Origin of the sequence: Streptomyces sp. NPDC059649 (genome assembly GCF_042734445.1) — a bacterium.
GTDB lineage: Bacteria > Actinomycetota > Actinomycetes > Streptomycetales > Streptomycetaceae > Streptomyces.
On the sequence record NZ_JBHWDV010000011.1, the window covers coordinates 69,610 to 125,498 of the forward strand.

Consider the following 55,889-nt stretch of genomic DNA (forward strand, 5'->3'; position numbering starts at 1 on the left):
AAAAACCCCCACACCAGCGTGGCCTGGTTCTTTTTTTAAAACCACCCATAACCCACGCGGGCCCAACCCCCCGGGGGCCCCCTCCCCCCCCCACCCCCCCCCCCACGGTCCGAAGGACTAGTCAATGCACTATGCATCGATCAGCTGGAGGGCCCGGCCGTCACGATGCGGCCGGCGCCGCGGTCAGCGCGGCCAGTAACTCGTCCGCCAGGCGCGCGGCCCCGGGTGCGGCAGCCGTGACCGCGCCGGGACCGTGGCCGCCGGATCGGCCCATTCGGTCCTGCCGTTCTCCCCGCCGTCGGGCCCGGCGGCAGCCGCCGCCGCGGCCCGGACCTGTACCACCGCCAGTGCGGCGGCCAGCTCCTCGGGTGTCGGATTGCCCCGTACGACCTTGATCATCGAGACGGCTCCCTTCGCCGGTCCTCGCCGGTCCTCGCCGTGTACTGCCGGTCCTCGCCGTGTACCGGCCGGTCAGAGCGGGATGTTGCCGTGCTTCTTCGGCGGCAGCGACTCGCGCTTGTTGCGCAGCGTGCGCAGCCCCCGGACGATGTGCCGGCGGGTCTCGGACGGCATGATCACCGCGTCGATGTAGCCGCGCTCGGCCGCCACGTACGGGTTGAGCAGGGCCTCCTCGTACTCCTGGATCAGCTCCTGGCGCCGCTGGTCCTGCGCCGCGGGGTCCTCGATCGCGGCGAGCGTACGGCGGTGCAGGATGTTGACCGCGCCCTGCGCGCCCATGACCGCGATCTGCGCGGTCGGCCAGGCCAGGTTCAGGTCGGCGCCCAGGTGCTTGGAGCCCATGACGTCGTACGCGCCGCCGAACGCCTTGCGGGTGATGACGGTGATCAGCGGGACCGTCGCCTCGGCGTACGCGTAGATCAGCTTGGCGCCGCGCCGGATGATCCCGTCGTACTCCTGGTCCGTGCCGGGCAGGAAGCCCGGCACGTCGACGAAGGTCAGCACCGGGATGTTGTACGCGTCGCAGGTCCGCACGAACCGCGCGGCCTTCTCGCTGGCCTTGATGTCCAGGGTGCCCGCGTACTGCATCGGCTGGTTGGCGACCACGCCGACCGAGTGGCCCTCGACCCGCCCGAAGCCGGTGACGATGTTCGGCGCGAAGAGCGACTGGGTCTCCAGGAACTCACCGTCGTCCAGGACGTGCTCGATGGCCGTGAGCATGTCGTACGGCTGGTTGGCCGAGTCCGGGATCAGCGTGTCCAGCTCGCGGTCGGCGTCCGAGGTCTCCAGGTCCGCCTCTTCCGGGTAGACCGGCGGGTCGGAGAGGTTGTTGGACGGCAGGTACGACAGCAGGCCCTTGACGTACTCGATGGCGTCCTTCTCGTCGCCCGCCATGTGGTGCGCGACGCCGGAGGTGGTGTTGTGCGTCCGGGCCCCGCCGAGCTCCTCGAAGCCCACGTCCTCGCCGGTGACCGTCTTGATGACGTCCGGTCCGGTGATGAACATGTGCGAGGTCTGGTCGACCATGACGGTGAAGTCGGTGATCGCGGGGGAGTAGACCGCACCGCCCGCACACGGGCCGACGACCAGGCTGATCTGCGGAATCACGCCCGAGGCATGGGTGTTGCGGCGGAAGATCTCGCCGTACATGCCGAGCGAGACCACGCCCTCCTGGATGCGCGCGCCGCCGGAGTCGTTGATGCCGATGACCGGGCAGCCGGTCTTCAGGGCGAAGTCCATCACCTTGACGATCTTCTCGCCGAACACCCCGCCGAGCGCCCCGCCGAAGACCGTGAAGTCCTGCGAGAAGACGGCCACCGGGCGGCCGTCGACGGTGCCGTAGCCGGTCACCACGCCGTCGCCGTACGGGCGGCTCTGCTCCATCCCGAAACTGGTCGAACGGTGCCGCGCGAACTCGTCCAGCTCGACGAACGAGCCCTCGTCCAGCAGCAGATCGATGCGCTCACGCGCCGTCAACTTGCCCTTGGCGTGCTGCTTTTCCACCGCACGGGCGGAACCGGCATGGGTGGCCTCTTCGATCCGCCGCTGCAGATCCGCCAATTTGCCCGCGGTGGTGTGGGTGTTTGCTTCCGGCTCGGACATCGGGATGCGGCTCCTGCTCGTCCTGGACTGGTGCTCGTACTGAGGGTGGTACGGGTGTGGCTACCAATCCGTAGCGTATCGGCGGGACTGCTCAGCGGCACTGCGTCGTTGACCACACCTAGGCTGGTGCCATGACGCCTCAACCACCGGGAAACCGGGACAAAGACGCCGGCCGCTGGAGCGATCTGGGCCGGCCCCCGCTGAATGCCGCCGCGCTGCGCCGGGCCCTGATCCGGCCCGACGGCCTGTGGACCGGTCTGGACGTCGTGCCCGCCACCGGCTCCACCAACACCGACCTGGCCACCCGCGCCGCCAAGGGCGAGGCCGAGGGCGCCATTCTGGTGGCCGAGGAGCAGTCCGCCGGCCGCGGCCGGCTCGACCGCGCCTGGTCGGCGCCGCCGCGCTCCGGCCTGTTCTTCTCCGTCTTCCTCGTCCCCCGCGCCCCCCTGGAGCGCTGGAGCTGGCTGCCGCTGCTCGCCGGGGTCGCCACCGCAACGGCCCTGTCCCACACGGCCGGCGTCGACACCGCACTCAAGTGGCCCAACGACCTGCTCGTCACCGTCGACGACCAGGAACGCAAGACCGGCGGCATCCTCGCCGAACGGGCCGGCCCCGGCGTCGTCCTCGGCATCGGCCTCAACGTGTCGCTGACCGCCGAGGAACTCCCGGTGCCGACCGCGGGCTCGCTGGCCCTGGCCGGCGCCCGCAACACCGACCGCGATCCGCTGCTGCGGGCCGTGCTGCGCTCCCTGGAGCAGTGGTACGGCCGGTGGCAGGACGCCGACGGCGACCCGGTCAGCAGCCGTCTGCAGGAGACCTACGCGGCCGGTTGCGCCACGCTGGGCCGTTCGGTGCGCGCGGAACTGCCGGGCGATCAGGAGATCACCGGAGAGGCGGTCGCGATCGACGGTGACGGGCGGCTGGTACTGGCCACCGCGGACGGGGTCCAGCAGCCCGTGGGAGCGGGTGACATCATCCATCTCCGCCCGGCGGACGGCTCCTGATGAGCCCCCGGACGGACCCCGACGTGCGCCCCCCGGTGAGCCCCCGCGCCGGGTACGGCGACCGGCCCCATCGGGCGGCGTGTCCACACCTCTTCCATGGTCAGGGCCGACATGTGAGAGTGAGCCAGAGCACACCTGCCGTATCGTTGAGGCGGTCCGCCGGGGAGCGGGCCACCGGCGAGCAGTGATCGGAAGGGCAGTGCGCAGGGATCGGACAGGGAGCGGCCGGTGAGTGCCGACGACTCGGGCGCCACCCCGCGCGATATGGCCACCGAGGGCGATGCCGTACGCGACGTCCCGGCCGGCGACCCCCCGGGGGCCGGCGGCGACGGCGACGAGAACAACGACGAGAACAACATCGCCATCCGCCTCGAACAGCTCATCCTCGGCGCCGACCGCCGGTACACGCCCTTCCAGGCGGCCCGCAGCGCCGGGGTCTCGATGGACCTCGCGTCCCGCTTCTGGCGGGCCATGGGCTTCGCCGACATCGGCCAGGTCAAGGCGCTCACCGAGGCCGACGTGCTGGCGCTGCGGCGGCTCGCGGGTCTGGTCGAGGCCGGTCTGCTGAGCGAGGCGATGGCCATCCAGGTCGCGCGTTCCACGGGCCAGACCACCGCCCGGCTGGCCGACTGGCAGATCGACTCCTTCCTGGAGGGCCTCACCGAGCCCCAGGACTCCGGTCTGACCCGCACCGAGATCACCTACCCGCTGGTCGAGCTGCTCCTGCCCGAGCTGGAGGAGTTCCTGGTCTACGTCTGGCGGCGGCAGCTCGCCGCCGCGACCGGCCGGGTCGTACGGGCCCAGGACGACGCCGAGATGGTCGACCGGCGGCTGGCCGTGGGCTTCGCCGACCTGGTGGGCTTCACCCGGCTGACCCGGCGCCTGGAGGAGGAGGAACTCGGCGAGCTGGTCGAGGCGTTCGAGACGACCTGCTCCGACCTGGTGGCGGCGCACGGCGGCCGGCTGATCAAGACCCTCGGCGACGAGGTGCTGTTCTCCGCCGACGACGCCGGGGTCGCCGCCGAGATCGGGCTGCGGCTGATCGAGACCATGACCCATGACGAGACCATGCCGGAGCTGCGGGTCGGCATCGCCTTCGGCACGGTCACGACCCGGATGGGCGACGTCTTCGGTACGACCGTCAATCTGGCCAGCCGGCTCACCTCGATAGCGCCGAAGGACACCGTGCTGGTGGACGAGGCGTTCGCCGAGGAGCTGGGCCGGATCGGTGACGCCCCGATCTCCGAGGCGGACGCCGCGGCCGCGGAGAAGGCCGCCGAGGAGGGCACCGGCGAACCGCCGCCGTCGTACCGCTTCGCGCTCCAGCCGATGTGGCAGCGCCCGGTGCGTGGACTGGGCGTCGTCGAGCCCTGGCTGCTGACCCGCCGCGGCTGAGTCTGCCGGTTTTCCGCCGGGTGCGGTCCGCCGTGCCCGGTCCGGGTGCGGTCGGCCCTGTTCCGCGGAGCGCCCACCTGGCATGATCCCAGCAGTCCGTCAGGTCAACGCTCGTTAACAGGGAGGGCCGGATGCAGGGGCAGGAACAGGAGCGGCGGTTCGGCGCGGACGGCTGGGTCGCCGTCCGGCGCCACGATTTCGTGGCCGAACTGGTCATGGACCGCCCCAAGGCGATGAACGCGGTGTCCACGGCCATGGCCGACGCACTCTCCGCGGCCTGCGCCGAACTGGCCGCGGACCGTTCCGTACGGGCCGTGGTGCTCAGCTCCACCCATGAGCGGGCGTTCTGCGTGGGCGCCGACCTCAAGGAGCGCAATTCCTTCACGGACGCGGACCTGATGCGCCAGCGCCCGCACACCCGCGCCGCCTACACCGGCGTACTGGAACTGCCGGTGCCCACCATCGCCGCGGTGCACGGCTTCGCGCTCGGCGGCGGCTTCGAGCTGGCGCTGGCCTGCGATCTGATCGTCGCGGACGGTACCGCGGTGGTCGGCCTGCCGGAGGTCTCGGTGGGCGTCATCCCGGGCGGCGGCGGGACGCAGCTGCTGCCGCGCCGGGTGGGTGCCGCGCGCGCCGCCGAGCTGGTGTTCACCGCCCGGCGGGTGCCGGCGCCGGAGGCCGCGGAGCTGGGGCTGGTCGACCGGTTGGTCACGGACGGGCAGGACCGGGCCGAGGCGCTGGAACTGGCGGCCCGGATCGCCCGGAACTCCCCGGTCGGGCTGCGCGCCGCCAAGCGCGCCCTGCGCCTGGGGCACGGCCTGGACCTGCGGGCCGGACTGGAGGTGGAGGACGGCGCCTGGCGCAGTGTGGCCTTTTCCGGGGACCGTGCGGAGGGCGTCGCGGCCTTCAACGAGAAGCGGGACCCGGACTGGCCCGGCGAGTAGCCTCGCCGTAACGCTCCGTAATTGCGGGGCTCTCGATCCCACGCCCGGCCGCCACCGGCCAGGAAGCGGATAACGCCCAGGTGTTGCTTGCACACTTAAAGGGGGCGAAACGGGTTAAACATTCCTACGCTGGAGTACAGAGCGGTGCGCACGGTGACGGAATGTGAGGGTCCGGTGGCGGCTGACGGCGAGGGCGATGCGAGGCTGCGGGCCGTGGTGGAGCTGGCGCAGGCGATGGCGGCCGCGCACACGCCGCGCGAATCGGCACACGCCGCGGCACAGGGCGTGCGCCAGGCCCTGGGCGGGTCGTTCGCCGCGATCTCGAAGTGGGAGCGCGAGCTGGGGCAGCTGCGGGTGCTCGTCAACGTCGGTGAACTCGACGACGACGAGGAGGAGTTCCCGGAGGGCGAGGGCTACCCGGTCCACGAGTTCCCGGAGATCGTCGGCTTCCTGCACGAACAGTGGGCCGGCGGCGGTGAGCCCAGCGCCTGGGTGGAGACCGCCGACCCGCCGCCCGGCACCCCGGAGGACTGCGGGGGCGGCGCCGCCAACCGGCAGCGGGTGGCCGCGCTGCGCCGCCGGGGCCGCGGCTGCTGTGTGGTGGCCCCGATCGTCCTGCACGGCCGGGCGTGGGGGGAGTTGTACGTCGCCCGGCCCGCCGGCGCACCCGTCTTCGACCGGGCGGACGCCGACTTCGCGAGCGTGCTGGCCGCCGTCACGGCCGCCGGGATCGCCCAGACCGAGCGGCTGGCCGAGGCCCGCCGGCTGGCCTTCACCGACGCCCTGACCGGCCTCGCCAACCGTCGCGCCGTCGACATGCGGCTGGACGAGGGGCTGGAGCTGCACCGCACCGAGCGGACGGTGGTGAGCCTGGTGGTCTGCGACCTCAACGGGCTCAAGCGGGTCAACGACTCCCGCGGGCACGCGGTCGGGGACCGGCTGCTGGAACGGTTCGGCTCGGTGCTGTCGTTGTGCGGGGCGATGCTGCCCGGGACCCTCGCGGCCCGGCTCGGCGGCGACGAGTTCTGTCTGCTCGCGGTGGGGCCGCCGGCCGACGAGGTGGTCAAGGTGGCCGGTGAACTCTGCGAGCGCGCCGGGGAGTTGGAGCTCGGTGAGGGGGTCGCGGTGGGGGTCGCCTCGACCGGCGACCCGATCGGCCCGGTACGCAGCGCCCGCCGGCTCTTCCGGCTCGCCGACGCCGCGCAGTACAAGGCCAAGGCGGCGCTGTCGAACGAGCCGGTGGTCGCCGGGCGGCACGGAGGCAAGGACGACCCGGTGATCCGGCTCGCGGACACCCCGGACCGGCGGCCGGGCCCGGAGCGCCGCCGCTTCCGGAGGTGATCGGTCAGGAACCGGCGGGCGGCTGCGCGGTCGGCACACGGAGATCCGTAAGGGGTGATCGCAAAACTCGGTGGTGACATTCGACGATTCAGTCTCTAGGGTGCCTGAATATGGATATGCACACTGTGGTGCTGGGGACGTCCGGCACGACCGCACAGGACGTCATCGCGGTGGCCCGCGGCGCGGCCCGGATCGAGCTGTCCGAGGAGGCCCTCGCCGCCGTCACCGCCTCCCGCGCCTTCATCGACGAACTCGCCGCCAAGCCCGACCCGGTCTACGGCGTCTCCACCGGCTTCGGCGCCCTCGCCGTCCGTCACATCAGCCCCGAGCTGCGCGTCCAGCTCCAGCGCAACATCGTCCGGTCGCACGCGGCCGGCATGGGCCCGCGGGTCGAGCGCGAGGTCGTCCGGGCGCTGATGTTCCTCCGCCTGAAGACCCTGGCCAGCGGCCACACCGGCGTCCGCCCCGTGGTCGTCGAGACCATGGCCGCGATACTCAACGCCGGCATCACCCCGGTCGTGCACGAATACGGCTCGCTCGGCTGCTCCGGCGACCTTGCCCCGCTCTCGCACTGCGCGCTGACGCTGATGGGCGAGGGCGACGCCGAGGGCCCGGACGGCGTGGTCCGGCCGGCCGGCGAACTGCTCGCCGCGCACGGCATCGAGCCCGTCGAACTCCGCGAGAAGGAGGGCCTGGCGCTGCTCAACGGCACCGACGGCATGCTCGGCATGCTCGTCATGGCCTGCGCTGACCTCGCCCGGCTGTTCACCTCAGCGGACATCACCGCCGCCCTCTCCATGGAGGCACTGCTCGGCACGGACAAGGTCCTCGCCCCCGAGCTGCACGCCATCCGCCCGCACCCCGGCCAGGCCGCCTCGGCCGCCAACATGCACAAGGTGCTGGCCGGTTCGGGCCTCACCGGCCACCACCAGGACGACGCCCCGCGGGTCCAGGACGCGTACTCCATCCGCTGCGCCCCGCAGGTCGCCGGCGCCGGCCGGGACACCCTCGCGCACGCCCGGCTGGTCGCCGACCGCGAGCTGGCCGCCGCGGTCGACAACCCCGTCGTGCTGCCCGACGGCCGGGTCGAGTCCAACGGCAACTTCCACGGCGCCCCGGTCGCCTATGTCCTGGACTTCCTCGCCATCGCCGCGGCCGACCTCGGCTCGATCGCCGAGCGCCGCACCGACCGCCTGCTCGACAAGAACCGCTCGCACGGTCTGCCCGCCTTCCTGGCCGGCGACCCGGGCGTCGACTCGGGCCTGATGATCGCCCAGTACACCCAGGCCGCGCTGGTCAGCGAGCTGAAGCGGCTGGCCGCCCCCGCCTCGGTGGATTCCATCCCGTCCTCCGCCATGCAGGAGGACCACGTCTCGATGGGCTGGTCGGCGGCGCGCAAGCTGCGCACCGCGATCGACAACCTGACCCGGGTCGTCGCCGTGGAGCTGTTCGCCGCGACCCGCGCCGTCGAACTGCGCGAGGGTCTGACCCCGGCGCCCGCCACCCGCGCGGTGCTGGACGCGGTGCGTGCCGCGGGCATCCAGGGCCCCGGCGAGGACCGCTTCCTGGCGCCGGACCTGGAGGCCGCGTACGCGTTCGTCCGGGACGGGAAGCTGGTGGCGGCCGCGCAGACGGTCACCGGAGAGCTGGCCTGATACGGCACGGGGCGCCCGGCGCGGGAACGACCCCGCACCGGGCGCCCCGTGCCGTTCCGGGGCCGCCGCTCAGGCGGCTCCGCCGTGGCTGCGGCGCACGGAGTAGCTGACCAGGCCCGCCCCGAGGGCGAGACAGGCGGCGCCGCCGATCACATACGGCGTGGTGTCCGGGCTTCCGGTGTCGGCGAGGTAGTGGGGCGGGATCGCGGCGGACCCGGGCCCGTGGTCCGGCTGCGCACCGCCGGCCGCTCCCGGCTCCGCCGGTACGGACTGCGTCCGGACCTGCCGGTCCCCCGCGGAATTCGTCGAATTCGTCGTTCCGTCCGGCCCCGGGGCGCCGACGATCGCATGCGCCGAAGGGACGAACCACAGGGCGAACAGCACCGATCCCGCGGCTGCGGCGGTCAGCAGTGGTCGTCGTGCGGTCACGGCGAAGGATCCCCCTTGTGGGTTCGGCAAATTGGCCGTTGACCTCAGATGTTAATGACCGCCGCGGGTCGCGGGGAAGTCCAGAGCCAGTCATGCCTAACCTCCGTGCTATGAGCAATGGTGAGACATCACGTTTTGTGCGCCTTCATGTCGAATTGATCATGGAGGTGACGGACCCCGACCTGCTGACCGGTGCCGCCCTCTCGCGCATCGACGGCGACCCCTCGCTGCCCGAGGAGGAGCGCCGGCAGTCCCAGGAGACCGTCCGGGAGGAGCCGGCCGAGGCGCTGGCGCAGCTGGTCGATCCGTTCGACCTGGTCGCCGCCGTACCGGGCGCCGAACTCGCCCAGGCGTCCTGGAGCAGCGAGGAGCTGACCGACTACGACCCGGACGCCGAGTGGGAGGCCGCGGAGTGGGACCTGGCGGACGACTCGGAGGGAGCCGGCTGACATCCCGCACCACCCGCCGCATCCCCGTCCCCACTCCACCCCGCCACTTCCCCACGGCCCCCGTACGAGACGTTTCGTACGGGGGTCGCCCTTCTGCCCTGACTGCGCTGCTTCTATGCCGATTCCGGGTCTTGTGCCGCTTCCAGGACGAAAGAGCCCGAAAGTGTCCTAGGTCACACTTCGCGGAGGAATGGAACGGGCGAAACCGAAAAGGCGTTTCCATGGCGTCGGCCGGAATGCCTGCGTCCAGATATGCCTGCGTTCAGTTGGCGCCTCGCTCGGGGAAAACGTGCGAAACCGGTAGCAATGGAGAAGCGTGTGATGACGGACAGCAAGCGCCGCAAGGGCCTCATAGCCAGCGCCGCGCTGCTCGGGGGCGTACTCACGGTGACAGCGTGTGGCGGCAGCAATGCGGCTGAGGGAGGCAGTGGCGGTGCGGGCGGCACCCGTCACGAGAACACCCAGCAGGTCGACGAGGCGGCCGCCAAGGACGCCTCCGACGCCAGGATCACCGTCACGCCCAAGGACGGGGCCACCGACGCGGGCATCAACAGCGACGACGCCAAGGTCACCGTCAGTGGCGGCGAACTCACCGACGTCACCATGACCGCGGCCGACTCCGGGACCACCGTGCAGGGCACGCTCTCCGCCGACGGCACCTCCTGGCAGCCGGACCAGCCGCTGCAGCGCTCCACCACGTACCGGGTCACCGCCCACGCGGTGGACTCCCAGGGCCGCAAGGCGGTGGAGAACACCCGCTTCACCACGGTCGCCCCGGCGCACAGCTTCATCGGGAACTTCACGCCGGAGGACGGCTCGACCGTCGGCGTCGGCATGCCGGTGTCGCTCAACTTCGACAAGCCGGTCAGGAACAAGGCCGCCGTGCAGTCCGCGATCAAGGTCTCGTCGAGCAGCAACCAGCAGGTCGTCGGCCACTGGTTCAGCGACACCCGGCTGGACTTCCGCCCCCAGGAGTACTGGAAGGCGCACTCCAAGGTCACCATGACCCTGGGCCTGGACGGCGTCCAGGCGTCCCCCGGCGTCACCGGCATCCAGCACAAGACCGTCAGCTTCACCGTCGGCCACTCGCAGATCAGCACCGTCGACACCAAGAGCCACCAGATGACCGTGGTGCGCGACGGCCGGCCGATCAAGACCATCCCGATCTCGGCCGGCAGCGACGAGCACCCGACCTACAACGGGAAGATGGTCATCTCCGAGCGGTTCAAGCAGACCCGGATGGACGGCTCGACCGTCGGCTTCAAGAAGAAGGACGGCAAGGGCGAGTACGACATCCACGACGTCCCGCACGCCCAGCGCCTGTCGTCCTCCGGCACCTTCATCCACGGCAACTACTGGGGCAAGGGCATCTTCGGCACCGCCAACACCAGCCACGGCTGCATCGGCCTGCAGGACGTCAAGGGCGCCAAGGACCCGAAGACGGCCGGTGCGTGGTTCTTCGCCCACTCCCGGACCGGCGACGTCGTCCAGGTGATCAACTCCCCGGACCACACCATCAAGCCGGACAACGGCCTGAACGGCTGGAACATGGACTGGTCGCAGTGGGTGGCGGGCAGCGCCCTGCGGTGACCCCGCACCCCTGCACGGCGGTCCGACGCTGACTAGGCCGGGCTGCCGCCCAAGTGGCTGCCGCTCAAGGGGCTGCCGCCGAAGGGGCTGTCGATGAGATAGCGCCAGTGGCCGTCCGGCCCCCTCCGGGCCACGTCCGTGGCCGTCCCGCGCACCGGGCCGGCCACGGCGCCGTGCGACCCGCTGCTGTCCACGGCGCCGTACGACCCACCGCTGTCCACGGCGCCGTACGACCCGCCGCGGTCGCCCATACCTCCGTCTCCGGCCAACCCCTCCCCGGTCAACTCCTCTCCGGTCAACTCCTCCCCGGCCAACCCCGCCCCTGTCAGCTCCTCCCCGGTGGCGATCTCCCAGTCGACGACGAGGAGCGCGGTATCGCCGGCGACCCGCACCTGGCGCGGCCGCACGGTGATCGGCAGGCCGAGCGCGAGGAAGGCGGCGTTGGCGCGGCGGATCTCCTCCGGCGTGGTGGCCGGCGCGCCGTCCGGCGGCACGAAGACCGCGTCCGGCGCGTACATCTCGTGCACCGCGTCCGCATCCCCCGCGTTGAACCGCGCCGCGAAGACGTACGGCACGTCCTGGGCCGTACGCGGCAGCCCCGGCAGCGCGCCCGACGTGGGCGCGCCCGGTGTGGGCGTGCCCGTCGTGGGTGTGTCCGTCGTGGGCGTGCCCGGTGCGCTCGGGGACGCGGCGGCCGGGGACTTGGCGGGTGGTACCGCGGCGGTCGGGGGCATGGCGGGCTGAGCAGAATGGTGGGGCACGGTCGTCGCCTCCTCGGTGGTGGTCCGTGCGATCGCGGCCGTAACCCTAGGAGGCCCCCTCGTGACTCACCGAACGGTTCGGCACGTACCCGGCCTGCCCGACGACGCCCGGGCAGCGGTGCGTGCGCCGTCGCCCGACTGCCCCGTGGAGATCGCGCTCGGCGCGCTCCGCGGACGCTGGACCACGCTCGTCCTCCGCGAACTGCTGCGCGGCCCGCACACCTACAGCGAGCTCGCAGCCGCCCTCCCCGCGCTCTCCGACAAGGTGCTCACCGACCGCCTCGGCCAGCTCGTCGCCGACGGCGTGGCACACCGCGCCCGCACCCCCGGCTGGCCGTCCACCGTCCGCTACGAACTCACCGAGCGGGGCCGCGCGTTGGGCCCCGTCCTGCAGGCCCTCTGGGACTGGGGGGCGGCCACCGCCGGCCACCGGGGCACGGCCCCGCCCGGCCCCTCCGTAGAGTGAACGGGTGAGCGAGCGCGGAAACAGAGGGCGCGGCGGGCCGCGGCGCCCGACGGCCGAAGAGCTGGTCGCCGAGGTGCTCGGCCGGGTCCGTTACGCGCCCGACGGCACGGCGGCCGAGGACGCCATCGAGGCGGGCGCCTCGCTCCTGGCCGCCGCCGAGACCGAACCGGATGCGGGACCGGGCTCCGGACCGGATGCGGGGCCGGGCTCCGGATCGGGTTCGGGATCGGCGTCCCGACCGGCTTCCGGCTCGGGTTCGGGATCGGCTTCTCGACCGGCTTCCGGCTCGACCTCCCGACCGGCCTCCGGATCGGCTTCCGGGCCGGAGGCGGTGAGCGCGGCGCTGGTCGCGGCCGCCGTCGACGGCGTACGGCAGTGCTGGACGGGCGGCTGGCACCCCGCCGACCTGGAGCGCATCGTCCGCCGGGAGGCCGACGGCCCCGCACCCGTCGCGATCCTCGTGGACGCCATGGCCGCCGAGGCCGCCCGGCCGGGCCGTGGTCGCGGCGGGAAGACGTCCGGGACCGGCCCCGCGCGCGATCCCCGCCGGCAGGAGCAGTTGCACCGGCTCGGCGCCGACGTCTGGTGGGACGGCGACCGCGGCTATCTGGACGCCCTCGCCCGGCGCGCCCGCACCTCCCGCTTCGAGGCCACCTACGCCGTCCTGGCGGCGCTGCGCCTGCTCGCCCGGCTGCCCCGCATCACCCCGCTGCCGCCGCCCCCGCCCCCGTCCGGGCCCCAATCCGGGTCGCGTTCCGGGGCGCAGTCCGGCTCCGCGTCGGGCACCGCGCGCACCGCCGCCTCCCGGGCGCTCGGCCGGATCCGCGCCCTGCTCGCCAAGGCCGAGGCGACGACCTACGCCGAGGAGGCCGAGGCGCTCTCCGCCAAGGCACAGGAGCTGATGGCCCGGCACAGCATCGACGAGGCACTGCTGGACGGCGGAACGGGCACCGCGGGCGGCCCGGCCGGCGGCCCGTCGGCGGTCCGCATCGGCATCGAGGGCCCGTACGAACAGGCCAAGGCACTGCTCCTGGACGCGGTCGCGGCCGCCAACCGCTGCCAGGCCGTCTGGGCCGCCGAGGCCGGTTTCTCCACGGTCGTCGGCTTCCCGCCCGACCTGGAGGCGGCCGAACTGCTCTACACCTCGCTGCTGTTCCAGGCCACCACGGCCATGAACCGCGCGGGCGACGACCACCACGCCCGCGGCCGCGCCCGCCGCACCCGGGACTTCCGCCAGACCTTCCTCGTCGCGTACGCGGACCGCATCCGCGACCGGCTCACGGCGGCCACCGCGGCCGCTACGGCAGCCGCCACCGCCGAGTCCGCCCCCACCGCCCCGGACCTCCTCCCCGTCCTCGCCGCCCGCGAACTCGCCGTCGAGGAAACCACCGGCGCCCTCTTCCCGGACACCGCCCCGGTCCGCCTCCGCGGCATCCACGACGCGGCCGGCTGGCACCAGGGCCGAGCGGCAGCGGACCGGGCGCGGCTGAAGGGCGACTGAACGAGGGGAGGACGGGGGCGAGGGGAAGTCACACTCCCCTCACCCACACTCCCCTCACACACACTCCGGGACGCGCGGCCGACCACGAAACACCTGGTCCGTATGCCATGCGATGTGCTCGCCCGCGACCCGCTCACTGCCGCTTAGGCCTGCGCGGTGGGCCGCACCACGATCTCGTTCACGTCGACCTCGGCGGGCTGCTCGATGGCGAACGCGATGGCCCGGGCGATCGCGTCGGGCGGGATGGCGATGCGGTCCCGCATGGCCGTGATCTCGGCCCGCACCCGGCTGTTGGTCGACGCCTCGGCGAAATCGGTCGCGATCGGGCCCGGGGAGACGGTGGTCACCCGCAGCGCCCCGCCCGCCTCCTGCCGCAGCCCCTCGCAGATCGCCCGCACCGCGAACTTCGTACCGGCGTACACCGCCATCGCCGGCACGACACGGAAGGCGGCCGTGGACGCGGTGGTGATGAAGTGGCCCGTGCCCTGCGCCCGAAAGACCGGCAGCGCGGCGCCGATCCCGTGCAGCACTCCCTTCACATTCACATCGACCATGTGATCCCACTCCTCCACACGCAGATCGTCGAGCGGCGAGATCGTGCCCACCCCGGCGTTGCCGACGAGGACATCGAGCCGACCGAAGCGCTCAACTGCCAGCGCGACCAGGGCTTTCAGATCTTCCCGCCGGGTCACATCGGTACGGATCTGCACGGCCGCGCCACCCGCCTCCTCGATCCGGCCCACCAGTTCCGCCAGGCGCTCGGACCGACGCGCCCCCAACACGAGCCGCGCCCCCCGCTCGGCGAGCAGCAACGCCGTCGCCTCGCCGATCCCGCCGCTGGCCCCCGTGACCGCCACGACTTTTCCCTCAATACCGGACATGGTCTCCTCCCTGCCGCGCGGGCCCGTTGCCCGACCCCAGCGGTAGCAGTCTGAGAGGAGCCCAGCCTGGTATACAGACCGAACTTATTCTGGAACCAGCAGTGCCACGCGAGCGGCAAGAAGCGAGAAACGAGCGGCGATCGGCGAGAGGCGAGAAGGCAAGAGCCAAGAAGCGACAAGGGATAAGCGATAAGCGAGGGGCACTACCCAGCATGTCGAAGCAACAGCCCGACCAACTGCGCCGCCAACTCGGCACGTTCCTCCGCACCCGCAGGGAGCGCCTCACCCCCGAGGAGGTCGGCCTGCCGCAGACCGGCCGCCGCCGCACTCCGGGTCTGCGCCGGGAGGAACTCGCCCTGCTCGCCGGGATCAGCGCCACCTGGTACACGTACCTGGAGCAAGGCCGCAAGATCCGCGCCTCCGAGCAGGTCCTGAACGCCCTCGCCTCGGTACTACGGCTCGACCCCCACGAGCGGACCCACCTCTTCCAACTCGCCGGCCACACACCCGCACCCGCACCCGAGGCCGAGAAACCCGACCCCCTCACCCCCGAGGCGGCCGCCGTCCCCGTCCTCCTCCACCCCCACCCGGCGTACATCATCGCCGGCAACTACGACGTGCTCAGCCACAACGAGGCAGCCGCCCAGCTCTTCCCCCACCTCACCACCACCGAGGCGAACCGGCCGCCGAACCTCGTCCGCTGGGTCTTCCTCGAACCCGCGGCCCGCGAGGTCCTGGTCGACTGGGAGCCCGAGGCCCGCGCCCTGCTCGCCCGTCTCCGCACTCTCTCCACCCGCCACCCGGACGACCCGCGCTACACCGACCTGATCGACGAACTCCACCACCAAAGCCCCGAAGCCCGCACCTGGTGGCCCCACTACGAGCTCCAACCCCGCCACAGCGGCCACAAACGCCTACGCCACCCACAACGCGGCACGACGCACTACGCCTACACCGCCTTCCACCTCGCAGACCAGCCGGAACACACCCTCGTGCTCTATTTCGAGGGCAGCGCAGCGGGTGCGGGCGCAGGCGTGGGCGCGGCCGCGGCTGTTACTGGCGGTTCAGTGCACGGGTGATGCCGGCAGCGACGGTCGTGGTGAGGAGCCAGCCGGAGGCGATGAGGAGGTAGGACAGCCACTGGTACAGGCCGGTGGGTACGAAGGCATTTTGCTGGCCGAAGTCGATGAAGGGCAGGAGGAGGTCCAGGGCGTACACGGGAGGATTGAACGCCGGCCCTTTGCCTCGTTCCAGCGGCGCAGGATGGTGCAGTCCGTACGCGATCGAGCTGAGAAGGAGCAGCACCAGGAGCCAGGCCCCCGCGCGCGTCGGACGGAAGCCGTAGCCCACTGCCGCGTCCTGGACGTAGCCCCACAGCTTGGCGTACCAGGGCAGAGTGGCCCGCCGGCAGCGCTGTTGGGCGAGTTGCACCGTGCGGGTGTCGGCCTCCTCGCCGGCGCGACGGTACGAGGCTGCCAGCTGCTCGTAGCTGTGGGGCACGAAGCCGTCGGCGTCGCGCTGCAGCAACGCGAGCCGGTCCGCGGCCGGCAGTCGTGGGGTGAGTGTCTCGTACGTCAGCCCATCCAGCCTTACTCGGGCCGGCCAGACCCGTGGTGCGGCTTCGACGACCTTGAAACTGGCGTAGTGCATGTTGACGTCGCCGTCGATCGGGTGGGCATCCCGCAGCGTCAACTGCGTGGCTTCGCAGCTGCTGATGCCCAGTGCGACACCACCCGGGTTGCTCAGCCTGGCCTCGATGAAGGAGATCCACCCGGCAACCTTCGATCCGGTGAGCCGGACCCGCCCCTCGGTGGTGAGGCCACCCGCGTTGAGGACGGTGCCAACGGTGAGGCGGGGCGCATCCAGGGCATCGCCACCCCGGTTCTTGACCTGGGCGTCTTCCAGATCGACGGCTCCCGCCACCTGCGCCGTACCGAGGCGGATCCCACCCAGCGCCACGAGCCCAGGTGCCCATACGTCGGTGCCCACCGAAGCATGGTCGAGGTGGAGCGCCCCTCCGTCGTCGGCCCCGATGTGGGTGCGGTCGAGAAAGATGCCGCCGGACATCTCAGCGTTGCTGAGCCGAACGGTTCCCGGTATGCGGCAGTCCGTGAGCCGGAGTGCGCCCTCCACGCGGAGGGCTGTCGCAGCCAGGGCCGGGAAGTGTGACCCGCTGAGGTCGAGTTCGCGGGTCTGCGCCCCGTCGAGCTCCAAGGGGTGCTCGAAGTGGCAGGCGGTCAGGCGGATCGGGTGGGGCACTGCGGCGTGCCGGAGATCGAGGACACCCGTGATCCTCGCGCCGGTGACGTGCAGGGCGGGCGTCTCGCCGGGTTCGGACGCACCACGGAGGAGCAGGGCGCGAAGGACCTCTGCCCGCACGGTTCCTTCCCCGCCCACCGCGTGCGCGGCGTCTCCGTTCCCGTTCCCGTCCCGGAGCACGTCGAACACTGCACCACCGGGGAAGGCCCGCCAGATACGACGTTCCACCGGCGTCAGGTCTGCGATGTCCATCCGCAGGACCCTAGCTCGGTCGGTGAGGAGCAGCAGCAGTGCCGTAACGGTCAACGAGCCGTCCGCGCATACGACTTGCGCAAGTCACATCCGCGAGGCGGGAGCCGGTCACAGCCAGGTGGGGCCGGGATCGTGGGGCACTGTCAACCTGGACTTGTAGGCTTCCCGCATGCCACAGTCCGTCGATCCGCAAGTGCTGGTGAACGGGAGCCATGTGCGCCGAGCCGTCGCGCACTGTGTCGATACCCTCACCGGCGTCCCCGCGGCCCAATGGCAGGGCAGGGCCGGCAGCCTGGAGTGGACATGCTGGGAGACCCTGGAACACCTCGCTGACGATCTGCTCACCTACGCACTGCGGTTCGGTCTCGCGCAGCCGATGGACGTGCCACGCGTACCACTGCGCGTCTCCCGTGATCGACCCCACGGGCCGGCCAATGTCATCTTCGGTGACGTGGAGGCGGGACCCGAAGGGCTCCTGACCGTAGTGGCGGCTTGCGGCGGACTGCTCGCGGCCGCCGTCGACACCGCCGCTCCCACCGCCTTGGCCCCGCACGTCTTCGGCGCCTCCGACCCGGAGGGATTCGCGGCGATGGGTGTGGTCGAGACCCTCGTCCACACCCACGACATCGCTCAGGGCGTGCACCGCGTGTGCGAGCCCCCGCAGGACTTGAGCGAGCGCGCTCTTGCCCGTCTCTTCCCCGACGTACCCCTCACCGGCACTCCGTGGTCGACCCTGCTGTGGGCCACCGGCCGCCTCGAAACGCCCGATCGCCCCCGCCGGACGGACTGGCGTTGGTACGGCGCACCGCGTGACACCAGCTGACTGCGCCAGGCACATCCCGCGGCGGCAGCATTGCTCAGGTCTCGGAAGCCCGCCCCTGATTGAAATGCAGAGGGCGGGGCTGACGCGCTACCTCGCCGGAAGGGTGGGGGACGTGCACGAGCGCCAGGTCGTCGTCAACGAGCGTGCCCAAGAGCGTCGTTCTCTCGCGGGGGGCGCCCAGTCGGTCCGGCCATCCGACCCGACCGGCCTTGCCGTGGCCCCCAACGGCAGGCACTGGACGGTGCGTTGAGCTCACAGCTGGCGGAGAACCTGTGCCTCCACCCGCTCGACAAGCGTACGGCCGTATGCGTGCACGAGGGAGAGGTGGAAGAGGGACGGAGCCAATGGCGCCCAGCGATGGATGCGGTTGGTCCGCAGCATGTATTTGACGACCGTTGCCGGCCGGAAGGGAACGTAATCGATGGTTTGGTGCTCCCAACGATCGGCGACGCCCCGGCTGATACGCGCTTGGAGACCCGTGCCTGAGAGGTCCTGCAGTTTGGCATGGAAGTGACCACTCCAGTGGCGCTTGTCTATGTCCAGGACGAAGGCCAGAAGAGCGAGAGAGTATTCGTGGGGCTCCAGGGACAACTCCTCCCGCATCCCACGACGGGCAACCGCGTGCAGGTCCGGTGCGCTCCTCCCCGAAGAATCGATGTGCCTCGAAAGGCCCTCGTTGACGGAGGAGTTCCAGACTCCTGGTGCCATGCGTACCCGATTGCTGCGTTGGCTCACGACGAGCATGTCGTCGGCGGTGACCACGGCGACATTGACGGCGAAACTGCATTGGAGAAAGGACGGAGCCGCCAGTGGGTCATCGGGATCCAGATAACGGGTTCGGGGCGTGGTGCCGTCAGAGAGCCTACGGTCCAGTTGCTGAGCGGCGAGGAACGTGTAGTAGTCGGTAGGGCGCAGCCTCAGGTGGATTTCGGGCGTCTCGTCGAGAGGGGTACGCGAGATGTCGAAGGACTCGACGGCGTAGCGCGGGCCGTTCCACAGCGGCGTGCGTCCCTCCGCCCGCAACCGCTCGCCCTCTTCGGCGATTTCATCCCGCCAGGCGGCCATATCCGGTGGCAGGACCACCTCTTCGTCGAGCACCTGGATGTTGATGGCTTCCGGGGGCACCGGAGACGTGCCGTCGCCTTCGACGATCAATGCGGAAGTACGCAGGGGCCCGAGCGAGAATGTCTGCCATACGGGTCCCGACTCCTCCTGCCGCCGCATGGTACGAATCGCGGTCGTGGAGCGCTTGCGCAATCGGTACCAGGCGTCCTGCAGGGGCTGTTGGAACAGTACGGCGCAGACCATGCCGAGCACGGCACCCACCACTCCGTTGGCAACATCGATTCCGTCCATGCCAGAGACCATAGAGACCTTACGGCTGCCGGGAGTTGGCGTGCCTCATCGTCAACCGGTGATACGGACGACGATGATCAGCGGTCACGCGGTGCCACCAGGAAGCGGAACCAGCCGCCGGCGGCGTCCATGCGGCGCAGACCTCCCGATCGGGGGCCGTTGCCGAACTCGCTGACGTCGATGCCCGTACTTGCAAGGTGGACGAGCTGGCCGGCCAGCCGTTCTCACGATTCAGACCGGGGCACTGGGGCACGAGCACGAGTTTTCCGGTGGCTGCCGAGCGGTCGAGGAGCTCGTGGACGCGACGAGCGTCGGTGAGCGGCAGGCGCTCGGCCACGACCGGGTGGATCTCGCCACGGCGCAGCAGATCGAGCAGCACGCGGAAGTCCTCCTGGAACCAATCCTGGTGGCCGATGCGCAGCTTCTGGATCCTGTAGGAGAGCACCCGCCGGCGGGGCGAGAGCAGGCCCCAGAGCGCGACGCTCGTAGTAGCCGCGTGCCACTCGACCACCGCTCGCCAATTCTTGTGCCCATGCGCGAGCGTGGCGTAGCGGCCGAACACGACGAGCCTTCCGCCGGGCCGCAGCGTGCGGAAGGAGCGAAGCGACACCGCGCCACCGATCCCGTCGAGCGCAACGTCCACGCCGTTCCCGGTCAGTTCGCGCACCCGAACCATGAAATCCTCGTGGCGGTAGTCGATCGCCACCGCGCCGAGCCGCTCCACCGCGGCGCGGTCACGAGCTGAAGCGGTCCCGTAGAGGCGGAGCCCGGCCAGCGCTCCGAGTTCGAGGACCGCCGTGCCCACCCTGCCGGCCGCACCGTGCACGAGCACCGTCTCCCCCCTCTTCACCATCGCCGTACGGTGCAGCAGTTGGTAGGCGGTCATGTAGGGAAAGACGAGGCTCACGACCTCCGCCGGATCGAGGTCCTCGGGCACCGCTACCGCGTACGCCTCCGGCACGCAGACGCGCTCCGCGTCGGCGCCCCATACCGTCAGCGCTCCGACGCGGTCTCCCTCTCGCAGCCTCCAGCACCCCGGACCGAGCTCCTCGACCACGCCAACGAGCTCGTAGCCGGGGGTGAAGGGCGGCTTCGGCCCGCCCAGATATGTGCCGGCGCGCAGCTGGGCATCGGTGAACGACACACCGGCGGCCAGCACCCTGACGCACACTTCACCGGGCCCCGGTACGGGATCGTCGTCCTCCGCCACCCTCAAAACTTCGGGCCCGCCGAAGTGGTCGACGACGACGCGCTTCATGAATTCAGCCTACGTAGACCGTGCCGTCCCTGCATCCGATCAATCCCGCAGCTCCGATCACCAACCGATCACTACGAGACCGCACCCCCACTGAGTGTTCGCACCTTCCGAAGCCGCTGCACCGCTGCTCCGGTCCCTCTGAGCGGGTCCCCTGGAGCGAGCCCCGCCCGGTGGCTCAGACGATGCTGTGCCGCTGTCTACTCCTTCGTCGCATCCGGCGCCGGCGCGATCCCCGTCGGGCAGGACCGTCCCCAGTTCGTCTCGGACGGGGCACTCAGCTTGACCCCCGTCCCCCCGATCCCGCAGTACCCGCCTGGGTTTTTGGCGTCCGAAAGGTACTGCTGGTGCCCGGGTTCAAGGGCGAAGGTGTGCAGCTGTGGCGTACGCGAGGAGGTTTGCGAAGCGCAGCCAGCCGAGGAGGTAGGTGTTGAGCGGTGCGTAGCCGGGGCGGGTCAGGTGGTTGATGCCGTGGATGGTGTCGGTCAGTTCGTCTTGTGCCGGGCCGTTCAGGCGGCCGAGGTTCGTGAGGTATGCGGAGGCGCAGGCGTCGAGACGGGCGTGGAGGTCGGCGAGTTGTCGTGCCTGGGTGTCGCTGGAGAGCGTCTCGTCGGGGTAGGCCGAGTGCCGGAAGGCGGAGTGGCGGTTCGCCACGGCTGCGACGAGTCCCAGGCGGGAGGGCGCCGTTTCGCCGGGCCAGTGCGGTGTTCGCAGATGAGCGGTGTCGGTGGGCTGCGGGGTTCGCCGGCCGGCCGCCTTCTCCGCGTGCCGGCGGGCCGCGAACGCCGCCAGCTCGTCGAGCTGGACCGTCCGGCTCTCTTCCAAGGTCTCCAGTGCGCGCAGCTGGGCCGCGGGGTCTCTGCGGAGGTCGGGGGAGGGGCGTGCCGTCGCGGCGAGGTAGGCCCAGGTCGCATGGAAGCCGAGCGGGCTGTAGTGCCCGACGGCACACCTCAGTGCTGAGTGCCGTCGGGCAAGGGGCAACCGCTCGTCGCGCACCCTGCGCGCGTAGGTTCTGAAGCCCACCCGAAGCCGTCCGTCAGTCCTCGGCCGGGGCCACGCCCACCGGGCAGCTCACGCCCGTCCCCCCGATCCCGCAGTACCCGTTCGGGTTTTTGGCGTCCGAAAGGTACTGCTGGTGTCTCTAGTCGCGTGCGACACAGAGATCCGACCACCTTCGAAGCCGCGAGATGGCGTGATCGTTGAGGTCATTGTGGGCTGTCTCCGGAGCCGGGGCTCACAGGCCGGTCGGATGCTGGGAGAGCCAGTCGACGTGACGGTTCCGGGCCCGGTCGCGCTCGTCGGAAGACGTCAAGATGACGTCCGCACCGCCGTCGTAGGGGTGGTGGATGCGTTGGAGCGTGGTGTCGGTGATGAGCACGCCGTTTAGTGCATCGTCGGCGACTTCCCGGAGGATTCCGTCGACGGTGCCTCGTTGCCAGGGGCGGCGGTCGGCGTAGAGGTGCGTGTAGGTGTGGAACTCGGGGTCGGAGTCGGCTTCGTTGGCGATGGTCATCCAGAGGGAGCCGTCAGCGTGGACCTCGCGTCGTCGCGCGGGGCACTGCGGGCCGTCCGGTTCGCTGGACCAGGCCGTGGTTACCACGTAGACGTCGGTGCCGGCGAAGAGCTCGTCCAGGACTGTGTTGTTGCGGTCCAGGACCACGGCGTATTCGTCCTCGGTCTCCGGGTAGCGCTTCGAGCCGGGGAGGTGGTGGAAGCGCACCCAGCGGTCGCTGTAGGCAGCGCGTAGCTCGTGGGCGAGGGGCGGCCCCATGGGCCACTGGCGCTGCCACAGCGCGGTGAGCTGCTCGCGATCGAGACCGAGGCTCATTCGCCGGCGGGTGCCACGCCGACCGGGCAGCTCACGCCCGTCCCGCCGATCCCGCAGTACCCGTTCGGGTTTTTGGCGTCCGAAAGGTACTGCTGGTGGTACGGCTCTGCCGGGTAGAAGGGGCGGGTTGGGGCGGCGGGGAGGATTTCGGTGGTGATGTCGGCGTAGCCGGAGTTGTGGAGGACGGTGCGGTAGGCGTCGCGGGAGGCTTCGGCGGCCTGTTGCTGGGCGGGGGAGTGGGTGTAGATGGCGGAGCGGTACTGGGTGCCGATGTCGTTGCCCTGGCGGAAGCCCTGGGTGGGGTCGTGGGACTCCCAGAAGAGCTTCAGGAGGGACGTGTAGGGGACCACTGCCGGGTCGTAGACGACGCGGACGGCCTCGGTGTGGCCGGTGTGGCCGCTGCAGACCTCTTCGTAGGTGGGGTTCGGGGTGTGGCCGCCCTGGTAGCCGACGAGGGTGGTCCAGACGCCCTCGGTCTGCCAGAACTTTCGCTCGGCACCCCAGAAGCAGCCCAGGCCGAAGTCGGCGATCTCCAGGCCGTCCGGGTACGGGCCCAGGAGCGGGTTGCCGAGGACGGTGTGCCGCTCGGGGACGGCGAAGGCCGGTTCGGGGCGGCCTTCGAGGGCTTCCTCGGGGGTCGGGAGCTGGGTCTTGAAGCGGGAGAAGAGCATGGGACGGCTCCGGGTCGGGGTGGGTCGGCGGGCGGGGCGGGCCTTGGGTCAGGAGGAGGCGGGGCGGGTTCCTTCAGGCGGGGCGGGTTCCTTCGGTCCACGTCAACGTTGGGGGCGGCGGTCGCATTCCGGGGGCGGCGTGCGGGGTGCCTTGCGGGTGAGTCGGGGCGTGCGGGTGCCTCGCGGTCGCAGGACGGGGTGCCGGTGCGGACGTGCTGCCGTGGTTGCGGGCGGTCCTGGGGGGAGCCCGTGGGCGTGCTGCCGTGGTTGCGGGCGGTCCTGGGGGGAGCCCGTGGGCGTGCTGCCGTGGTTACGGGCGGTCCTGGGGGAAGCCCGTGGAGGTGCCGCCCAGTTGTTCCCAGCCGGCGATGGCCAGGGCGCGGTAGGCGGCGTATTCGGCGGCCGGGCTGCGGCCGTAGGACCACGGGACGGCGCCCACGTGGCCGTCGACCTGGCGCAGCTGCTCCATGGCCTCGGCGTAGCGTTCGGCGCGTACCAGGAACCAGACCAGCAGGTGGCGGACGTGCGGGGCCATGGGGTGGTCGGCCGGGGCCTCGCGGAGGGCGAAGTGGGCGCCCTCGATGGCGCGCTCGACGACCGCGCTCTGATACAGGCTGCGGACCATGTTGGCCTCGGGCAGGTGCTCGTAGACCGCGAAGAGGGGGAGGGCCGGCAGGAGGGTGCCGGTGGGGGCGCCGGCCGCGGCGCGCTCGGCGAAGTCCTCGGCCTCCGTGCGGGAGCCGTGCCACTTCTGGGACCAGTAGGGGAGGGCGGCGAGGTGGGCGCCCATGTGGTGCGGGGCGCGCCGGGCGACCTCGGACCACAGCTCCTCGTAGTCGGCGGGCCGGTCGTGCAGCCCGCGGGCCACGGCCAGCTCGATGATGTACGGGACCGGGCTGCCCGGTGCCAGCAGGCCCGCCTCCCGGCAGACCGTACGGGCCTCCTCCAGGATCATCCGGAAGTCCTGTGAGCCCGGGTCCCGCAGCGCCTGGACGACGAGGAACTGGGCGTGCGTCTCGGCGCCGCCGGGGTCCTTGGGCGCCTCGGAGCGCCAGGTGCGCAGCCAGATGCCGCCGGTCCGCTGCCCGCCCTCCTGCCCCGCCCCGACCGCGGCCAGCTCGAACGCGGCCGCGCCGGCCAGCGTCTGCACCCGCTGCCAGCGGCGCTCCCAGTCGTCACCGGTGGACTTCAGCAGCTCGGCCGCCGGGCGCCAGTCGTGCGTACGCCGCACCGCGTCCAGCGCCTCCTCCAGCTCCCGGTCCGGGCCGGGCAGCCGTACGTCCAGCTCCTCCAGCGGGACGAAGCCGTAGCCCGCCATCGGGTCGGAGGCCACCGCCAGCCCCTGCCGGGTGTGCTGGACGGCCCGCCGGCGGCGCATCCAGGGCAGGAAGACGAGGCCGCCCAGCGCGAGCGCGGCGAGGAGAACCAGCAGAGCGTCCATGGGGTGTGTCCTGTGTCCTGTACCTGTGGTGGGTGGCGGGTGGGTGGGGTGGGCCGGCGGTGGTGGTCGGGGGCGGCTGCGGCGGGGGGGAGGGGGACGGTGCCGGCCGGCTGTAGTGGCAATCGCGGGGGCGGTTCGGGGCGGTCGGGGGCGGGCTTCGCCCTGACGGTTCGGGGCGGTTCGGGGGCGGCGGGTGGGGTCGGGCGGGGCTGAGGGGACGGGGCGGGAACCAGTGTGCGACCCCTCGTACGTATCCACTATCAAGCCAACCAGAAAGTTCCGGGAACGTCGGCCGCGCGGCCGACTACCCTCGGCAGGCATGAGCGATCAGCGCGAACAGCGCCACCAGCATTTTGAAACCCTTGCCATCCACGCAGGTCAGGAACCCGACCCCACGACCGGCGCGGTGGTTCCGCCCATCTACCAGGTATCCACTTACAAGCAGGACGGTGTGGGCGGGCTGCGCGGCGGTTACGAGTACAGCCGCAGCGCGAACCCGACCCGTACCGCCCTGGAGGAGAACCTCGCCGCGCTCGACGGTGGCCGCCGCGGGCTGGCCTTCGCGTCCGGTCTCGCGGCCGAGGACACCCTGCTGCGCACCCTGCTGGTCCCCGGTGACCACATCATCATCCCCAACGACGCCTATGGCGGAACGTTCCGGCTGATCTCCAAGGTCGTCGAGCGGTGGGGTGTGGAGTGGTCGGTGGCCGACACCTCCGACCCGCAGTCCGTGCGCGAGGCCCTGCGGCCCCGTACGAAGCTGATCTGGGTGGAGACGCCCAGCAACCCGCTGCTCGGCATCAGCGACATCGAGGCGCTGGCCGCCGTCTCGCGGGACGCCGGGGTCCGGCTCGTCGTCGACAACACCTTCGCCAGCCCCTACCTCCAGCAGCCGCTCGCCCTCGGCGCGGACGTGGTGGTCTACTCCACGACCAAGTACATGGGCGGCCACTCCGACGTGGTCGGCGGTGCCCTGGTCGTCAATGACGAGACCCTCGGTGGGGAACTCGCCTACCACCAGAACGCGATGGGCGCGGTCGCCGGCCCGTTCGACGCGTGGCTGGTCATGCGCGGCATCAAGACCCTCGCCGTACGGATGGACCGGCACAGCTCCAACGCCGAGCGGATCGCGGAGCTGCTCGCCTCCCACAAGAAGGTGACCCGGGTCTACTACCCGGGGCTGTCCGAGCACCCTGGGCACGAGGTCGCGGCCAAGCAGATGCGGTCGTTCGGCGGCATGGTGTCGTTCCAGGTCGCGGGCGGCGAGCAGGCTGCCATCGAGGTCTGCAACCGGTCGGAGCTGTTCACCCTCGGTGAGTCGCTGGGCGGCGTCGAGTCGCTGATCGAGCACCCGGGGCGGATGACGCACGCGTCGACGGCCGGCTCGCAGCTGGAGGTCCCCAACGACCTCGTACGCCTCTCGGTCGGCATCGAGTCCGCCGAGGACCTGCTGGCCGACCTCGCGCAGGCGCTGGGCTGAGCCCCTGCCATTTGCCGGCCCCCCTCCGCCGGAGGGGTCCGTCACCACCCCTCGATCGGAGGGGTGGTGCGGGACGGCGGCGGGAGCCAGGGCTGGGCCGCGGCCGTCCAGGCCAGCGCCGCCACGGCGAGCAGCGCCAGCAGCCAGCCGAGGCGGCGCCGCAGCCGGCGGTGCGCACGCAGTCGCCGGCCGCGGGCGAGGGCCCGGGCGGCCAGGTCCGGCGGTACGGGCGGCAGCGGCAGCCCGGCCAGCATCCGCCGGGCCTCGGTCTCCTTGCGGTCGGGGACGCCCGGGTCCGGCAGGGCGGTCTCGGGGAAGAGGTTCACGGCGCGGCCGGCCGGTGGCTGCGGAGCGCGGCGACGGCGTGCCGGCACAGCGCGCGCACCCGCTCGGTGGGCAGGCCGAGTTGGGCCGCGGTCTGCTCCTCGGCCACCCCTTCGTGCAGCCGCAGCACGAGGACCAGGCGCTCCTGCGGGGTCAGCCGGTCCAGCGGCCCGCCGCGCGGCCGGCGGTGCTGCCACGCGTCGCGGGCGAATCGGTCGGCTAGCTCCCGGCGGGTGCGCTCGTACGGGTCCTCGCCGCGCAGCCGGTCCCAGTCGGCGTAGGTCCGGGCCAGCGCGCGGACCAGCAATTCCTCGGCGGCCGGGGCGGGATGGGCGGCGGGCTCGCCGGTCAGGAGGGTCGCCGCGTGCCACAGCCGCCCCGCCGCGCCCGCCACGAACGACTCGAACTCCCGGGCGTGGCGGCGCTGCTGTACCAGCCGCCGCTCTCGCACCGCGCCTCCCGGATGACGGACGCCCGACCTCTGGGCTCCTATAGCACGGCAGTGCGGCCACCCGGTCAAGAGGCGTGACGATTTCCCGGGCCTCGGGGGCGGCATGTCGCGGGCGGCGGGGGCGGCGGGCTGCCGGGCGGGGTGCGGCGCCCACGCCTGGCGGAGCGGGCGGCGTCAGCCCACCGGGTCCGCCTGCGTCAGGACGCCTGTCCCGTAGGCGTCAGGGACGCGGTGATGTCGGAGAGGGAGGCGTTGAAGCGGGTCAGCAGCGTCGTGAACGCCTCGCGCTCCTCTTCGGTCCACTTCTCCGTGACCAGGGCCATCAGCGCGCGGCGCGAGGCACGTACCTCGTCCAGCCGGGCGTGGCCGCGCTCGGACAACTCGAGCACCACCGCGCGGCCGTCCTCCGGGTGGGTGGCCCGGCTGACGAGCCCGGAGTCGACCAGCGGGGCGACCTGCCGGGTGACCGTGGAGGAGTCGATGCCCATGCCGGCGGCCAGGGCCTTGACGCCCATCGGGCCTTCCTGGTCGAGGCGGTTGAGCAGCAGGTAGGCGGCGCGGTCCATGGAATTGCGCGCCTGTCCGACACCGCCGAGCCGGCTCTGTTCGGCGCGGCGGGCGAAGACGGCCACTTGGTGCTGCAGCGCGTCGAGGAGAGCGGGGTCGGTGTGGGTCGTCATGTCCGAAGAGGTGGGCATGGCCGGGAGCTCGCTTCGGTGGAAGTGCGTATGGATGGGAGGACAGCGTACGCGGACCCAGCGCGGTGCGTACCTGCGCCGTCCATTCCGATAACGCGCCGTAACTCCCGTTGGTGCCCATGGGCGGGCGGGCCCGGCCACCGTCGAACTGCGAGACTGGCGGTATGGCTGCTCATACGCCTCATCCGCCGCGTTCGCCTCATCCACCTCATCCGTCGCGTCCGCCGCACGAGTCCCGTCCCGACTCCGGCCCGGCCGGCGCGGAACTGCCGGACCTCGGCCCGGCGACCGCCCCGGTCACGATCGAGGACGTCCGGGAGGCGCACAAGATGCTCTCCGGCGTGGCGCGGGCCACCGCGATGGAGGGCAGCCGCTATCTGTCCGGGCTGGTCGGCGCGCCCGTCCACCTCAAGTGCGAGAACCTCCAGCGCACCGGTTCGTTCAAGATCCGCGGCGCCTACGTACGGATCGCCGGGCTCTCCGCGGAGGAACGGGCCGCCGGTGTGGTGGCCGCGAGCGCCGGCAACCACGCCCAGGGGGTGGCCCTCGCGGCGTCCCTGCTCGGCGTGCGGTCCACCGTGTTCATGCCGGTCGGCGCCCCGTTGCCGAAGGTCGCGGCCACCCGCGAATACGGTGCCGAGGTGCGGCTGCACGGCCATGTGGTGGACGAGGCGCTGGCCGCCGCCCAGGAGTACGCACGGAAGACCGGTGCGGTCTTCATCCACCCCTTCGACCACCGCGACATCATCGCCGGTCAGGGCACGGTCGGGCTGGAGATCCTGGAACAGTGCCCGGAGGTGCGCACCGTCGTGGTCGGTATCGGCGGCGGCGGGCTGGTCGCGGGGATCGCGCTGGCGGTCAAGGCGCTGCGGCCGGACGTGAAGGTCGTCGGGGTGCAGGCAGCGGGCGCGGCCTGCTATCCGCCGTCGCTGGCGGCCGGGCACCCGGTGGCGATCGAGGGGCTGTCGACGATGGCGGACGGCATAAAGGTCGGGCGGCCCGGCGATGTGACCTTCGGGATCGTCCAGCGGCTGGTGGACGAGGTCCGGACGGTCAGCGAGGACGACCTGTCCAGTGCGCTGCTGCTGTGCCTGGAGCGGGCGAAGCTGGTGGTCGAGCCGGCCGGGGCGAGTCCGGTGGCGGCGCTGCTCGCCGATCCGGGGTCGTTCGAGGGGCCGGTGGTGGCGGTGCTGTCCGGCGGGAACGTCGATCCGCTGCTGATGCAGCGCATCCTGCGGTTCGGCATGGCCGCGGGGGGCCGCTACCTCTCGCTGCGGCTGCGGCTGACGGACCGGCCGGGGGCGCTGGAGCACCTGCTCGGGGTGCTGACGCTGGTCGACGCGAACATCCTCGACGTGGGGCACGTACGGACCGATCCGCGGCTCGGGCTGACCGAGGTCGAGGTGGAACTGCACCTGGAGACCAAGGGCCCGGAGCACTGCGACGAGGTGCGTACGGCGCTCGCGGAGGCGGGTTACGTCGTCCTGGAGTGAGGCGGGCGTGGGTCGGTGCGGGCTGCGGCGGGCTGCCAGCGGGCCCAGGGCCGGCCGCCGGGCACCTCGAACACCCGATCCGATTATTTGTATCGCGATGTATCGCGTTCCGGAGTAGCATCCCGAGTGCGGGATGCCGGTGTGCCGTGCACGCCATGGCGTCCTGCTGCGGACATATGCCCCGAAGTGGGATCTGGCCGCCGAACGTAACATTCGACATATTTCGACCTGGAACTCACCCAAGTCATGGGGGTACCCATATGCCAGGCGCCATTTACGCCGAAGGGCTGGTGAAGACCTTCGGCGCCGTGAGGGCACTGGACGGCGTCGACCTCGACGTTCCGGAAGGAACCGTGCTCGGCATGCTCGGCCCGAACGGTGCCGGCAAGACCACCGCCGTACGTGTCCTGACGACCCTGCTCCGACCCGATCACGGCAAGGCGGAGGTTGCCGGGATCGATGTGCTCGCCCATCCCGACAAGGTACGCCGCTCCATCGGCCTCTCGGGCCAATTCGCCGCGGTGGACGAGTACTTGACCGGTCGGGAGAACCTGACGATGGTCGGGCAGCTCTACCAGATGAGCGGCCGGGACGCCAAGCGCCGGGCCGCCGAACTCCTGGAACGCTTCCACCTCGGCGATGCGGCGGACCGCACCGCCAAGACCTACTCCGGCGGGATGCGCCGCCGGCTCGACCTCGCGGCCGCGCTGGTCGTCAGCCCGCCGGTGATGTTCATGGACGAGCCGACCACGGGCCTGGACCCGCGCAACCGCCAGGCGCTGTGGGACGTCATCCAGGAGCTCGTCGCGGGCGGTACGACCCTGCTGCTTACCACGCAGTACCTGGAGGAGGCCGACCGCCTCGCGCACGACATCTGCGTCGTCGACCACGGCAAGGTCATCGCCCGCGGCACCTCCGACCAGCTCAAGGCGCGCACCGGCGGCGAGCGCGTCGAGGTCGTGGTGCACGCCCCCGAGCACCTGACCATCGCCGACGAGGTGCTGCGCGGCTTCGCCAAGGGGGACGGCACGGTCGAGCCGCACATCCGCAGGCTGACGATCCCGGTCACCGGCGGCGCCAAGCTGCTCGCCGAGGTGATCCGCGAACTGGACGTCCGGGGCGTGGAGATCGACGACATCGGCCTGCGCCGCCCGACCCTCGACGACGTCTTCATCGCGCTGACCGGGCACGCCGCCGAGTCCGCGGACGGCGACGGTGCCGACGGTCGCGGTGCCGGTGCCGGTGCCGGTGCCGGTGCCGATGGCGGCGGTGGCGCCGGGGGCGCCGGTGGCGGCGGTACGGAACGGAGCGGGACGACGGACGGCAGTCGCCCGGCGAGCGCCGCCGGGCACCGTAAGGAGGGCGTGCGATGACCACGGCGAGTACGGCGGGCCCGGCGACCGGGGGCGCCGGCGGTACGCCGCTCGGAGCCCCGACGGCCCGCGGCGGCATCAGCCGGCTGGTGCGCGACTCCCTGGTCGTGGCCAAGCGGAACCTGATCCGAATGGTGCGGATTCCCGAGGTCGTGATCTTCGGGCTGATCCAGCCGATCATGTTCGTGGTGCTGTTCACCTACGTCTTCGGCGGATCGATCAACATCCCCGGCGCACCGGTGGGCGACGCCCAGGCGTACCGCGAGTTCCTGATGGCCGGGATCTTCGCGCAGACCGTCACGTTCGCCACGGCGGGCGCCGGCGCCGGGATCGCCGACGACATGCACAAGGGCCTCATCGACCGCTTCCGGTCGCTGCCGATGTCCCGGGGTGCGGTGCTGACCGGCCGGACCCTGGCCGACCTCGTGCAGACCGCGCTGACGATGGTGGTGCTGGCGGTCGTCGCGCTGCTGATCGGCTGGCGCACCCACGAGAACCTCGCCGAGGTCCTGGCCGGCTTCGCCCTGCTGCTTCTGCTCGGCTACGCCTTCTCGTGGATCGGCGCGCTGATCGGACTGTCGGTGCGTACGCCCGAGGCGGCCACCTCCGGCGGGCTGATCTGGCTCTTCCCGCTGACCTTCATCTCCAATGCGTTCGTGCCGGTCAACGGCATGCCGACCTTCCTCCAGCACGTCGCGGAGTGGAACCCGTTCAGTGCGACGGTGGCCGCGGCGCGCGAGCTGTTCGGCAACACGATCGACCGGATGCCCAAGTCGGTGACCGGCGCCTGGCCGATGGAGCACCCGGTGCTGGCCTCGGTGATCTGGTCGGTCCTGATCATCGCGGTGTTCCGGACGCTGGCGGTCCGCAAGTACCGCTCGGCGACGGCCTGAGCGGAGCGAGGGGGCCGGCGGGGGCTGTGTGGGCCGTGTGGGTGGCCCGCAGGGGGCGAGCGTCGGATGTACGGCGAGCGTCGGGCATACGGCGAGGGCTGGACGTACGGCGAGGGCCGGACGTACGGCGAGCGTCGGACACACCGCGACGGCCGCACACACGGCGAAGCGGCCCGGAGCGCGAGGCTCCGGGCCGCTTCGTACGTCTGGGGGCGTCCCGTGGATCAGCCGGTGTAAGGCTTGGCGTCGAGGATCTTCACGCTCGCCTTCTTGCCGTTGGGGAGCTCGTACTCCGCGTCGGCACCGATCTTCTTGCCGTTCACGCCCGTACCCAGCGGCGACTGCGGGGAGTAGGTCTCGATCTCCGAGCTCGCATACTCCCGCGAGGCCAGGAGGAACGACAGCGTGTCGTCCGGGTCCCCGTCGAACGCGATGGTGACGACCATGCCGGGAGCGACGACGCCGTTGGCGGCGGGGGCCTCGCCGACCTTCGCGGTCTGCAGCAGCTGCGTGAGCTGCCGGACCCGAAGCTCCTGCTTGCCCTGCTCTTCCTTGGCCGCGTGGTACCCGGCGTTCTCCTTCAGGTCACCTTCCTCGCGGGCCGCCTGGATCTTCTCGGTGATCTCGGCGCGTGCGGGACCAGACAGGTACTCCAGCTCGGCCTTGAGCTGGTCATACGCCTCCTGGGTCAGCCAGGTGACGTTCTCGCTGGTCTGGGTCACAGGTGCTCCTCGTCGGTACTGGGGATAAATCAAACGCCCTACCAGGAAGGTTTGCGCCTTCACGGGTGGGCGAAACCACGAGCCTAACAATTCCGGCACAAAACGGGGAAGAGGAAATTCACAGTGACCGCACAGGAACGCATCATCGCTGATCAGAGGCGGTCACGACACGCCATGCCGGAGTACGGCGCGCGAGGCACCCGAGGGGCGGACGGTGGCGGAGGGTAGCTGCGACGGTACCTGTGCACGCCGCGCGTGCCTCGGTCCGCCCTGGACAGGGGCGAGGAATCGAGGGGGCTTGCTACGCCGGGTCCGTGCGGTCCCTATCGGTCCCTGCGACGGGTCCGTGAGGTCCCTGCGACGGGTCCGTGCGGGCCTACGACGACGTACAGCCGACCAGTACCGCGTTGGTCGCGCGCCTCGTCGTCCGGAGCGTGACCTCGGTGTCCACCTGGCCCGTGCGCTGGTCGATCGTGACGTCCTTGCGGCCGACCTCGGAGCCGTCCGCGGACTGTGAGCGCAGGGTGCAGACGCCCTTGTCGTCGGCGCTCTTGACGACCTCCAGATGGACCTTGACGGCGTGGTCGGACACCGCGTCCCAGGTGATCACCCGGCCGCTGAGCTCCTGCCCTGAGATGTACGACACGCCGGCCCAGCCGACCACACCCAGGAGCCCGGCGCCGAGCACCGTGCCGATGATCTTGAGCTTGCGGTCCGCGCGCTGGTCAGCGGAGCGGCCGTAGCGTCCGTCCGGGAGCCCTTCGCGCACCGCGGCCATCGATCCATCCTCCTGGTACGGGGACCTGGAACCGGCTCGGGAACCCCCGGGGGGTCCCCGCCCCGGGGAATACAGCGCCCCCTCGCTTCGGTCACTATAGGAGGCATCTTCTCCGGCCCTTAACTGAGGATCGAGTCTTGACTGAGCAGCTGCGTTTGATGGCGGTGCACGCCCACCCCGACGACGAGTCGAGCAAGGGTGCGGCCACCATGGCCAAGTACGTGTCCGAGGGGGTGGACGTGCTGGTCGCCACCTGCACAGGCGGTGAGCGAGGTTCCATCCTCAACCCCAAGCTCCAGGGAGACCCGTACATCGAGGAGCACATCCACGAGGTCCGCAAGAAGGAGATGGACGAGGCCCGGGAGATCCTCGGCGTCAAGCAGGAGTGGCTCGGATTCGTCGACTCCGGGCTGCCCGAGGGCGATCCGCTGCCGCCGCTCCCCGAGGGCTGTTTCGCGCTCCAGGACGTGGACGAGGCCGCCGGGCGGTTGGTCAAGCTGATCCGTGAGTTCAAGCCGCAGGTCATCACGACCTACGACGAGAACGGCGGCTACCCGCACCCGGACCACATCATGACGCACAAGATCACGATGGTGGCCTTCGAGGCGGCCGGCGACCCGGAGAAGTACCCGGAGGCCGGTGAGCCCTGGCAGCCGCTGAAGCTCTACTACAACCAGGGCTTCAACAAGCCGCGCACCATCGCGCTGCACGAGGCCCTGCTGGCCCGCGGCATGGAGTCGCCGTACGGCGAGTGGCTGGAGCGCTGGAAGCAGTTCGAGCGCCGCGAGCGCACGCTGACCACGTACATCCCGTGCGACGAGTTCTTCGAGATCCGCGACAAGGCACTGATCGCGCACGCCACCCAGATCGACCCCGACGGCGGGTGGTTCCGGGTGCCGATGGACATCCAGCGCGAGGTCTGGCCGACGGAGGAGTACGAGCTCGCGAAGTCGCTCGTGGACACTTCCCTCCCCGAGGACGACCTCTTCGCGGGCATCCGCAACAATTGACCCCATGATGAGCGCGACCAGCACCCTCGCCCTGACGCACTTCGTCACCCTTGCCGACAGCTTCGACAAGAACAAGGTGACCCCCGGCGTCCTCGGCTTCATCGTCTTCGCGGTCATCGGCGGCGCCGTGTGGCTGCTGATGAAGTCCATGAACAAGCAGATGAAGAAGGTCAACTTCGAGGAGCAGCCGGCGGAGGGCGAGGCGGGCACCACCGCCTCCGCCGCCCCTTCCACCCCGTCCGCCCCGAAGCCGAAGACCAGCTGAGGACGCCCGAAGGCCGGGTGCGGTCGACGGCCGGTCTCCTGGCAGCGACCGGCTGACCGCCCCGGCGGCTCGCCGGCCCAAGCGGCCGGCGAGCCGTCGCGTGCGACGAACGAGTCGTTGCGTGCGACGACGAGCTGTTCGTGCGATGGCGGCCGTCGCGTGCGATGGCAGGCCGTCGCGTGCGGCCAGGTCGTGGCGCGCGGCCGAGCCGTCGCGTGCGGCCGGGCTGTTGCGTGCGGCGACGGGCGCTGCGGGGCCTGTTGCGGTGGCCGTCGACGAGCACCCCGGGGCCTGCTGCTGAGCACCTCGGGCCTGGCGACGCGTACCCCGGGGGTTCTCGACGGGCACCCCGGAGCCTGTGGTTGCCGCCGGTGGCGCTCCCGACCGTGGGGCCGTCAGTCGCCCACGGCCGTGGCCAGGACGCCCATGACCTCGCGGGCGTGGCGGTCCGGGACCATGCCGAGTCGCCATGCCTGCCAGCCCGTCTCCGGCTCCACGCCGCGCTCCAGCAGCAGGGCGAACGCCTCCGCGCAGTCCTCCAGCTTGGCGTCGCGGGTCGCGTGCTTGTCGCGTATGAGCCGGTCCAGCTCTTCCTGCGCGACGGCCGTGCCCACCACCGAACCGCCCGGTGAGGCGAACGGCAGCAGCGTGCAGCGCAGGAAGCGCGCCCAGTCCTCGCCGCGCCGGTCGCCGTACCCGGCGAATATCCCGGCCGCCTCGTCGGCCAGCTCCAGCGCCTGGGCCGCCCGCCCGTTGCCGGCGTCGATGATCACCAGCTCCAGGCAGGACCACGCCTCACCGTGCGGCACCCCGATCCGGGCGAAGTCCTTGCGGGCGTCCTGCAGCAGCTGCCGGGCGAAGCCGCTGTTGCGCAGCGAACCGGTCTGCTCGGCCCGCAGATCGCGGGTGACCCGCCCGGAGTGGTGCCGGGCGCAGGCCAGGCCGTAGCCGTCCTGCATCCGGCTGAACATCGTCCGCGAGCGCTCCAACTGCCGCAGCGCCGCGTCCCGTTCGCCGCGCTCCTCCAGTGCCTGGCCGAGGTAGTACATCGTCCACGCCTCACCACGGGCGTCCTCGTGCTGGCGGTGCAGCGGCAGCGCCTGCCGCAGCTGGTCGGCCGCCGGCCCCGGCTCGCCGGCCACCAGCCGGGCCCGGGCCAGCTGGGTCATCGCCCAGGCCGCGCCGCGCTCGTCCTGGGTACGGCCGTACAGCTCCAGCGCCGCGTGCAGCGACTGCTCGGCCCGCGGCACCTCGCCCGTCCGCAGATACACCTGGCCGAGCTGGAAGTGTGCCCACGCCTGGCCGTGCAGGCTCTCGCTCTCCTCGTGCAGCTCCAGGGACTCCCGCAGCATGGCGAGGGCCTCGGCGAGCCGCGCCCGGTCCCGCTCCACGGCCGCGAGGGCGTGCAGCGTCCAGGCCCGGTCGCCGTGCATGTCCGGCGCTGACTGCAGCTCCAGCGCCTCCCGGAGCTTGACCGTGGCCTCCTGGAGATTGCCCTGCTGCTGGAGGGTGATGCCCAGATCGCGCAACGCCCGCGCGGCGCCCGCCGGATGCTCCGCCTCGAAGTAGAGATCGACCACCGACGACAGGGTCGTCCGCGCCTTGTCCAGCTCGCCGAGCTGCCGGGCCGCCACACCCGTACGCCACTGCACCGAGCGGACCAGCAGCCCCTGGCCGACGGCCCGGGTGAGCTCGCTCAGCTCCCCGAGGCGGTAGAGGTCACCGCGCAGCAGGCAGTAGTCGGCCAGCGCGCCCAGCAGGTGCGAGACCGCCGCCTGGTCGACGTCCTGGTCGGCATGGCGCAGCGCGGCCGTGATGAAGCTGGACTCGTCGTCCAGCCACTGCAGGGCCGCGTCCAGGGACGTGAAGCCGTGCGAACCGAAGCGGTCGGCGCGGGTCGAGGTCCGGCCGTCGACCAGCCGGATCACCGAGTCGGCGAGCTCCGCATAGCCGCGGATCAGCCGCTCCTGGGCCGCACCGCGCTCACCGGGCTCCTCCTCGTCCATCAGCCGGGCGTGCGCGAAGGTGTGCACCAGGGTGTGCAGGCGGTAGCGCTCGCCGCGGACGTGCTCGATCAGGCCGGCCCGGGCCAGGGCGGTCAACTGCCGTTCGGCCTCGGCGTTCTCGACGCCGAGCAGCGCCGCGGCGGCCGCCGCCCCCAGGCTCGCCTGGCCCACCAGCGCCAGCCGGCGCAGCAGCCGCCGGGCCGGCTCGGGCCGGTCGGCGTAGCCCAGCGCCAGCGCCCGCTCCACCGGCGCGGCCGGGGGACCGGCCGCCAGGGCGGCGGCCAGCTCGGCGGGGGTGCGCGGGCCGAGCGAGGAACCCACCACCCGCAGCGCCAGCGGCAGGCCCCCGCACAGCCCGGAGATCTCGTCGAGCGCCCGGGCGTCGTACGGCTCCGCCGGGGCGTCCGCCGGCCGGGGCCGGGGCTCCCGCGGGCCCGCCGCCCCCTCGCCGGCCGCCGCGGCGGCGCGCAGCAGCTCCTCGGTACCCGCGGTGTCCAACGGCCCCACCGGGAGGTGGTGCACCCACGCCTCAAGGTCCTCGGGCAGCTTCAGCGGCTCCCGGGACGTCACCAGCACCAGGCTGTCGGACCGCTCGGGCACCAGCGTGCGGACCTGCTCCGGGTCCACGGCGTCGTCCAGCAGGACCGTCACCGGCAGGCCCGTCAGATGCTGGTGGTACAGCTCGGTGAGCCGCTTGACGTGCTGCTCCTGGGAGGGGCGCTCGCGGAACAGCAGCTGCTCGCGCGGCGCGCCGAGACGGTTGAGCAGATGCAGCAGCGCGTCCCGGGTCGGCAGCGGCGCCTCGCCCGGGGTGTCCCCGCGCAGGTCCACCACACAGGCGCCGCGGAACTGGTCGCGCAGCTGGTGGGTGGCCCGCACCGCCAGCGCCGAACGCCCCGATCCCGGCTCGCCGTGCAGCACCACCACGGTCGGCCGGGTCTCCGTGGACGCGCGGGCCGCCTGCACCCACTGCGCGATCCGGGCGAGCTCGGCCCGCCGTCCGGCGAACGGGCCGTCCGGCTGCGGCAGTTGGGAGAACGAGTGCTCCAGTACGGACCGCTGCCGGGCCGCCGCGCTCCGGTCGGCACCGCGCAGCTGCGGCCCCCGGGTGGTCTTCGCGGTTGCCGCGCCGTCCTTCGTACCGCCGCTCCGGGCCGCCGCCGCCAGCATCCGCTGCTGGTCCAGGAACGGCCGGATGCCCCGCACCTCCAGCGCCGTCAGCCACTGCAGCCGCAGCTGCTCCGCACCGCCGGGCTGCCCCCGCCGCCCCGCCTCACGGTGCGCGGCCGGCCAGTGGCCCGCGGTCAGCTTCAGCACCGTCGCCGCCGCACCCGCCACCAGCACCGCGGCCCCGACCCCCAGCGCCGCGCCCGCGCCCGTGCCGTACGCGAGGTCCGTGCCGAATGCCGCCACCGCCGCGACGGCCGTGGCGACCGCGGGGGTGCCCAGCTCCCTCGGCGCCAGCCGCTGCCCCAGCGAGGGCCGGCCGGCGGCCGCCTCGTCCAGCGCCCGGACATAGGCGGTGTACTCCTCGGCGGCGCTGCCCGCCACACCGTCCAGCGCCGCCCGCGCTCTGCCGAGCAGCGCCGTCCCGTCCAGCCGCCCTCCCGAGCGGCGCACCTCCTCCTCGACGGCCCTGGTCAACAGGGCCTCCGCGGCCGCGCGATGGTCCTCGCGCAGCGCAGCCAGTGAAGCCGGCATGACGTCCCCCTCCGCAGTTACCGCCGTCCCCGGCGGCGATCTTTGCCGTACCGACAGTCTTCCGCCTCCGCGCGGATTGCGGCAGGGCTGTGGATAACTCCCTCCGCTCCCGTCATGCCGGGCCTCGGTGGGAGAGGATGGACCCATGCCGAACCGCCTGGCCCATGAGACTTCCCCGTATCTGCTCCAGCACGCCGACAACCCCGTCGACTGGTGGCCGTGGTCCGCCGAGGCGTTCGACGAGGCCCGCCGGCGCGGTGTGCCGGTGCTGCTCAGCGTCGGCTACAGCTCCTGCCACTGGTGCCACGTCATGGCCCACGAGAGCTTCGAGGACGCCGACACCGCCGCGCTGCTCAACGAGCACTTCGTCGCGGTCAAGGTCGACCGCGAGGAGCGTCCGGACGTGGACGCGGTGTACATGGAGGCCGTGCAGGCCGCCACCGGCCAGGGCGGCTGGCCCATGACCGTCTTCCTCACCCCCGACGCCGAGCCGTTCTACTTCGGTACGTACTTCCCGCCGGAGCCGCGGCACGGCATGCCGTCGTTCGGGCAGATCCTCCAAGGGGTGCGCGCGGCCTGGGCCGACCGGCGGGACGAGGTCGGCGAGGTCGCCGGGCGGATCGTGGCCGACCTGGCCGGCCGTTCGCTGACCGAATCGCTGCCCGCCGACCGGCGCCCGCCGCGGCCCGACGAGCTGCACGCCGCCCTGATGGGTCTGACCCGGGACTTCGACGCGGTGCGCGGCGGGTTCGGAGGGGCGCCCAAGTTCCCGCCGTCCATGGTGCTGGAGTTCCTGCTGCGCCACTACGCCCGCACCGGTTCGGAGGGTGCCCTGGAGATGGTGCAGGCGACCTGCGCGGCGATGGCCCGCGGCGGCATCTACGACCAGCTCGGCGGCGGTTTCGCGCGCTACGCGGTGGACGCCACCTGGACCGTGCCGCACTTCGAGAAGATGCTCTACGACAACGCCCTGCTGTGCCGGACCTACGCGCACCTGTGGCGGACCACCGGCTCGGACCTGGCCCGCCGGGTCGCCGTGGAGACCGCCGACTTCATGGTCCGCGAGCTCCGCACCGACCAGGGCGGCTTCGCCTCGGCCCTGGACGCCGACAGCGACGACGGCACCGGCCGGCACGCCGAGGGCGCCTACTACGTATGGACGCCGGAGCAGCTGCGCGCCGTACTGGGGGAGAAGGACGCGGAGTTCGCCGCCACGTACTTCGGCGTCACCGAGGAGGGCACCTTCGAGGAGGGGGCCTCGGTGCTCCAACTCCCGGACACCGAAGGCCTGGTGGACGCCGAGCGGGTGGTGTCCGTCAAGCAGCGGCTGCTGGCGGCGCGGGAGCAGCGGCCGCGCCCCGGACGGGACGACAAGGTCGTCGCCGCGTGGAACGGCCTGGCCATCGCCGCGCTCGCCGAGACCGGTGCCTACTTCGACCGCCCCGATCTCGTCCAGGCCGCCACCGACGCCGCCGACCTGCTGGTCCGCGTCCACATGGACTGGCACGCCCGGCTGCACCGCACCTCCCGCGACGGGGTCCCCGGCGCCAACTCCGGCGTCCTGGAGGACTACGCCGATGTCGCCGAGGGCTTCCTCGCCCTCGCCTCGGTCACCGGCGAAGGCGTCTGGGTGGACTTCGCCGGCTTCCTGCTGGACACCGTGCTGCTCCAGTTCACCACCGAGGACGGCGCGCTCTACGACACCGCGGCCGACGCCGAGTCGCTGATCCGACGCCCCCAGGACCCCACCGACAATGCGTCGCCCTCCGGGTGGACCGCGGCGGCCGGTGCGCTCCTCTCGTACGGTGCGCTGACCGGTAGTGACCTCCACCGGAGCGCCGCGGAACGCGCCCTGGGCATCGTCACCGCGCTCGGTGGCCGGGCCCCGCGCTTCATCGGCTGGGGGCTCGCGGTCGCTGAGGCGGCGCTGGACGGGCCGCGGGAGATCGCGGTCGTCGGCCCGCAGGGGGACCCAGCCACCGCCGCCCTGCACCGCGCCGCGCTGCTCGGCACGGCACCGGGCGCGGTCGTCGCGCTGGGCACACCCGGGACCGAGGAGGCCGACGCGGTGCCGCTCCTCAAGGGCCGCCCGCTGGTCGACGGCAAACCCGCCGCCTATGTGTGCCGCCACTTCACCTGCGAGCGGCCCACGACGGACCCGGAGGAGCTGGCGGAGCGACTCCGGGGGTGACGCCATGAGCCGGGGCCTCCCCAGGGGCGGCCCCGGGCCGTGGGGTATTCGGTGCGCGCTTCGAGGGACATTCGGCGCACGCCCTCAGGGTCGTTCGGCGCCCGCCCCAGGGGCCATTCGGTGCGCGACCTGAGGGACATCCGGCGCCCGCCCCGGGGTCCCCGCCCCAAGTCCTAGGTCCAGCGACCGGATTGACCTTGACGTGCGCGTCAAGTTTTAGCCTCGGGGCATGACGAACCGCACATACCGCGAAGTCCGACTGGCCGCCCGCCCCACGGGGCCGGTCACCGATGACCTCTTCGAGATCGTGGACGTACCGGTCCCCGAACCAGGGCCCGGCCAGGTGCTGGTCCGCAACACCCACATGGGGCTCGGCGCCGTGATGCGCAGCCTGATGGACGAGCACAACGACGTGCCGATCCCCTCCTACGAGGTCGGGGCCCCGCTGCACGGCCATGCGGTCGGCGAGGTCGTGGCCGCCCCCGGCACCGACCTCAACCCCGGTGACCTGGTGGAACACCAACTCGGCTGGCGGGAGTACGCACTGCTCGACGTCGGCGCGGCGACCCGCCTCGACCCGGACCTGATGCCCGACCCCGCCGCGTACCTCTCCCAGGGCGCCACCGCCCTGATGGGCATCGAGCGCGGCGCCGAAGTGCGGCCCGGCGACACGGTGTTCGTCACCGGGGCGGCCGGCGGCGTGGGCACCCTGGCCGGCCAGATCGCCCGCCAGTTCGGCGCGACCCGGGTCATCGGCAGCACCGGGTCACAGCAGAAGGCCGACCGCCTGATCAAGGAACTGGGCTATGACGCCGTGGTCATACGCGGCGCGGGCCCGATCGAGGAGCAGCTGCGCGAGGCCGCCCCGGACGGCATCGACGCGGTCTTCGACAACGTCGGCGGCGAGCAACTGGAGGCCGCTCTCGCCCTCGCCAACCGCAACGCCCGGGTCGCCATCGTGGGCGCACTGGCCAGCCAGCTCTCCGAAGGCGGCACGGCCGCCGTCAAGGTGGCGGTCGACACCCTCTCGCTGCTCATCCGGAGCGTCACCCTGCGGGGCATCGCCCTCTACAACCACCTGGACCTGATCCCCCAGTGGAACCGACGGTTCGCCGCGGGCCTCCAGGACGGCACCCTCACCTTCCCGCACGCCCGGCTGCAGGGCCTCGAACAGGCGCCGCGGGCGCTGCGCGAGCTCACCGAGGGTCGCCATCTGGGCGCGGTCATCGTGGAGTTGTGAGGTCCGGGCACAGGTACGGTCAGCGGCCGGGACGCCGGGCGTTGCGGCGGCCGTCACCCAACGTGCCGGGCGTTGCCGCCGCCGTCGCCCAACCGGCCGCTGTCAGTGGCCGGTTGTAGCCTGCGGGCGTGATGACCTTGCTGGGGCATCGGCCCCTCGTCCAGGAGGCCGCGGCGCTGCGGTCCGGCGCGGACGACCCCGTCGACGCGGTGCGGCGCACATGCGACCGCATCGACGCCGTCGACCCGCAGGTGCGGGCGTTCGTGCCCGAGGACGGGCGGCGTACGCGACTCCTGGAGGCGGCGCGGGAGCTGGCGACGGCCGGCCCGCCGGACCCCGCCGGGCGGCCCGCGCTGTACGGCGTACCGGTCGGCATCAAGGACATCGTGCGGGTGGACGGCCTGCCCACCCGCGCCGGATCGGCCCTGCCGCCCGAGGCGCTGGCCGGTGCGCAGGCCGTCGTGGTGGACCGGCTGCGCGCGGCCGGCGCCCTGGTGGCGGGCAAGACCGTCACCGCGGAGTTCGCGGTCACGGCCCCCGGCCCGACCCGCAATCCGCACAACCCGGCTCATACGCCCGGGGGTTCGAGCAGTGGCTCGGCGGCCGCGGTCGCGGCCGGCATGGTGCCGCTGGCCATCGGGACGCAGACCGTCGGCTCGATGATCCGGCCCGCGGCCTACTGTGGCGTGGTCGGCTTCAAGCCCACCTACGGGCGGATACCGCTCGACGGCGTGATCCCCAACGCCCTCAGCTTCGACACCCTGGGGTGGTACGCCACGGATGTGGCAGGTGTCGCCCTCGCCGCCTCGGTGCTGCTCGACGGCGGGCGCGGCGGCCCGGGGCGTCCGGAGCCGGCCGCGCGCCCCGGCCAGCTCGCGCGCCCGGTGCTGGGCGTGCCGGTGGGCCCCTATCTGGAGCGCGCCGGCGCGGAAGCACTGCGCGCCTTCAAGGAGCAGCGCGCGCAGCTGGGCGCCGCCGGGTACGAGATCCGCGAGGTCCCGGTGATGGACGACTTCGACGCGGTCGTGGAGCAGTTGTTCACGATGAACCGCTACGAGGTGGCCCGGGCCCATGCCGACTGGTTCGCGCGCTTCGGCGACCGCTACCGCGAGCAGACCACGGCGGCCGTCCGGCAGGGGCAGGCGATCAGGGACGCGGCCTACGAGGCGGCCCGGACCCGCCGCACCGCGTTCCGCACGCGACTCGCGGAAGCGTCGGCCGGGGCCGGTATCGATCTGTGGCTCGCCCCGGCGGCCACCGGCCCGGCCCCTGCCGATCTCACCACCACCGGCACGTCGATCATGTGCCTGCCGTGGAGCAACGCCGGTCTGCCGTCCCTCAGCCTGCCCGCCGGGCGGGCCGCCGACGGGCTGCCGCTGGGGCTCCAACTCATCGCCGCCGAGGGCGCGGACGAGGCACTGCTGGACGCGGCGACCGGGATCGAAGGAGTCCTGAACGGGGCGGGCGGCGAGGAGGCGAGCGGGCGCTGAACGGCACGGGGGACCGCGAGGGAGGAGCGGAGGACCGGGGGCGCGTACGGGACGAGGCGCAACCGGCCTTACCGCCCCGGGAGACGTCGATGCGGATCGGGGACGCCGCGGCGGCCGCCGGGATGACACCGCGGGCGCTGCGCTACTACGAACAGCAGGGCCTGGTGACGGCCCGGAGGACCCCCTCCGGGCACCGGGTCTACGACACCGAGGACATCCGCCGGCTGCGGGCGGTCCGCGAACTGCGGGAAGCCGGGCTGACGGTGGGCGACGTTCGGGCCTTCGCGCATCTGCTGCGCACCATGCCGCCCGAGGGGGTGCCCGCACTGATCCCCAAGGACCCGCGGGCGCAGTGGTGTTCCACGGCCGAAGCGGTGGCCCGGCGCCGGCTGGCGGACCTGGACGCCCGTATCGAGCGGCTCTCTCAACTACGGGCGCGGCTCGCCGCACGCCTGGGCGAGCCGGCGGCCAGCCCGGGCGCCGCACCGTCCCCGGAGGCCCCCGCCACTACGGCGTGAGCCCACGCGCCAGCACGTCCATCGTCTGGTGGATCAGCCGGACCAGCGCCTCCAGACCAGGCGTACCGTCCTTGCCGGGTCTCCCGCCTTCCCCGGGCGTCCGGCCCTCCCCGGGCTTCCCGCCTTCCCCGGGCGTCCCGGCCCCCGCCACCCAGGCCAGCATCGCCTCCTGGAGGGCGGCCAGGACCGCCGCGCTGATGACCCGGAGTTCCAGATCGTCGGCCGGGCGGCCGGTGCGCTCGGCCAGCACGGCACTGATGGTGGCGGTGTTCCGGGCGGTGTTCTCCGCCGTGCGGCCGCGGATGGCGGGCACTTCGCTGACCAGCCGGATGCGCTGGACGAGGTCGCCGCGGTCCTCGGGGGTCAGGTGGTGCAGCGCCTCGATGGTGACCTGGCGGACCGACTCGACGATCGGCTCGTCCGCCGGCCGCGACCGCAGCCCGGTGGCCAGCACGGTGTCGTACTCGTCGGTGAGCACGAGGTCTTCCTTGGTGGGGAAGTACCGGAAGACCGTGCTCGGCGAGACCTCGGCGGCCTCGGCGATCCGGTCGACGGGGGTCGCGTCGTAGCCCTGTTCCGCGAAGAGCCGGTACGCGGCCCGCCGGATCGCCTGCCGGGTCTTGATCTTCTTCCGCTCCCGCAGCCCGGGCTTCGGCGGTCCGGGGCGGGCGGCGGCGGTGCGTGCGGAGACCATGCCCAGCATTCTCGGGCACCGGTCGACCGTCCGGCCACGGTCGGGCGAGGGCCGGTGCGGCGGCCGGGCCCCCGCCGTTGTCAGTGGCGTGTGTCACGCTGTGAAGCACGGTGATACACGGAGCGTGAGTCACCTGGGCTGTGCGAGCTGTGCGGACTGCGGGAGTCGTGCGCGGCGCCGGCGGCTCAGGCGTGGGTGTACGCCACCAGCGAGATGCCGACGTAGTGGACGACGAAGGCGGCGAGCGTGAAGGAGTGGAAGACCTCGTGGAAGCCGAACCAGCGGGGGGAGGGGTTGGGGCGCTTGATGCCGTAGATGATGCCGCCGGCGCTGTAGAGCAGACCGCCGACGACGACGAGGACGAGGACGGCGACCCCGCCGGTGCGCAGGAAATCGGGGAGGAAGAAGACGGCGGCCCAGCCCATGGCGATGTAGCAGGGGGTGTAGAGCCAGCGGGGCGCGCCGACCCAGAAGACGCGGAAGGCGATACCGGCCAGGGCGGCGGCCCAGATCGCCCAGAGCAGCAGCTGCCCGCGTGAGCCGGGCACGAGCAGCATCGTGAAGGGGGTGTAGGTGCCGGCGATGATCAGGAAGATATTGGCGTGGTCGAGTCGCCGCAGGATGCCGTCCGCGCGCGGGCCCCAATTGCCGCGGTGGTAAAGGGCGCTGACGCCGAAGAGCAGGCAGGCGGTCAGGGTGTAGATGGCGCAGGCCAGTCGGCCGCGGGGGCTGTCGGCGAGTGCGGTCAGGAATACACCGGAGAGCAGGACGGCGGGGAACATTCCCGCATGCAGCCATCCGCGGAGCTTGGGCTTGAGCGGTGCGGCCGCGGCGGCGACCGCCGCCATCGCGGGGGACGCGGCGGTGGGCCGGTTCTCGGCGGCGTCAGGCGCGGAAGTCATGGCGCAATGCTAGCTACGCGACCGTAGGTTACCGGGCCGTCCACGAGTGGTGACGGTCACGAAGGCGCCCTCTGGACAGATCGGTATTCGGGTCGGATGATCAAATGAGTGCGGACGGCACCGGATGAGCGGTCACGAAGCATCCGGGTCGCGGCCCCCAAGGGGCAACAAACAAAAGAAGCGGATTTTCCCGGCACACCGGGCATATATCCGTCCACACCCTCATCTAGGAGCGATCGTGGCGCGCGACAACGCGGCTCCCACCGTCCCGACCCGTCACCAGGGCCTCGTTGCCTGGGTCGACGAAATTGCAGCGATCACCCAGCCCGACCGGGTCGTCTGGTGTGACGGCTCGGAGGCTGAGTACGAGCGCCTGTGTGAGGAGCTCGTCGACAAGGGCACGTTCCGGAAGCTCGACCCGATCAAGCGCCCCAACTCGTACTACGCCGCCTCCGACCCCTCGGACGTGGCCCGCGTCGAGGACCGCACCTTCATCTGCTCCGAGAAGGAGGAGGACGCCGGCCCGACCAACCACTGGAAGGCGCCCGCCGAGATGCGGGAGATCTTCACGGGCACGGCCGGTGAGGGCGGCATCTTCCGCGGTGCGATGAAGGGCCGGACGATGTACGTCGTTCCGTTCTGCATGGGCCCGCTGGGCTCGCCGCTGTCCGCCCTCGGCGTGGAGATCACCGACTCCGCGTACGTCGCGGTCTCGATGCGCACGATGACGCGGATGGGACAGCCGGTCCTCGACGAGCTCGGCGAGGACGGCTTCTTCGTCAAGGCGGTGCACACCCTCGGCGCCCCGCTGGCGGAGGGCGAGGCGGACGTACCGTGGCCGTGCAACTCCACCAAGTACATCTCGCACTTCCCCGAGGACCGCGAGATCTGGTCCTACGGCTCCGGCTACGGCGGCAACGCCCTGCTCGGCAAGAAGTGCTACGCCCTGCGCATCGCGTCGGTGATGGCCCGCGACGAGGGCTGGCTGGCCGAGCACATGCTGATCCTCAAGCTGACCCCGCCGCAGGGCGAGTCGAAGTACGTGGCCGCCGCCTTCCCGTCCGCCTGTGGCAAGACCAACCTCGCCATGCTGGAGCCCACGATCTCCGGCTGGACGGTCGAGACCATCGGCGACGACATCGCCTGGATGCGCTTCGGCGAGGACGGCCGCCTCTACGCGATCAACCCCGAGGCCGGCTTCTTCGGCGTCGCGCCCGGCACCGGTGAGCACACCAACGCCAACGCCATGAAGACCCTGTGGGGCAACTCCGTCTTCACCAACGTGGCGCTGACGGACGACGGTGACGTGTGGTGGGAGGGCATGACCCAGGAGACCCCCGCCCACCTCATCGACTGGAAGGGCAACGACTGGACGCCGGAGTCGGAGACCCCGGCGGCCCACCCCAACGCCCGGTTCACCACCCCGGCCGGCCAGTGCCCGATCATCGCGCCCGAGTGGGAGGACCCCAAGGGTGTGCCGATCTCGGCGATCCTCTTCGGTGGTCGCCGGGCCAGCGCGGTCCCGCTGGTGACCGAGTCGCTGAGCTGGCAGCACGGCGTCTTCCTCGGCGCGAACGTGGCGTCCGAGAAGACCGCCGCGGCCGAGGGCAAGGTCGGCGAGCTGCGCCGCGACCCGTTCGCCATGCTGCCGTTCTGCGGCTACAACATGGGCGACTACATGGCCCACTGGATCGATGTGGCCAAGGACAAGGACCAGTCCAAGCTGCCGAAGATCTACTACGTCAACTGGTTCCGCAAGGACGACGAGGGCCGCTTCGTGTGGCCGGGCTTCGGCGAGAACAGCCGGGTGCTCAAGTGGATCGTCGAGCGGCTGGACGGCAAGGCCGAGGGCGTGGAGACCCCCATCGGCGTGCTGCCCGCCAAGGGCGCGCTGGACACCGAGGGCCTCGACCTCAGCGAGACCGACCTCGACTTCCTGCTCTCCGTCGACAAGGAGGTCTGGCGCGAGGAGGCGGCGCTGGTCCCCGAGCACCTCAACACCTTCGGTGACCACACGCCGAAGGAGCTGTGGGACGAATACCGTGCGCTGGTGAAGCGGCTCGGCTGACCGCCGACGACGTCCACCGACGTCACCGCTGCCGACGGGCATCCGGCCGGGCCCCGCACCGATGGTGCGGGGCCCGGCCTTTACTGCTGGGTCGTCAAAGTCCCGCCCCGGCCGGAAGTGGGCCGGGGTCGATGGCCCGGTGGAGTGAACCGGCCGCCGGCCGGGCCGGGGATCGGTGGGGCGGCGGGCCCTGCCTCACGGGCCCTGCCTCACGCGCTGGCGAGGTCCCGTACCGGGCCCGTGTGGGCCTCCATCCGCTCGGCCGTCAGGGCGATCACCGCGGCGTCACCCCGGGACGTGGCGACCGCCAGGGCGTTGCCGGCCAGGGTGCGGGCGCGCTGCTGGAGCGCTGCCGCGCGGGACGGGCTGCCGGCGTCCGAGGGCTCGGCGCGCAGCGGGTGGTGGCCACCGCTCAGCCGGGCGACCTGCTCGGCGATGCGGTCGGCGGCATCGGCCAGGGCGGCGGCGTCCAGTGCGGCGGTGTCCAGGGCCGGCCCGGCACCCGGGTCGCCGGCCGGGCGGGCGTCCTGGCGCCGGGCCAGGGCGTGCAGCTCGTCGGTGACGGTGAGCAGTGCGGTCAGCTGTCCGGCGAGCCGGATGTCCAGCTCCTCCTCGCGGGAGCGGTGCGGGATCTCCGGGGCGGCGGCCATGGTGTGGACCGACTTGGTGCGGATCGGTTCGTACATGGGACGGCCTCCTGAAAAATGTGCAGGAAGCCATCCTAGCTTAGACGGTGTCTAAAGTTATGGGTCGTACAGAAGTCGGCTCGGCTCAGTACTGTCCGTAGCCGTCGAGGAAGGAGCCGATCCGGGTCACCGCGTCCGCCAGGTCGTCCTTGTTGGGCAGGGTGACCAGCCGGAAGTGGTCCGGCTCGGGCCAGTTGAAGCCGGTGCCGTGCACGATCATGATCTTCTCGGCGCGCAGCAGGTCCAGCACCATCTGCCGGTCGTCCTTGATCTTGTATACCTTCGGGTCCAGCCGCGGGAAGGCGTAGAGCGCGCCCTTCGGCTTCACGCAGCTGACCCCGGGGATCTGCGTCAGCAGCTCGTACGCGGTGTCGCGCTGCTCCAGCAGCCGGCCACCGGGCAGGACGAGGTCCCGGATCGACTGCCGGCCGCCGAGCGCCGTGGCGACGGCGTGCTGGGCCGGCATGTTGGCGCACAGCCGCATGTTGGCGAGGATCGTCAGCCCCTCGATGTACGAGGAGGCGTGCGCCTTCGGGCCGCAGACCGCCAGCCAGCCGCTGCGGTAGCCGGCGACCCGGTACGCCTTGGACAGCCCGTTGAAGGTCAGGGTCAGCAGGTCCGGGGCGAGCGCGGCGAACGGGGTGTGGGTGACCCCGTCGAAGAGGATCTTGTCGTAGATCTCGTCGGCGCAGACGATCAGGTTGTGCCGCCGGGCGATCTCCGCGATGCCGTGCAGCAGCGCGTCGTCGTACACCGCGCCGGTCGGGTTGTTGGGGTTGATGACGACGATGGCCTTGGTGCGGTCGGTGACCTTGCGCTCGATGTCGGCGAGGTCGGGCATCCAGTCGGCCTGCTCGTCGCAGCGGTAGTGCACGGCGGTACCGCCGGACAGTGAGACCGCCGCGGTCCACAGGGGGTAGTCCGGGGCCGGCACCAGCACCTCGTCGCCGTCGTCCAGCAGCGCCTGCATCGACATCTGGATCAGCTCGGAGACGCCGTTGCCCAGGTAGATGTCGTCGACGGAGAGCTCGATGCCCTTGGTCTGGTAGTGCTGCATCACCGCACGGCGGGCGGACAGCAGGCCCTTCGCGTCGCCGTAGCCGTGCGCCGTCCCGACCGTGCGGAGGATGTCCTCCAGGATCTCGGGCGGGCACTCGAAGCCGAACGCCGCCGGGTTGCCGGTGTTCAGCTTGAGGATGCGGTGACCCGCCGCCTCCAGCCGCATGGCCTCCTCGAGCACCGGGCCACGGATTTCGTAGCAGACGTTGGCGAGCTTCGTTGACTGGATCACCTGCATGTCCGCCACCTTACGGGCGCGTTTCACCGGCCGCCCGGTGTTTTTCCCCACGTTGACCGACGCAGGGTGTGGGGTTCCTCACGCGTCGTGACGACCGGGGGTGCGGGCACCGTGCCCGTCGCTGCCGGGGAGCCACTGGGGGCTGCTGATTTCGCGGCGGCGTGCGCGGGCGCGCGGCAGGCCGGTACGCTCCGGGCGCATGCCCACCTCGGCCCCGTTACCTCCCGCCGCGCCGGTACCCGCCGGGTCCGGACCGGCCGCCCCCGTGCCCCCGCCGCACGGCCCGTTCGCGCTGCTCAACGACGAGCCGGTGGCCGTGCCGGGCGCGGATCTGCTCGGCGCCGGACGCGCCGCCCGCCAGCTCGCCGGCCTGCTCGTCGCCTCCCGGGAGTCCACCCCCTTCACCCTCGCCGTCGACGCCGGCTGGGGCATGGGCAAGAGCAGCCTGATGCGGCTGGTCGACGCGGAGCTGACGCAGGCCTCCGACGTCCACACGGTCTGGTACAACGCCTGGACCTCGACCGGCGCCGACGCACTGGAAGGGCTGATCAAGTCCGTCCTGATGCGCTTCGACCGGCGGGTGTTGCGCCGGGGCCTGGCACGGGTCAGCGAGCGGCGCGGCCTGCTGCGCGCGGCCCGGGCGCTGACCACCGTCGTCGCGGGGCCGCTCGGGATGGCCGGTCTCGTCGACGAGCTGTGGAAGAGCCTGTCGGTCAATTCCCAGGCACGCAACGAGATGCGCGGGGCGATCGGCGAGCTGGTGCAGGAGTGGTCGCAGAACACCGAGTTCCGGCCGCGCCGGCTCCTGGTGGTCTTCATCGACGACCTCGACCGCTGCTCGGAGGAGACGGTGCTCGCGGTCTGCGAGGCGGTGAAGGTCTATCTGGACGTGCCCGGGCTGGCGTTCATGATCGGCTGCGACCGGTCGGCGCTGGGGCCCAACGGGCTGCTGCGCGATCTGTCGCCGGCCGGTTCGGCGTTCCTGGAGAAGATCTTCCAGACCAGCTACCGGATTCCGGCCCCCGACAACCACGGCGTCAAGGACTACATCCGCTGGTGCGCCCATACCGCGGGCATCGAGCCGCTGCTCGACGACGCCCTGGTGGATCTGCTGGTCCAGCGCTCGGACCGCAACCCGCGCCGCATCAAACGGCTGGTCAACGGCTTCGTCCTGGAAGCGAGCCTGAACCCGGTCTGGCGTGACTTCGGCCCCGACGCGGTGATCCGGACGCTGCTGCTGCAGTACTTCTATCCCGACTTCTACCGGATGATGACCGGCCCGTCCGGCACGGTGGACGGCGATGTGGTGGCCGAGTTCCGTACCTACCGCGAGGTGCGGCGCACGCTGCTGGCCGCGGCCGCGGCTCCGCCCCCCGACCACGAACTCAGGAGGGTGCGGACCTTCCTCGCCTCGTACGACCTGCTGGCGCCGGACCCGCTCGGCGCGTCGGGCGAGCAGGTGCTGACCGCGCTGGAGCGTCAACTCCCCACCGAATTCCCCACCTTGGTGATCAATCCGGCGTTCACCTCGCTGGTCGACGAGCTGACCGCCCGCCCGGACGCGGACCGGCTGCTGCAACGGCTGCGCGAGGGCCCGCAGGGCGCGGGCGGCGAGCCGACCCGGATGTCCCAGGAGTGGGCCCCGATGTGGCAGAGCCTGCCGGACGTCCGCGCGGACGGTCACGGCATCGGGTTCGGCCCGCCGCTGGCGTGGCCGGGCGAGGAGCCGTACGCGGGGGCCGGCGGCTACGGGGTGCCGCAGCAGGCGCCCTACGGGGTGCCGCAGCAGCCGGCGCCGGCGGCCCGGCAGCAGCCCGCCTCCCCGTACCCGCAACCGGGGCCGCAGGGCGGCTACCCGGCGGCCGTGCCGCAGTCCGGCTACCCGCCGCAGATGCAGCAACCCGGGTACGGGCAGCAGAGCCCGTTCTCGTCACCGACGCCGTTCCACGTCCTGTGGGTCGACGACCAGCCGGACCGCAAGGCCGTGGTGCGCACGGTGCTGGAGGGGCTCGGGGTGCAGGTGACGCATGTGGAGAGGAGCGCTGAAGCCGTTCAGTTCCTCCGCACCCACGCCCCCGATCTGCTGATCTCCGACATCAGCCGGGGGCGGGAACACACCGCGGGCTTCGCCATGGTGGAACGCCTCAAGGAGGACGGGAACTACGACGGGCCGGTGGTCTTCTTCACCATCCGCCGGTCCCCGGAACGCGAGGAGCGTGCCACGGCCCTGGGCGCCTCGCTCACCAACAACGAGCAGGAGCTGGGCGATCTGGTCCTGACCGCCCTCCGGGAGCGGTCCCGGTCCGAGGCGCCCTAAGTGGTGCGTCGCACCGCCCGTCCCGCCAGGACGTCCGTCCGGCGGCCGTCCTCGATGACGAAGCGGCCGTCGATCAGGACGTGCGGGATGCCGACGGGTGGCGTGCGCGGTGCCTCGAACGTCGAGCCCGCCGCCACCGTGTCCGGGTCGAAGAGGACCAGGTCGGCGCGGTAGCCGGCGCGGACGAGTCCGCGGTCGGGCAGCCGCAGCCGGGCCGCCGGACGGCCCGTCAGATGGGCCACGCACTCCTCCAGGGACAGCACGCCCAGATCGCGGGTGTAGTGGCCGAGGTAGTGCGGGAAGGTGCCGTAGGCGCGGGGGTGCGGCTTGTCGCCCTGGAGGATGCCGTCGCTGCCGCCGGTGTGCACCGGGTGCTGCATGATCGCGCGGACGTTCTCCTCGTGGCCGACGTGCTGGAGGATCGTCGAGCCGAGGCGGTCGTCGAGGAGGAGGCGGCGGGCGGTGGCCCAGGGGGCCTCGCCGCGCTCGGCGGCGGTACGGGCGACCGTCTTGCCTACGTGGGAGGCGAGGTCGGGATCGCTGACGCCGGAGACCTCGATGGTGTCCCAGTCGATCGGCACGCCGTGGCAGCCGTCGGAGCCGAGCTCCTCGACGTGGTGGCGGATGCGCTCGGCCGTCCCGTCGTCGCGGAGCCGCGCGAGGGTGGCCTCCGGGCCGCCCTCGCCCGCCCAACTGGGCAGCATCGCCACGAGGGTGGTCGAGCCGGGGGTGTACGGGTAGGTGTCGAGGCTGAGGTCCGCGCCGGCGGCGATCGCCTCGTCGAGGAGGGCGAGGAGGTCGGCGGCCCGGCCCTTGTTCACCCCGAAGTTCATGGTGGCGTGGGCGAGGTGGAGGGCGCAGCCGGCGGTGCGGGCGAGGTCGACCATCTCCTTGTAGGCGTCCAGGGCTCCGGCGCCGTAACTGCGGTGGTGGGGACAGTAGTAGCCGTCGTAGGCGGCCACGACCCGGCACAGTGCGGTGAGTTCGGCGTCCTTGGCGTACATGCCGGGGGTGTAGGTGAGGCCGGAGGACATGCCGACGGCGCCCTGTTCCAGGCCCTCGGCGACCAGCCGCTTCATGTGGTCGAGCTCGGCCGGGGTGGCGTCCCGGTCCTCCCAGCCGACCGCGTACATCCGGACCGTGCCCTGCGGGACGAGGTAGGCGGCGTTGACCGCGATGCCCTGCCCGTCGAAGCCGCGGTCCAGGCGGTCCAGGTATCCGCCGACCGTCCGCCAGTCGAAGTCGACGGAGGTGTCCCCGGGCGCACCGCCGTTCCAGCCGGTGATGGCCCGGCGGACCTGGGCGAGGGTGCGGTCGTCGACCGGCGCGTACGACAGGCCGTCCTGGCCGAGGACTTCGAGGGTGACGCCCTGGGCGGCCTTGGCCTCGTGTGCCGGGTCGCGCAGCAGCGCCAGGTCGCTGTGCGCGTGCATGTCGATGAAGCCGGGGGAGAGGGCGAGGCCGCCGGCGTCCAGGGTGCGGCGGGCGGTGGGGCGGCGGCCGGCGCCCTCGCGCACGACGGCGGCGATCCGGCCGCCGTCGAGCGCGACATCGGCCCGGTAGGAGGCGCCGCCGGTGCCGTCGAGGACGCGTACGTCGCGGATGACCAGGTCCATGGCGGGCCTCTCGGGGCGGGCGGCGGCGGGGATCGGAGGAAGCGGAAACGGGCCGGGGATCAGAAGAAGGTGCGGACGAAGTCGACGACCGTGCCGTCCCGTTCGACGAGCGGGATCAGCTGCCACTTGTCGAACGAGGTGCACGGGTGGGACAGCCCCAGCCCGACCCAGTCACCGACCTCCACGTCGCCGGTCCGTTCCGTCGCCAGCCAGGCGTGCTGGTCGGACAGTCCGGTGACGGTGATCCCGTCCGCGGGCCGCTCGCTGCCGTCCCGGCCGGACCGTACGACCTGGGCCTGCGGCAGGTCCAGGTCGTACGCCGCGTCGCGCTTGCCCGCGTTGAGGAACGCCTGGCCCGGCGTGGGGCGGGAGACGACCTGCGCCCACAGCCGGAAGGCGGGCTGAAGATCGCCCTCGTCCGGCACGCGGTTGAAGGGGGTCAGCCGGCGGTAGTGCCCGTCGTCGTGCGAGACGTACGCGCCCGAGCGCAGCAGCTTCAGGACCGGCGCCGAGAGGGCGGGGATCTCCTCGAAGACCTCGGCGACCGCGTCGAACCAGGCGCTGCCGCCGGCGCTGACGACGATCCGGTCCAGGTCCGCGAACCGCCCGGCCTTGTCGAACTCCACGGCCAGCGCCACCAGCCGGCGCAGCCAGGCCCGCACCCGCTCCCCGTCGGCGTCCGGTACCTCGCCCTCGTACCCGGCGATGCCCACCAGGCGGAGGGTGTCCACGCCCGCGATGGCGTCGGCGAGTTCGAGGCATTCGGCCTCGGTGCGGACGCCGGTGCGGGCGCCCTCGCCCGCGCCCAGTTCGATGACCACATCGACCGGCCGGGTGGCGCCGGCCGCCCGCAGCGCGGTGTCCATCAGGGCGATGCCGGGCAGCGAGTCGACGTAGCAGACGAAGCGGAAGTCGGGGTCGGCGGCCAGCTCACCGGCCAGCCAGCGCAGCGCGGCGGCGTCCACCAGCTCGTTGGCGAGGAAGATCCGCTGGATGCCGTAGGTGCGGTAGACCCGGGCCTGGTGCGGGACGGCCGCGGTGATGCCCCAGGCGCCGTGCTCCAGTTGGCGGGCGAAGAGCTGGGGAGCCATACAGGTCTTGCCGTGCGGGGCGAAGGCCAGGCCGTGCCGGGTCGAATAGGTCTCCAGGGCGGCCAGGTTGTGCTCGACGGCCTCCGCGGACAGGGCCAGGACGGGGGTGGTGAACCCGCCGTCGAAGAGGTTGCGGCGCTCGGCCGCCAGCTCACCGACGGTCAAGCCCTCGGCGTCCGGGGGAAGTCCCTTGAAACGGTGATCGACACGTTCGTCCGCGAGTTCCGCAAGTCCCTGCGCGAGCCGCTCCCCCGTCATGGGGCCTCCTCAAGATCGTGTTGCATGCTCTGCAACGACCATTGCGCATACCGCTGGCAGCTGTCTAACATCCGGCCCATCGCCCGGTCAATGGTGGGAAACGCGGCGGGAAACCGCAGGAATGGGCGGACATCACCGGGACAACCTCCGGGGACGGCGGGCCGGCGCACGGCCCGCCCGGGCACGCCCAGCGAAGGAGCGCACACGATCGTGACCAGGACCCCGGACGCCAGCGGCACCCACGGCCCGGGCGGCACCCCCGCCCCGGCCGCCGACGTCGTCTGCCTCGGCGAGTCCATGGTCACCTTCCTGCCCGCCCGGCCCGGACGACTCGCCGACGTCCCCTCCTTCCAACGGGCCATCGGCGGCGCGGAGTCCAACGTCGCCTGCATGCTCGCCGCCGCCGGCCACCGCACGAAGTGGGTCAGCCGGGTCGGCGCCGACGGCTTCGGCGACCACCTCGTCGAGACCATCGCCGGGTACGGCGTCGACACCTCCGCGGTGCGCCGCGACCGCGACCGCCCCACCGGCATCTACTTCCGCACCGCCGGCGACCGCGCCACCGAGGCCCACGAGGTCGCCTACTACCGCGCCGGCTCCGCGGCCTCCGCCATGTCCGTGACCACCCTGGACACCGGCGCCCTCCAGGACTGCCGCGTCCTGCACCTCTCCGGCATCACCGCGGCGCTCTCCGCCGACTGCCTCGACCTGCTGCGCACCCTGACCGCCCGCCGCCCCGGCCGCCGGCCCCTCGTCTCGTTCGACGTCAACCACCGGCCCGGCCTGTGGCGCGGCTCCCCCGAACTCCCGGCTCCGCCCGGGCAGGGAGGTACCCCCATCGGCCCGCAGGTGCTGCTCGACCTCGCGCGCGGGGCCGACGTCGTCTTCGTCGGCGAGGACGAGGCCCGGGACGCCTGGGGCCTGCACGGCAGCCGGGCGATCCGCGCGGCCCTGCCGGAGCCGGAGGTGCTGGTCGTCAAGGGGGGCGGGGGCGGGACCGTGGTCTTCCAGGGCGGGGGCCGGCCCGGTGAGCGGGGCGACGAGCGTACGGCCGTCCGCGCCCTGGACGTGGACGTGGTCGCCGCCGTCGGCGCCGGTGACGCGTTCGCCGCCGGATTCCTCTCCGCCACCCTCCGCGGCCTGCCGCTGCGCACCCGCGTCCGGCACGGCCACCTCTTCGCCGCCGCCGCCCTCACCGTCCCCGGCGACCTCGCGGCCCCGCCCGCCCGGGCCCTCGCCGACCGGCTGGCCGCGCTCGACGAGGACGCCTGGGAGAAACTTCACCTCGGCCCCGGCTGGACCACAGCCGCTCGTGAGGCCGCCGAGGAGGTACGTCCGTCATGAGCCAGACCGTCGACCGCGCGCTGAGCATCCTGCCGCTGCTCGCCGAAGGGCCCGCCGACCTCGGCCAGGTCGCCGACCGGCTCGGCGTGCACAAGTCCACCGCCCTCCGGCTGCTGCGCACCCTCCACGAACACGGCCTGGTCTACCGGCAGACCGACCAGCGCTACCGCCTCGGCGCCCGCCTCTTCGCGCTCGCCCAGGAAGCCGTCGAGAACCTCGACGTACGCGAGATCGCCCACCCCCACCTCGTCGAACTCAACGAGAAGTGCGGCCACACCGTCCACCTCGCCGTCTACGAGGAGAACGAGGTCCTCTACATCGACAAGGTGGAGAGCCGCTACCCGGTCCGGATGTACTCCCGGATCGGCAAGCCCGTCGCGATCACCGTCGCCGCGGTCGCCAAACTGCTCCTCGCCGACCTCCCGGAACCCGAGCTCCGCGCCCTCGTGGAAAAGCTCGACTACCCCCGCTACACGGCCCGTTCGACCCCCGACGCCACGGCCTTCTGCGCCGAACTCGCCAAGGTCCGCGAACAGGGCTGGGCCACCGACCTCGGTGGCCACGAGGAGTCCATCAACTGCGTCGGGGCTCCCGTCCGCGGCGCGGACGGACGCGTGGTCG

Annotated in this window: 49 protein-coding genes and 2 pseudogenes (1 of these 51 running past the window's edge); 25 read left to right on the plus strand and 26 right to left on the minus strand. The window is 72.2% G+C overall.

Features of this window, described 5'->3' with window-relative positions:
• Positions 1-183: 183 nt before the first annotated feature.
• Together ACFV1J_RS15365 and ACFV1J_RS15370 are read right to left on the minus strand one after the other, a co-directional pair.
• Entirely contained in the window at positions 184-399 is a 216-nt protein-coding gene (locus tag ACFV1J_RS15365; RefSeq protein WP_385858067.1) for an acyl-CoA carboxylase epsilon subunit, read from the minus strand.
• Between the two features lie 72 nt (positions 400-471).
• On the minus strand, positions 472-2,061 hold the full coding sequence (locus ACFV1J_RS15370) for an acyl-CoA carboxylase subunit beta (RefSeq protein ID WP_385858070.1): 1,590 nt from the start codon (positions 2,059-2,061) through the stop codon (positions 472-474).
• Between the two features lie 131 nt (positions 2,062-2,192).
• Between ACFV1J_RS15370 and ACFV1J_RS15375 the strand changes: the two genes are divergently transcribed.
• From ACFV1J_RS15375 to hutH, 5 genes are all read left to right on the plus strand, one after another.
• Positions 2,193-3,065 carry a biotin--[acetyl-CoA-carboxylase] ligase gene (locus ACFV1J_RS15375; RefSeq protein WP_385858073.1) on the plus strand — a complete coding sequence of 291 codons (873 nt, stop codon included), beginning with the start codon at positions 2,193-2,195 and terminating at the stop codon, positions 3,063-3,065.
• A 228-nt stretch (positions 3,066-3,293) separates the two neighbouring features.
• The gene (locus tag ACFV1J_RS15380) at positions 3,294-4,460 is read left to right on the plus strand and encodes an adenylate/guanylate cyclase domain-containing protein (RefSeq protein WP_385858074.1); all 1,167 of its coding nucleotides are present in this window, start codon (positions 3,294-3,296) and stop codon (positions 4,458-4,460) included.
• Between the two features lie 131 nt (positions 4,461-4,591).
• Positions 4,592-5,404: an enoyl-CoA hydratase/isomerase family protein gene (locus tag ACFV1J_RS15385; RefSeq protein ID WP_385858075.1), complete on the plus strand. Its 813-nt coding sequence runs from the start codon at positions 4,592-4,594 to the stop codon at positions 5,402-5,404.
• A 234-nt stretch (positions 5,405-5,638) separates the two neighbouring features.
• Positions 5,639-6,745 (plus strand): diguanylate cyclase domain-containing protein, encoded by a 1,107-nt coding sequence (locus tag ACFV1J_RS15390; RefSeq protein WP_385858260.1) that lies wholly within the window; start codon positions 5,639-5,641, stop codon positions 6,743-6,745.
• Between the two features lie 110 nt (positions 6,746-6,855).
• Positions 6,856-8,400, plus strand: a complete 1,545-nt coding sequence (hutH, locus tag ACFV1J_RS15395) for a histidine ammonia-lyase (protein ID WP_385858077.1) — start codon at positions 6,856-6,858, stop codon at positions 8,398-8,400.
• A gap of 69 nt (positions 8,401-8,469) precedes the next feature.
• Here the strand turns inward: hutH and ACFV1J_RS15400 are convergent, their stop codons facing one another.
• Entirely contained in the window at positions 8,470-8,829 is a 360-nt protein-coding gene (locus ACFV1J_RS15400; RefSeq protein WP_385858079.1) for a hypothetical protein, read from the minus strand.
• Positions 8,830-8,939: 110 nt separating this feature from the next.
• Here ACFV1J_RS15400 and ACFV1J_RS15405 point away from each other — a divergent pair, with 110 nt between their 5' ends.
• The gene (locus ACFV1J_RS15405; RefSeq protein WP_385858081.1) at positions 8,940-9,278 is read left to right on the plus strand and encodes a hypothetical protein; all 339 of its coding nucleotides are present in this window, start codon (positions 8,940-8,942) and stop codon (positions 9,276-9,278) included.
• A gap of 321 nt (positions 9,279-9,599) precedes the next feature.
• Complete coding sequence (locus ACFV1J_RS15410) at positions 9,600-10,868, plus strand: Ig-like domain-containing protein (protein ID WP_385858083.1); 1,269 nt, start codon at positions 9,600-9,602, stop codon at positions 10,866-10,868.
• Positions 10,869-10,900: 32 nt separating this feature from the next.
• Here the strand turns inward: ACFV1J_RS15410 and ACFV1J_RS15415 are convergent, their stop codons facing one another.
• Entirely contained in the window at positions 10,901-11,629 is a 729-nt protein-coding gene (locus ACFV1J_RS15415; RefSeq protein WP_385858086.1) for a YybH family protein, read from the minus strand.
• Between the two features lie 61 nt (positions 11,630-11,690).
• Between ACFV1J_RS15415 and ACFV1J_RS15420 the strand changes: the two genes are divergently transcribed.
• On the plus strand, positions 11,691-12,095 hold the full coding sequence (locus ACFV1J_RS15420; protein ID WP_385858088.1) for a winged helix-turn-helix transcriptional regulator: 405 nt from the start codon (positions 11,691-11,693) through the stop codon (positions 12,093-12,095).
• 73 nt (positions 12,096-12,168) lie between these two features.
• Positions 12,169-13,596 carry a DUF2786 domain-containing protein gene (locus tag ACFV1J_RS15425; protein WP_385858262.1) on the plus strand — a complete coding sequence of 476 codons (1,428 nt, stop codon included), beginning with the start codon at positions 12,169-12,171 and terminating at the stop codon, positions 13,594-13,596.
• Positions 13,597-13,739: 143 nt separating this feature from the next.
• Here the strand turns inward: ACFV1J_RS15425 and ACFV1J_RS15430 are convergent, their stop codons facing one another.
• Positions 13,740-14,477, minus strand: a complete 738-nt coding sequence (locus ACFV1J_RS15430; protein ID WP_385858090.1) for an SDR family oxidoreductase — start codon at positions 14,475-14,477, stop codon at positions 13,740-13,742.
• Positions 14,478-14,689: 212 nt separating this feature from the next.
• On the opposite strand from ACFV1J_RS15430, the gene ACFV1J_RS15435 reads away from it, so the two are divergent.
• Positions 14,690-15,556: a helix-turn-helix transcriptional regulator gene (locus tag ACFV1J_RS15435; RefSeq protein ID WP_385858092.1), complete on the plus strand. Its 867-nt coding sequence runs from the start codon at positions 14,690-14,692 to the stop codon at positions 15,554-15,556.
• Here the strand turns inward: ACFV1J_RS15435 and ACFV1J_RS15440 are convergent.
• Positions 15,531-17,042 carry a membrane-associated oxidoreductase gene (locus ACFV1J_RS15440; RefSeq protein ID WP_385858095.1) on the minus strand — a complete coding sequence of 504 codons (1,512 nt, stop codon included), beginning with the start codon at positions 17,040-17,042 and terminating at the stop codon, positions 15,531-15,533. The two genes, ACFV1J_RS15435 and ACFV1J_RS15440, sit on opposite strands and share 26 nt — an antisense overlap.
• A gap of 115 nt (positions 17,043-17,157) precedes the next feature.
• Here ACFV1J_RS15440 and ACFV1J_RS15445 point away from each other — a divergent pair, with 115 nt between their 5' ends.
• Complete coding sequence (locus ACFV1J_RS15445; protein WP_385858097.1) at positions 17,158-17,811, plus strand: maleylpyruvate isomerase N-terminal domain-containing protein; 654 nt, start codon at positions 17,158-17,160, stop codon at positions 17,809-17,811.
• A 252-nt stretch (positions 17,812-18,063) separates the two neighbouring features.
• On the opposite strand, the gene ACFV1J_RS15450 is transcribed toward ACFV1J_RS15445, so the two are convergent.
• From ACFV1J_RS15450 to ACFV1J_RS15485, 8 genes and pseudogenes are all read right to left on the minus strand, one after another.
• Positions 18,064-19,167: a hypothetical protein gene (locus ACFV1J_RS15450; protein ID WP_385858099.1), complete on the minus strand. Its 1,104-nt coding sequence runs from the start codon at positions 19,165-19,167 to the stop codon at positions 18,064-18,066.
• A 19-nt stretch (positions 19,168-19,186) separates the two neighbouring features.
• Positions 19,187-20,425, minus strand: a complete 1,239-nt coding sequence (locus tag ACFV1J_RS15455) for a medium chain dehydrogenase/reductase family protein (RefSeq protein WP_385858101.1) — start codon at positions 20,423-20,425, stop codon at positions 19,187-19,189.
• A gap of 197 nt (positions 20,426-20,622) precedes the next feature.
• Positions 20,623-20,781: pseudogene (locus ACFV1J_RS15460) on the minus strand (peptide-methionine (S)-S-oxide reductase); the annotation flags it as partial.
• The gene (locus tag ACFV1J_RS15465; protein WP_385858103.1) at positions 20,780-21,445 is read right to left on the minus strand and encodes a hypothetical protein; all 666 of its coding nucleotides are present in this window, start codon (positions 21,443-21,445) and stop codon (positions 20,780-20,782) included. The pseudogene ACFV1J_RS15460 and the gene ACFV1J_RS15465, both read right to left, overlap by 2 nt.
• A gap of 13 nt (positions 21,446-21,458) precedes the next feature.
• A pseudogene (locus ACFV1J_RS15470) lies at positions 21,459-21,560 on the minus strand (peptide-methionine (S)-S-oxide reductase); the annotation flags it as partial.
• Positions 21,561-21,656: 96 nt separating this feature from the next.
• Positions 21,657-22,142, minus strand: coding sequence for a hypothetical protein (locus ACFV1J_RS15475; RefSeq protein ID WP_385858264.1), 486 nt, complete (start codon positions 22,140-22,142; stop codon positions 21,657-21,659).
• Positions 22,143-22,246: 104 nt separating this feature from the next.
• Positions 22,247-22,921: a peptide-methionine (S)-S-oxide reductase MsrA gene (gene msrA, locus ACFV1J_RS15480; RefSeq protein WP_385858105.1), complete on the minus strand. Its 675-nt coding sequence runs from the start codon at positions 22,919-22,921 to the stop codon at positions 22,247-22,249.
• Positions 22,922-23,231: 310 nt separating this feature from the next.
• Positions 23,232-24,362, minus strand: a complete 1,131-nt coding sequence (locus tag ACFV1J_RS15485; RefSeq protein ID WP_385858107.1) for a hypothetical protein — start codon at positions 24,360-24,362, stop codon at positions 23,232-23,234.
• 319 nt (positions 24,363-24,681) lie between these two features.
• Here ACFV1J_RS15485 and ACFV1J_RS15490 point away from each other — a divergent pair, with 319 nt between their 5' ends.
• On the plus strand, positions 24,682-25,842 hold the full coding sequence (locus ACFV1J_RS15490; protein WP_385858109.1) for a cystathionine gamma-synthase: 1,161 nt from the start codon (positions 24,682-24,684) through the stop codon (positions 25,840-25,842).
• 41 nt (positions 25,843-25,883) lie between these two features.
• Here the strand turns inward: ACFV1J_RS15490 and ACFV1J_RS15495 are convergent, their stop codons facing one another.
• The 3 genes from ACFV1J_RS15495 to ACFV1J_RS15505 form a co-directional block, all read right to left on the minus strand.
• A complete protein-coding gene (locus ACFV1J_RS15495) occupies positions 25,884-26,168 on the minus strand; it encodes a hypothetical protein (protein WP_385858111.1) in 285 nt (94 codons plus the stop codon).
• Positions 26,165-26,617 carry a sigma factor-like helix-turn-helix DNA-binding protein gene (locus ACFV1J_RS15500; RefSeq protein WP_385858113.1) on the minus strand — a complete coding sequence of 151 codons (453 nt, stop codon included), beginning with the start codon at positions 26,615-26,617 and terminating at the stop codon, positions 26,165-26,167. The genes ACFV1J_RS15495 and ACFV1J_RS15500 overlap by 4 nt, the downstream gene beginning before the upstream one ends.
• Positions 26,618-26,814: 197 nt before the next feature.
• Entirely contained in the window at positions 26,815-27,315 is a 501-nt protein-coding gene (locus ACFV1J_RS15505) for a MarR family winged helix-turn-helix transcriptional regulator (protein WP_385858116.1), read from the minus strand.
• 329 nt (positions 27,316-27,644) lie between these two features.
• On the opposite strand from ACFV1J_RS15505, the gene ilvA reads away from it, so the two are divergent.
• The 3 genes from ilvA (at position 27,645) to ACFV1J_RS15520 (ending at position 31,074) form a co-directional block, all read left to right on the plus strand.
• The gene (gene ilvA / locus ACFV1J_RS15510) at positions 27,645-28,808 is read left to right on the plus strand and encodes a threonine ammonia-lyase (protein WP_385858266.1); all 1,164 of its coding nucleotides are present in this window, start codon (positions 27,645-27,647) and stop codon (positions 28,806-28,808) included.
• Positions 28,809-29,068: 260 nt separating this feature from the next.
• On the plus strand, positions 29,069-30,181 hold the full coding sequence (locus ACFV1J_RS15515; RefSeq protein WP_385858118.1) for an ATP-binding cassette domain-containing protein: 1,113 nt from the start codon (positions 29,069-29,071) through the stop codon (positions 30,179-30,181).
• On the plus strand, positions 30,178-31,074 hold the full coding sequence (locus tag ACFV1J_RS15520) for an ABC transporter permease (protein ID WP_385858120.1): 897 nt from the start codon (positions 30,178-30,180) through the stop codon (positions 31,072-31,074). The genes ACFV1J_RS15515 and ACFV1J_RS15520 overlap by 4 nt, the downstream gene beginning before the upstream one ends.
• A 224-nt stretch (positions 31,075-31,298) precedes the next feature.
• Here the strand turns inward: ACFV1J_RS15520 and greA are convergent, their stop codons facing one another.
• Both greA and ACFV1J_RS15530 read right to left on the minus strand, forming a co-directional pair.
• A complete protein-coding gene (greA, locus tag ACFV1J_RS15525; RefSeq protein WP_385858123.1) occupies positions 31,299-31,796 on the minus strand; it encodes a transcription elongation factor GreA in 498 nt (165 codons plus the stop codon).
• A 376-nt stretch (positions 31,797-32,172) separates the two neighbouring features.
• Positions 32,173-32,574 (minus strand): DUF4307 domain-containing protein, encoded by a 402-nt coding sequence (locus ACFV1J_RS15530; protein ID WP_385858125.1) that lies wholly within the window; start codon positions 32,572-32,574, stop codon positions 32,173-32,175.
• A gap of 137 nt (positions 32,575-32,711) precedes the next feature.
• Between ACFV1J_RS15530 and mca the strand changes: the two genes are divergently transcribed.
• Together mca and ACFV1J_RS15540 are read left to right on the plus strand one after the other, a co-directional pair.
• On the plus strand, positions 32,712-33,584 hold the full coding sequence (mca, locus tag ACFV1J_RS15535; RefSeq protein ID WP_360945534.1) for a mycothiol conjugate amidase Mca: 873 nt from the start codon (positions 32,712-32,714) through the stop codon (positions 33,582-33,584).
• Between the two features lie 4 nt (positions 33,585-33,588).
• The gene (locus tag ACFV1J_RS15540; RefSeq protein WP_385858128.1) at positions 33,589-33,849 is read left to right on the plus strand and encodes a hypothetical protein; all 261 of its coding nucleotides are present in this window, start codon (positions 33,589-33,591) and stop codon (positions 33,847-33,849) included.
• 395 nt (positions 33,850-34,244) lie between these two features.
• On the opposite strand, the gene ACFV1J_RS15545 is transcribed toward ACFV1J_RS15540, so the two are convergent.
• Positions 34,245-37,556 carry a tetratricopeptide repeat protein gene (locus ACFV1J_RS15545; protein ID WP_385858130.1) on the minus strand — a complete coding sequence of 1,104 codons (3,312 nt, stop codon included), beginning with the start codon at positions 37,554-37,556 and terminating at the stop codon, positions 34,245-34,247.
• 145 nt (positions 37,557-37,701) lie between these two features.
• On the opposite strand from ACFV1J_RS15545, the gene ACFV1J_RS15550 reads away from it, so the two are divergent.
• The 4 genes from ACFV1J_RS15550 to ACFV1J_RS15565 all read left to right on the plus strand — a co-directional run bounded on the left by ACFV1J_RS15550 (position 37,702) and on the right by ACFV1J_RS15565 (position 42,995).
• On the plus strand, positions 37,702-39,747 hold the full coding sequence (locus ACFV1J_RS15550) for a thioredoxin domain-containing protein (protein ID WP_385858132.1): 2,046 nt from the start codon (positions 37,702-37,704) through the stop codon (positions 39,745-39,747).
• 229 nt (positions 39,748-39,976) lie between these two features.
• Positions 39,977-40,987 (plus strand): MDR family NADP-dependent oxidoreductase, encoded by a 1,011-nt coding sequence (locus ACFV1J_RS15555; protein WP_385858134.1) that lies wholly within the window; start codon positions 39,977-39,979, stop codon positions 40,985-40,987.
• Between the two features lie 131 nt (positions 40,988-41,118).
• Positions 41,119-42,477, plus strand: a complete 1,359-nt coding sequence (locus ACFV1J_RS15560; RefSeq protein ID WP_385858269.1) for an amidase — start codon at positions 41,119-41,121, stop codon at positions 42,475-42,477.
• An 89-nt stretch (positions 42,478-42,566) separates the two neighbouring features.
• Positions 42,567-42,995, plus strand: a complete 429-nt coding sequence (locus ACFV1J_RS15565; protein ID WP_385858136.1) for a MerR family transcriptional regulator — start codon at positions 42,567-42,569, stop codon at positions 42,993-42,995.
• Here the strand turns inward: ACFV1J_RS15565 and ACFV1J_RS15570 are convergent.
• Both ACFV1J_RS15570 and ACFV1J_RS15575 read right to left on the minus strand, forming a co-directional pair.
• A complete protein-coding gene (locus ACFV1J_RS15570; RefSeq protein ID WP_385858138.1) occupies positions 42,985-43,698 on the minus strand; it encodes a TetR/AcrR family transcriptional regulator in 714 nt (237 codons plus the stop codon). The two genes, ACFV1J_RS15565 and ACFV1J_RS15570, sit on opposite strands and share 11 nt — an antisense overlap.
• Positions 43,699-43,874: 176 nt before the next feature.
• Positions 43,875-44,591 carry a hemolysin III family protein gene (locus ACFV1J_RS15575; RefSeq protein ID WP_385858140.1) on the minus strand — a complete coding sequence of 239 codons (717 nt, stop codon included), beginning with the start codon at positions 44,589-44,591 and terminating at the stop codon, positions 43,875-43,877.
• Positions 44,592-44,829: 238 nt separating this feature from the next.
• Here ACFV1J_RS15575 and ACFV1J_RS15580 point away from each other — a divergent pair, with 238 nt between their 5' ends.
• On the plus strand, positions 44,830-46,659 hold the full coding sequence (locus tag ACFV1J_RS15580) for a phosphoenolpyruvate carboxykinase (GTP) (RefSeq protein ID WP_385858142.1): 1,830 nt from the start codon (positions 44,830-44,832) through the stop codon (positions 46,657-46,659).
• A 209-nt stretch (positions 46,660-46,868) separates the two neighbouring features.
• Here ACFV1J_RS15580 and ACFV1J_RS15585 read toward each other — a convergent pair whose 3' ends face one another.
• Together ACFV1J_RS15585 and ACFV1J_RS15590 are read right to left on the minus strand one after the other, a co-directional pair.
• The gene (locus ACFV1J_RS15585; protein ID WP_385858144.1) at positions 46,869-47,345 is read right to left on the minus strand and encodes a hypothetical protein; all 477 of its coding nucleotides are present in this window, start codon (positions 47,343-47,345) and stop codon (positions 46,869-46,871) included.
• A gap of 85 nt (positions 47,346-47,430) precedes the next feature.
• Positions 47,431-48,642, minus strand: coding sequence for a pyridoxal phosphate-dependent aminotransferase (locus ACFV1J_RS15590; protein WP_385858146.1), 1,212 nt, complete (start codon positions 48,640-48,642; stop codon positions 47,431-47,433).
• Between the two features lie 199 nt (positions 48,643-48,841).
• Between ACFV1J_RS15590 and ACFV1J_RS15595 the strand changes: the two genes are divergently transcribed.
• Positions 48,842-50,959, plus strand: a complete 2,118-nt coding sequence (locus ACFV1J_RS15595; protein WP_385858148.1) for a P-loop NTPase fold protein — start codon at positions 48,842-48,844, stop codon at positions 50,957-50,959.
• Here ACFV1J_RS15595 and ACFV1J_RS15600 read toward each other — a convergent pair.
• Entirely contained in the window at positions 50,956-52,575 is a 1,620-nt protein-coding gene (locus ACFV1J_RS15600) for an amidohydrolase family protein (protein WP_385858150.1), read from the minus strand. The genes ACFV1J_RS15595 and ACFV1J_RS15600 overlap by 4 nt on opposite strands.
• Before the next feature lie 59 nt (positions 52,576-52,634).
• On the minus strand, positions 52,635-53,924 hold the full coding sequence (locus ACFV1J_RS15605) for an amino acid deaminase (protein WP_385858152.1): 1,290 nt from the start codon (positions 53,922-53,924) through the stop codon (positions 52,635-52,637).
• A 210-nt stretch (positions 53,925-54,134) separates the two neighbouring features.
• Here ACFV1J_RS15605 and ACFV1J_RS15610 point away from each other — a divergent pair, with 210 nt between their 5' ends.
• Together ACFV1J_RS15610 and ACFV1J_RS15615 are read left to right on the plus strand one after the other, a co-directional pair.
• Positions 54,135-55,268: a sugar kinase gene (locus tag ACFV1J_RS15610; RefSeq protein WP_385858154.1), complete on the plus strand. Its 1,134-nt coding sequence runs from the start codon at positions 54,135-54,137 to the stop codon at positions 55,266-55,268.
• Positions 55,265-55,889 carry the 5' portion of an IclR family transcriptional regulator gene (locus ACFV1J_RS15615; protein WP_385858156.1) on the plus strand. The gene runs 140 nt beyond the window's last position, so only the first 625 of its 765 coding nucleotides appear in the window; it begins with the start codon at positions 55,265-55,267; the stop codon falls past the right edge of the window. Before ACFV1J_RS15610 ends, ACFV1J_RS15615 begins: the two co-directional genes overlap by 4 nt.

Bases quoted from the DNA above. Each gene is read 5' to 3' on its own strand.
- ACFV1J_RS15365 (WP_385858067.1), bottom strand. From the start codon at position 399: ATGATCAAGGTCGTACGGGGCAATCCGACACCCGAGGAGCTGGCCGCC.
- ACFV1J_RS15370 (WP_385858070.1), bottom strand. From the start codon at position 2,061: ATGTCCGAGCCGGAAGCAAACACCCACACCACCGCGGGCAAATTGGCG.
- ACFV1J_RS15375 (WP_385858073.1), top strand. From the start codon at position 2,193: ATGACGCCTCAACCACCGGGAAACCGGGACAAAGACGCCGGCCGCTGG.
- ACFV1J_RS15385 (WP_385858075.1), top strand. From the start codon at position 4,592: ATGCAGGGGCAGGAACAGGAGCGGCGGTTCGGCGCGGACGGCTGGGTC.
- ACFV1J_RS15390 (WP_385858260.1), top strand. From the start codon at position 5,639: ATGGCGGCCGCGCACACGCCGCGCGAATCGGCACACGCCGCGGCACAG.
- hutH (WP_385858077.1), top strand. From the start codon at position 6,856: ATGGATATGCACACTGTGGTGCTGGGGACGTCCGGCACGACCGCACAG.
- ACFV1J_RS15405 (WP_385858081.1), top strand. From the start codon at position 8,940: ATGAGCAATGGTGAGACATCACGTTTTGTGCGCCTTCATGTCGAATTG.
- ACFV1J_RS15410 (WP_385858083.1), top strand. From the start codon at position 9,600: ATGACGGACAGCAAGCGCCGCAAGGGCCTCATAGCCAGCGCCGCGCTG.
- ACFV1J_RS15430 (WP_385858090.1), bottom strand. From the start codon at position 14,477: ATGTCCGGTATTGAGGGAAAAGTCGTGGCGGTCACGGGGGCCAGCGGC.
- ACFV1J_RS15435 (WP_385858092.1), top strand. From the start codon at position 14,690: ATGTCGAAGCAACAGCCCGACCAACTGCGCCGCCAACTCGGCACGTTC.
- ACFV1J_RS15445 (WP_385858097.1), top strand. From the start codon at position 17,158: ATGCCACAGTCCGTCGATCCGCAAGTGCTGGTGAACGGGAGCCATGTG.
- ACFV1J_RS15450 (WP_385858099.1), bottom strand. From the start codon at position 19,167: ATGGACGGAATCGATGTTGCCAACGGAGTGGTGGGTGCCGTGCTCGGC.
- ACFV1J_RS15455 (WP_385858101.1), bottom strand. From the start codon at position 20,425: ATGAAGCGCGTCGTCGTCGACCACTTCGGCGGGCCCGAAGTTTTGAGG.
- msrA (WP_385858105.1), bottom strand. From the start codon at position 22,921: ATGCTCTTCTCCCGCTTCAAGACCCAGCTCCCGACCCCCGAGGAAGCC.
- ACFV1J_RS15485 (WP_385858107.1), bottom strand. From the start codon at position 24,362: ATGGACGCTCTGCTGGTTCTCCTCGCCGCGCTCGCGCTGGGCGGCCTC.
- ACFV1J_RS15490 (WP_385858109.1), top strand. From the start codon at position 24,682: ATGAGCGATCAGCGCGAACAGCGCCACCAGCATTTTGAAACCCTTGCC.
- ACFV1J_RS15505 (WP_385858116.1), bottom strand. From the start codon at position 27,315: ATGCCCACCTCTTCGGACATGACGACCCACACCGACCCCGCTCTCCTC.
- ilvA (WP_385858266.1), top strand. From the start codon at position 27,645: ATGCTCTCCGGCGTGGCGCGGGCCACCGCGATGGAGGGCAGCCGCTAT.
- ACFV1J_RS15515 (WP_385858118.1), top strand. From the start codon at position 29,069: ATGCCAGGCGCCATTTACGCCGAAGGGCTGGTGAAGACCTTCGGCGCC.
- ACFV1J_RS15520 (WP_385858120.1), top strand. From the start codon at position 30,178: ATGACCACGGCGAGTACGGCGGGCCCGGCGACCGGGGGCGCCGGCGGT.
- ACFV1J_RS15530 (WP_385858125.1), bottom strand. From the start codon at position 32,574: ATGGCCGCGGTGCGCGAAGGGCTCCCGGACGGACGCTACGGCCGCTCC.
- ACFV1J_RS15540 (WP_385858128.1), top strand. From the start codon at position 33,589: ATGATGAGCGCGACCAGCACCCTCGCCCTGACGCACTTCGTCACCCTT.
- ACFV1J_RS15545 (WP_385858130.1), bottom strand. From the start codon at position 37,556: ATGCCGGCTTCACTGGCTGCGCTGCGCGAGGACCATCGCGCGGCCGCG.
- ACFV1J_RS15550 (WP_385858132.1), top strand. From the start codon at position 37,702: ATGCCGAACCGCCTGGCCCATGAGACTTCCCCGTATCTGCTCCAGCAC.
- ACFV1J_RS15555 (WP_385858134.1), top strand. From the start codon at position 39,977: ATGACGAACCGCACATACCGCGAAGTCCGACTGGCCGCCCGCCCCACG.
- ACFV1J_RS15560 (WP_385858269.1), top strand. From the start codon at position 41,119: ATGACCTTGCTGGGGCATCGGCCCCTCGTCCAGGAGGCCGCGGCGCTG.
- ACFV1J_RS15565 (WP_385858136.1), top strand. From the start codon at position 42,567: ATGCGGATCGGGGACGCCGCGGCGGCCGCCGGGATGACACCGCGGGCG.
- ACFV1J_RS15570 (WP_385858138.1), bottom strand. From the start codon at position 43,698: ATGCTGGGCATGGTCTCCGCACGCACCGCCGCCGCCCGCCCCGGACCG.
- ACFV1J_RS15575 (WP_385858140.1), bottom strand. From the start codon at position 44,591: ATGACTTCCGCGCCTGACGCCGCCGAGAACCGGCCCACCGCCGCGTCC.
- ACFV1J_RS15585 (WP_385858144.1), bottom strand. From the start codon at position 47,345: ATGTACGAACCGATCCGCACCAAGTCGGTCCACACCATGGCCGCCGCC.
- ACFV1J_RS15590 (WP_385858146.1), bottom strand. From the start codon at position 48,642: ATGCAGGTGATCCAGTCAACGAAGCTCGCCAACGTCTGCTACGAAATC.
- ACFV1J_RS15595 (WP_385858148.1), top strand. From the start codon at position 48,842: ATGCCCACCTCGGCCCCGTTACCTCCCGCCGCGCCGGTACCCGCCGGG.
- ACFV1J_RS15600 (WP_385858150.1), bottom strand. From the start codon at position 52,575: ATGGACCTGGTCATCCGCGACGTACGCGTCCTCGACGGCACCGGCGGC.
- ACFV1J_RS15605 (WP_385858152.1), bottom strand. From the start codon at position 53,924: ATGACGGGGGAGCGGCTCGCGCAGGGACTTGCGGAACTCGCGGACGAA.